Source organism: Marivita hallyeonensis (assembly GCF_900129875.1).
GTDB lineage: Bacteria > Pseudomonadota > Alphaproteobacteria > Rhodobacterales > Rhodobacteraceae > Marivita > Marivita hallyeonensis.
Window position 1 is genome coordinate 1 of sequence record NZ_FQXC01000004.1, and the last position, 57,316, is coordinate 57,316.

The 57,316-nt window shown below is 61.4% G+C and carries 51 protein-coding genes (1 of these 51 cut by a window edge); 18 read left to right on the forward strand and 33 right to left on the reverse strand.

Features of this window, described 5'->3' with window-relative positions; all coding sequences use genetic code 11:
- Window positions 1–455: 455 nt before the first annotated feature.
- The 6 genes from BUA42_RS12875 to bcoG all read right to left on the reverse strand — a co-directional run bounded on the left by BUA42_RS12875 (window position 456) and on the right by bcoG (window position 7,481).
- Window positions 456–1,238, reverse strand: a complete 783-nt coding sequence (locus BUA42_RS12875) for a carnitinyl-CoA dehydratase (protein WP_072778477.1) — start codon at window positions 1,236–1,238, stop codon at window positions 456–458.
- Complete coding sequence (locus tag BUA42_RS12880) at window positions 1,238–3,247, reverse strand: acetate--CoA ligase family protein (protein ID WP_342716035.1); 2,010 nt, start codon at window positions 3,245–3,247, stop codon at window positions 1,238–1,240. The genes BUA42_RS12875 and BUA42_RS12880 overlap by 1 nt, the downstream gene beginning before the upstream one ends.
- 124 nt (window positions 3,248–3,371) lie before the next feature.
- Complete coding sequence (locus BUA42_RS12885) at window positions 3,372–4,532, reverse strand: acyl-CoA dehydrogenase family protein (protein WP_072778479.1); 1,161 nt, start codon at window positions 4,530–4,532, stop codon at window positions 3,372–3,374.
- Entirely contained in the window at window positions 4,529–5,944 is a 1,416-nt protein-coding gene (locus BUA42_RS12890) for a carnitine 3-dehydrogenase (protein WP_072778481.1), read from the reverse strand. Before BUA42_RS12890 ends, BUA42_RS12885 begins: the two co-directional genes overlap by 4 nt.
- Window positions 5,941–6,567 carry an SGNH/GDSL hydrolase family protein gene (locus tag BUA42_RS12895; RefSeq protein WP_072778483.1) on the reverse strand — a complete coding sequence of 209 codons (627 nt, stop codon included), beginning with the start codon at window positions 6,565–6,567 and terminating at the stop codon, window positions 5,941–5,943. The genes BUA42_RS12890 and BUA42_RS12895 overlap by 4 nt, the downstream gene beginning before the upstream one ends.
- Window positions 6,567–7,481, reverse strand: coding sequence for a 3-dehydrocarnitine:acetyl-CoA trimethylamine transferase BcoG (bcoG, locus tag BUA42_RS12900; RefSeq protein WP_072778485.1), 915 nt, complete (start codon window positions 7,479–7,481; stop codon window positions 6,567–6,569). Before bcoG ends, BUA42_RS12895 begins: the two co-directional genes overlap by 1 nt.
- Window positions 7,482–7,557: 76 nt before the next feature.
- Between bcoG and BUA42_RS12905 the strand changes: the two genes are divergently transcribed.
- Window positions 7,558–8,511, forward strand: coding sequence for a GlxA family transcriptional regulator (locus BUA42_RS12905; protein ID WP_072779310.1), 954 nt, complete (start codon window positions 7,558–7,560; stop codon window positions 8,509–8,511).
- A 233-nt stretch (window positions 8,512–8,744) separates the two neighbouring features.
- Here the strand turns inward: BUA42_RS12905 and BUA42_RS12910 are convergent, their stop codons facing one another.
- The gene (locus BUA42_RS12910) at window positions 8,745–9,473 is read right to left on the reverse strand and encodes an RlmE family RNA methyltransferase (protein ID WP_072778487.1); all 729 of its coding nucleotides are present in this window, start codon (window positions 9,471–9,473) and stop codon (window positions 8,745–8,747) included.
- A 350-nt stretch (window positions 9,474–9,823) separates the two neighbouring features.
- On the opposite strand from BUA42_RS12910, the gene BUA42_RS12915 reads away from it, so the two are divergent.
- From BUA42_RS12915 to BUA42_RS12925, 3 genes are all read left to right on the forward strand, one after another.
- On the forward strand, window positions 9,824–10,135 hold the full coding sequence (locus tag BUA42_RS12915) for a hypothetical protein (protein WP_072778489.1): 312 nt from the start codon (window positions 9,824–9,826) through the stop codon (window positions 10,133–10,135).
- Window positions 10,136–10,183: 48 nt separating this feature from the next.
- Window positions 10,184–10,636: an REP-associated tyrosine transposase gene (locus BUA42_RS12920; RefSeq protein WP_072778490.1), complete on the forward strand. Its 453-nt coding sequence runs from the start codon at window positions 10,184–10,186 to the stop codon at window positions 10,634–10,636.
- 123 nt (window positions 10,637–10,759) lie between these two features.
- Entirely contained in the window at window positions 10,760–11,878 is a 1,119-nt protein-coding gene (locus tag BUA42_RS12925) for an FRG domain-containing protein (RefSeq protein ID WP_072778492.1), read from the forward strand.
- 104 nt (window positions 11,879–11,982) lie between these two features.
- On the opposite strand, the gene BUA42_RS12930 is transcribed toward BUA42_RS12925, so the two are convergent.
- The gene (locus BUA42_RS12930; protein WP_072778493.1) at window positions 11,983–12,732 is read right to left on the reverse strand and encodes an ABC transporter permease; all 750 of its coding nucleotides are present in this window, start codon (window positions 12,730–12,732) and stop codon (window positions 11,983–11,985) included.
- A gap of 88 nt (window positions 12,733–12,820) precedes the next feature.
- On the opposite strand from BUA42_RS12930, the gene BUA42_RS12935 reads away from it, so the two are divergent.
- Together BUA42_RS12935 and BUA42_RS12940 are read left to right on the forward strand one after the other, a co-directional pair.
- Window positions 12,821–14,932, forward strand: a complete 2,112-nt coding sequence (locus tag BUA42_RS12935; protein WP_072778495.1) for a 4Fe-4S binding protein — start codon at window positions 12,821–12,823, stop codon at window positions 14,930–14,932.
- Window positions 14,932–15,804: an FAD:protein FMN transferase gene (locus tag BUA42_RS12940; RefSeq protein ID WP_245819011.1), complete on the forward strand. Its 873-nt coding sequence runs from the start codon at window positions 14,932–14,934 to the stop codon at window positions 15,802–15,804. The genes BUA42_RS12935 and BUA42_RS12940 overlap by 1 nt, the downstream gene beginning before the upstream one ends.
- A 226-nt stretch (window positions 15,805–16,030) precedes the next feature.
- Here the strand turns inward: BUA42_RS12940 and BUA42_RS12945 are convergent, their stop codons facing one another.
- From BUA42_RS12945 to pedF, 6 genes are all read right to left on the reverse strand, one after another.
- Complete coding sequence (locus BUA42_RS12945; protein ID WP_072778498.1) at window positions 16,031–16,816, reverse strand: FAD binding domain-containing protein; 786 nt, start codon at window positions 16,814–16,816, stop codon at window positions 16,031–16,033.
- Window positions 16,817–16,830: 14 nt separating this feature from the next.
- The gene (locus BUA42_RS12950; RefSeq protein ID WP_072778500.1) at window positions 16,831–19,206 is read right to left on the reverse strand and encodes a xanthine dehydrogenase family protein molybdopterin-binding subunit; all 2,376 of its coding nucleotides are present in this window, start codon (window positions 19,204–19,206) and stop codon (window positions 16,831–16,833) included.
- A 98-nt stretch (window positions 19,207–19,304) separates the two neighbouring features.
- Window positions 19,305–19,790: a (2Fe-2S)-binding protein gene (locus BUA42_RS12955; protein ID WP_072778502.1), complete on the reverse strand. Its 486-nt coding sequence runs from the start codon at window positions 19,788–19,790 to the stop codon at window positions 19,305–19,307.
- Window positions 19,791–19,843: 53 nt separating this feature from the next.
- Window positions 19,844–20,365 (reverse strand): SRPBCC family protein, encoded by a 522-nt coding sequence (locus BUA42_RS12960; RefSeq protein WP_072778504.1) that lies wholly within the window; start codon window positions 20,363–20,365, stop codon window positions 19,844–19,846.
- Between the two features lie 84 nt (window positions 20,366–20,449).
- A complete protein-coding gene (locus BUA42_RS12965; protein ID WP_084066223.1) occupies window positions 20,450–21,358 on the reverse strand; it encodes a substrate-binding periplasmic protein in 909 nt (302 codons plus the stop codon).
- Between the two features lie 5 nt (window positions 21,359–21,363).
- On the reverse strand, window positions 21,364–22,062 hold the full coding sequence (pedF, locus tag BUA42_RS12970) for a cytochrome c-550 PedF (RefSeq protein ID WP_072778506.1): 699 nt from the start codon (window positions 22,060–22,062) through the stop codon (window positions 21,364–21,366).
- Between the two features lie 177 nt (window positions 22,063–22,239).
- Between pedF and BUA42_RS12975 the strand changes: the two genes are divergently transcribed.
- The 6 genes from BUA42_RS12975 (at window position 22,240) to BUA42_RS13000 (ending at window position 27,240) form a co-directional block, all read left to right on the forward strand.
- On the forward strand, window positions 22,240–23,421 hold the full coding sequence (locus tag BUA42_RS12975) for an ABC transporter substrate-binding protein (protein ID WP_072778508.1): 1,182 nt from the start codon (window positions 22,240–22,242) through the stop codon (window positions 23,419–23,421).
- Window positions 23,422–23,499: 78 nt separating this feature from the next.
- On the forward strand, window positions 23,500–24,465 hold the full coding sequence (locus tag BUA42_RS12980) for a YVTN family beta-propeller repeat protein (protein WP_072778510.1): 966 nt from the start codon (window positions 23,500–23,502) through the stop codon (window positions 24,463–24,465).
- Between the two features lie 63 nt (window positions 24,466–24,528).
- On the forward strand, window positions 24,529–24,975 hold the full coding sequence (locus BUA42_RS12985; protein WP_072778512.1) for a hypothetical protein: 447 nt from the start codon (window positions 24,529–24,531) through the stop codon (window positions 24,973–24,975).
- Window positions 24,976–25,120: 145 nt separating this feature from the next.
- Window positions 25,121–25,837 carry an ABC transporter ATP-binding protein gene (locus tag BUA42_RS12990; protein WP_072778514.1) on the forward strand — a complete coding sequence of 239 codons (717 nt, stop codon included), beginning with the start codon at window positions 25,121–25,123 and terminating at the stop codon, window positions 25,835–25,837.
- A complete protein-coding gene (locus tag BUA42_RS12995) occupies window positions 25,834–26,631 on the forward strand; it encodes an ABC transporter permease (RefSeq protein ID WP_072778515.1) in 798 nt (265 codons plus the stop codon). The genes BUA42_RS12990 and BUA42_RS12995 overlap by 4 nt, the downstream gene beginning before the upstream one ends.
- Window positions 26,632–26,685: 54 nt before the next feature.
- Window positions 26,686–27,240 carry a tetratricopeptide repeat protein gene (locus BUA42_RS13000; RefSeq protein WP_245819012.1) on the forward strand — a complete coding sequence of 185 codons (555 nt, stop codon included), beginning with the start codon at window positions 26,686–26,688 and terminating at the stop codon, window positions 27,238–27,240.
- Here the strand turns inward: BUA42_RS13000 and BUA42_RS13005 are convergent.
- Entirely contained in the window at window positions 27,237–27,902 is a 666-nt protein-coding gene (locus BUA42_RS13005) for an ABC transporter ATP-binding protein (protein ID WP_245819013.1), read from the reverse strand. The two genes, BUA42_RS13000 and BUA42_RS13005, sit on opposite strands and share 4 nt — an antisense overlap.
- 6 nt (window positions 27,903–27,908) lie before the next feature.
- Complete coding sequence (locus BUA42_RS13010; protein WP_072778516.1) at window positions 27,909–28,883, reverse strand: ABC transporter substrate-binding protein; 975 nt, start codon at window positions 28,881–28,883, stop codon at window positions 27,909–27,911.
- 158 nt (window positions 28,884–29,041) lie between these two features.
- Here BUA42_RS13010 and BUA42_RS13015 point away from each other — a divergent pair, with 158 nt between their 5' ends.
- On the forward strand, window positions 29,042–29,452 hold the full coding sequence (locus tag BUA42_RS13015) for a c-type cytochrome (RefSeq protein ID WP_072778517.1): 411 nt from the start codon (window positions 29,042–29,044) through the stop codon (window positions 29,450–29,452).
- 12 nt (window positions 29,453–29,464) lie between these two features.
- Here the strand turns inward: BUA42_RS13015 and BUA42_RS13020 are convergent, their stop codons facing one another.
- The gene (locus BUA42_RS13020) at window positions 29,465–30,010 is read right to left on the reverse strand and encodes a hypothetical protein (RefSeq protein ID WP_072778519.1); all 546 of its coding nucleotides are present in this window, start codon (window positions 30,008–30,010) and stop codon (window positions 29,465–29,467) included.
- Window positions 30,011–30,199: 189 nt separating this feature from the next.
- Here BUA42_RS13020 and BUA42_RS13025 point away from each other — a divergent pair, with 189 nt between their 5' ends.
- A complete protein-coding gene (locus tag BUA42_RS13025) occupies window positions 30,200–31,966 on the forward strand; it encodes a PQQ-dependent methanol/ethanol family dehydrogenase (RefSeq protein WP_072778520.1) in 1,767 nt (588 codons plus the stop codon).
- 133 nt (window positions 31,967–32,099) lie between these two features.
- Window positions 32,100–33,212, forward strand: a complete 1,113-nt coding sequence (locus tag BUA42_RS13030; RefSeq protein ID WP_084066224.1) for a lipase family protein — start codon at window positions 32,100–32,102, stop codon at window positions 33,210–33,212.
- On the opposite strand, the gene BUA42_RS13035 is transcribed toward BUA42_RS13030, so the two are convergent.
- The 5 genes from BUA42_RS13035 to BUA42_RS13055 form a co-directional block, all read right to left on the reverse strand.
- On the reverse strand, window positions 33,194–33,889 hold the full coding sequence (locus tag BUA42_RS13035; protein WP_072778523.1) for a DUF2306 domain-containing protein: 696 nt from the start codon (window positions 33,887–33,889) through the stop codon (window positions 33,194–33,196). The genes BUA42_RS13030 and BUA42_RS13035 overlap by 19 nt on opposite strands.
- A 45-nt stretch (window positions 33,890–33,934) precedes the next feature.
- On the reverse strand, window positions 33,935–34,642 hold the full coding sequence (locus BUA42_RS13040; protein WP_072778524.1) for a DUF5765 domain-containing protein: 708 nt from the start codon (window positions 34,640–34,642) through the stop codon (window positions 33,935–33,937).
- Window positions 34,643–34,716: 74 nt separating this feature from the next.
- Entirely contained in the window at window positions 34,717–36,168 is a 1,452-nt protein-coding gene (gene der / locus BUA42_RS13045; RefSeq protein ID WP_072778525.1) for a ribosome biogenesis GTPase Der, read from the reverse strand.
- Window positions 36,169–36,235: 67 nt separating this feature from the next.
- Window positions 36,236–37,561, reverse strand: coding sequence for a PQQ-binding-like beta-propeller repeat protein (locus BUA42_RS13050; protein ID WP_072778527.1), 1,326 nt, complete (start codon window positions 37,559–37,561; stop codon window positions 36,236–36,238).
- Window positions 37,562–37,610: 49 nt separating this feature from the next.
- Window positions 37,611–38,267, reverse strand: coding sequence for a hypothetical protein (locus tag BUA42_RS13055; RefSeq protein WP_072778528.1), 657 nt, complete (start codon window positions 38,265–38,267; stop codon window positions 37,611–37,613).
- 334 nt (window positions 38,268–38,601) lie between these two features.
- Here BUA42_RS13055 and BUA42_RS13060 point away from each other — a divergent pair, with 334 nt between their 5' ends.
- Both BUA42_RS13060 and BUA42_RS13065 read left to right on the forward strand, forming a co-directional pair.
- Window positions 38,602–39,906 (forward strand): efflux RND transporter periplasmic adaptor subunit, encoded by a 1,305-nt coding sequence (locus BUA42_RS13060; RefSeq protein WP_072778529.1) that lies wholly within the window; start codon window positions 38,602–38,604, stop codon window positions 39,904–39,906.
- Entirely contained in the window at window positions 39,903–43,670 is a 3,768-nt protein-coding gene (locus BUA42_RS13065; RefSeq protein WP_084066225.1) for an efflux RND transporter permease subunit, read from the forward strand. Before BUA42_RS13060 ends, BUA42_RS13065 begins: the two co-directional genes overlap by 4 nt.
- Before the next feature lie 24 nt (window positions 43,671–43,694).
- On the opposite strand, the gene BUA42_RS13070 is transcribed toward BUA42_RS13065, so the two are convergent.
- Together BUA42_RS13070 and BUA42_RS13075 are read right to left on the reverse strand one after the other, a co-directional pair.
- Complete coding sequence (locus BUA42_RS13070; RefSeq protein WP_072778531.1) at window positions 43,695–45,509, reverse strand: ABCB family ABC transporter ATP-binding protein/permease; 1,815 nt, start codon at window positions 45,507–45,509, stop codon at window positions 43,695–43,697.
- Between the two features lie 62 nt (window positions 45,510–45,571).
- Window positions 45,572–47,122: a helicase HerA-like domain-containing protein gene (locus BUA42_RS13075; RefSeq protein WP_072778532.1), complete on the reverse strand. Its 1,551-nt coding sequence runs from the start codon at window positions 47,120–47,122 to the stop codon at window positions 45,572–45,574.
- A 409-nt stretch (window positions 47,123–47,531) separates the two neighbouring features.
- Here BUA42_RS13075 and BUA42_RS13080 point away from each other — a divergent pair, with 409 nt between their 5' ends.
- The gene (locus BUA42_RS13080) at window positions 47,532–48,224 is read left to right on the forward strand and encodes an invasion associated locus B family protein (protein ID WP_245819014.1); all 693 of its coding nucleotides are present in this window, start codon (window positions 47,532–47,534) and stop codon (window positions 48,222–48,224) included.
- Between the two features lie 27 nt (window positions 48,225–48,251).
- Here the strand turns inward: BUA42_RS13080 and lpxB are convergent, their stop codons facing one another.
- From lpxB to dxr, 9 genes are all read right to left on the reverse strand, one after another.
- Entirely contained in the window at window positions 48,252–49,427 is a 1,176-nt protein-coding gene (gene lpxB / locus BUA42_RS13085; protein WP_072779315.1) for a lipid-A-disaccharide synthase, read from the reverse strand.
- Entirely contained in the window at window positions 49,427–50,329 is a 903-nt protein-coding gene (locus tag BUA42_RS13090; protein ID WP_072778533.1) for an LpxI family protein, read from the reverse strand. The genes lpxB and BUA42_RS13090 overlap by 1 nt, the downstream gene beginning before the upstream one ends.
- 3 nt (window positions 50,330–50,332) lie before the next feature.
- Window positions 50,333–51,118 carry an acyl-ACP--UDP-N-acetylglucosamine O-acyltransferase gene (gene lpxA / locus BUA42_RS13095; protein WP_072778535.1) on the reverse strand — a complete coding sequence of 262 codons (786 nt, stop codon included), beginning with the start codon at window positions 51,116–51,118 and terminating at the stop codon, window positions 50,333–50,335.
- Entirely contained in the window at window positions 51,115–51,576 is a 462-nt protein-coding gene (fabZ, locus tag BUA42_RS13100) for a 3-hydroxyacyl-ACP dehydratase FabZ (RefSeq protein ID WP_072778536.1), read from the reverse strand. The genes lpxA and fabZ overlap by 4 nt, the downstream gene beginning before the upstream one ends.
- A gap of 61 nt (window positions 51,577–51,637) precedes the next feature.
- The gene (locus tag BUA42_RS13105; protein ID WP_072778537.1) at window positions 51,638–52,222 is read right to left on the reverse strand and encodes an OmpH/Skp family outer membrane protein; all 585 of its coding nucleotides are present in this window, start codon (window positions 52,220–52,222) and stop codon (window positions 51,638–51,640) included.
- Entirely contained in the window at window positions 52,223–54,565 is a 2,343-nt protein-coding gene (bamA, locus tag BUA42_RS13110) for an outer membrane protein assembly factor BamA (RefSeq protein WP_072778539.1), read from the reverse strand.
- Between the two features lie 83 nt (window positions 54,566–54,648).
- Entirely contained in the window at window positions 54,649–54,807 is a 159-nt protein-coding gene (locus BUA42_RS21180; protein ID WP_178346904.1) for a hypothetical protein, read from the reverse strand.
- A 108-nt stretch (window positions 54,808–54,915) separates the two neighbouring features.
- Window positions 54,916–56,259 (reverse strand): RIP metalloprotease RseP, encoded by a 1,344-nt coding sequence (rseP, locus tag BUA42_RS13115; protein WP_072778540.1) that lies wholly within the window; start codon window positions 56,257–56,259, stop codon window positions 54,916–54,918.
- Between the two features lie 3 nt (window positions 56,260–56,262).
- On the reverse strand, window positions 56,263–57,316 hold the 3' portion of the coding sequence (gene dxr / locus BUA42_RS13120; RefSeq protein ID WP_072778542.1) for a 1-deoxy-D-xylulose-5-phosphate reductoisomerase. The gene runs 119 nt beyond the window's last position; the window shows 1,054 of its 1,173 coding nt (coding positions 120–1,173); the start codon falls outside the window, past its right edge; the stop codon is at window positions 56,263–56,265.

Genomic DNA, 57,316 nt, shown 5'->3' on the forward strand with positions numbered 1-57,316 from the left:
GCGATATCCAGACGTCCGTTCGCCGAAACAAACCAAACCGCCCGCATATCTCTTCAGATATCATCAATGTCAAAGAGCCAAACCCCAGAGACAAAAACCAGACCAGTGCGCCCTAACATCCGGCGCGCCCGCCCAGCAATACCTCTAAAGTTATCCGCAACACCGTCCTTGAAGACCAGCCCCGCATCCAGCGTCGCGCCCCAACACCGCCTCAGCAGCGCCGGTGAAGGGGTGTTTAGAGTCGCCGCCCGAGAACCGCAAGCACAAAAATGAAGAAAAATGCGAAATCCGCCAGATTTCACCCAAATAATTGATTTAATTGTATTTTACAGCTGCGACATGCCGTCAATCCTCGCCTGAAACCGAAACTGAGGTACGTCTCTACCCCCAACCTGCGGGTTATCCCCAAGCTTACCCACACATACCCTTGGGTAAGCCACAAGACTCACCCAGACTCACCGCCCTTTCCAGACCGGATCGCGCTTTTCCGCAAAGGCTTTTGCCCCTTCCAGCTGATCTTCCGAGTCGTAGAGCACATCAACGGTCGCAAACTGGCGCTTCGTGATACGGTTCATCGCATCCTGAAACTTCATATCCTCGGCCTCGCGCACGATTTCCTTGATCGCGGCGTAAACAAGCGGCGGGCCGGAGGCCAACAGCTCCGCGAAGCTGCGGGCCTTCTCCATCAGGTCCCCCGTCGGGTAGGCGTGGTTCACAATCCCCCACCGCAACGCCTCTTCAACATCGAGCCAGCGTCCGGTGAGCAGCATCTCCATGGCGATGTGATAGGGAATGCGCTTTGGCAGTTTGACGGATGCCGCATCCGCCACAGTTCCGGACCGGATCTCGGGCAAGGCGAAACTCGCGTGATCTGCGGCAAGAATGATGTCGGCGCTCAGCGCAAGCTCGAGCCCGCCGCCACAGCAGATCCCGTTCACCGCCGCGATCACCGGTTTGTTTAGGTCGCGCAATTCCTGCAGACCGCCGAAACCGCCCACACCGTAATCGCCATCGACCGCGTCGCCATCCGCGGCTGCCTTCAGGTCCCAGCCCGGACAGAAGAACTTCTCACCTGCACCGGTGATGATCGCCACACGCAACTCCGGGTCATCCCGAAAGTCCCGGAACACCTCTCCCATCGCGCGGCTTGTCATCAGATCGATCGCATTGGCCTTGGGGCGGTTCAGTGTCACCTCCAGCACATGGCCGCGCCGATCCACATGTAAGGGCGTGTCCATCAGAGTTCTCCTCGTATCAAGGCATCCGCCACCACCGCGCGCGTCGGCGTGACGATCAGTGGATTGACCTCAACCTCTGCCACACGGCCTTGTTTCGCAATCACGTAATCCTGCACCGCTCGAACAGCCGCGAGGAGGGTTGCGCGATCCACGCCTGGCTTGCCGCGATAGCCGGCAAGCAACGGCGCGATCCGCAAGCGATCGAGCGCGGCGTCGATCTCGGCCTCGGTCGCGGGCACCAGAAGATGCTGCGTGTCGCGCCAAAGCTCGGTCAGCACGCCCCCTGCCCCAATCGTCAGGACATACCCATGCGCCGGATCGGCAACCACGGCCACAAGCAGCTCGGCAATCCCATCGGGGATCATCTCCTCCACAAGGAAACCATCTGATCCCATGCGATTTGCCGCCGCCAGTACCGCGTGTGGCGTGGCCAGCCCCAACGCAACCCCATCGCGATCGGACTTATGCGCCATACCCCGCGTCTTGAGGACAACCGGCAGCATCGGGACACATTCCTTCGCGGCCTCTTCGGGTGTCTGCGCCAAAAAAAAGGTCGGAACATCCGCACCATGCAGCGCCAGTTCCATCTTCGAGGCCGCTTCGTCCAATATGACTGCGCGCGACAAGGCCCCGGAGCGCACGATCTCACGCTGCGGATCAGCGGCGGAGCGCCCCGCATAAAGCGCCGCCACCATGTCGAGTCCCGCTTCCAATCCATTGATCGGCAACACCCCCTGCGCCATCAACCGCTCTGCCGTCGCCTCGGGTATGCCCTCGGGGATCGACGAAAGAAGCGCGATGGGTTTGCCGGACGCATCCCGCGCCGACACGCTCGCCGCCTCGACACTGTCCCAGGCGGATGTCTGGCACCGGTCCTCACGCGGGAAATCCACGACAATCGCAGTCAGCTCAGCAGGACCACGCGCCATTGTGGTGTAGACCTCGGTCATCTTCTCGACGTCGTCCCAGATGAACGTGTGGTAGTCGAGCGGGTTCGCCCGTGTCACCAAAGGACCCAGCACCTCGGACAGCGCCCGATCCTGCGCGTCCGTGATCGGCGCAAAGGTCACGTTCCGCGCGTCAGCGCCGTCTGCCATCAGGCTGGCTTCGCCCCCCGAACACGAGAGAGACGCAATCGGTCCCGGCTTGGCCGCACCGTAAAGATGCGCGTGTTTCAACGCCTCGATCATGGCGTCAAGCGAGTACACCCGCACAATCCCAAGCCGCGCAAAAAGCGCCTCCGCCCCCGCGTCTGATCCCGTCATCGACGCCGTATGCGACACCGCCGCCGTCTGCGCCGCCTCGGACCGCCCGGATTTGAGCGCCATCACAGGTTTGCCCAGACTGGACGCCGTTTGCGCCATCCTCTGAAACGCGTCCAAATCGCCGACACCTTCAATATAAAGCCCCAGCGCCGTGATCCGGGGGTCGTGCAGCAGATGTTCTGCCATCTCACTCAGACCGACCTGTGCCTGATTGCCAGCAGTCCCGACAAAGCCAATAGGCAGGCCACGCCTCTGCATGGTGAGGTTGAGCGCGATGTTTGAGCTTTGCGTGAGGATCGCCACGCCCCGATCGACCGACACCAAACCATGCACATCCGGCCAAAGTGCCGCTCCATCCAGCGCATTCACGAAGCCGTAGCAATTCGGCCCGATGATCGGCATCTCACCTGCCGCCGCAAGAAGCGCAGCACTGAGCGCCTGACCGTCCTGCGCCTCCGCAAACCCGCTGGCAAAACACACAGCTCCACCCGCGCCACGCTTTGACAGGTCCGCGACGGCGTCGATGGTTGCCATGCGGTTTACGCCGATGAAACACGCATCCGGCGGCACGGGCAGGTCTTCAATGCGGGGCACGGCATTTTCGGCAGCCGGATGGATGTGCCAGACCGACCCGTCAAACCCGATCCCTTTCAGCGAGGACAGCACCGAACGGCACCACGCGCCGCCGCCCAGCACGGCAACCGATTCCGGGCGAAACAGCCGATCCAGTGTCGGCAGGTTCACGCAACCACCTTGGACGCGCGCACGGCAACCGAACGCACGTCACGTCCCAGATTTTTCTGGAGCGCGCCTAGAGTCTTCTCCGAAGAGTCCGATGGCGAGCTGAAGAAAAAATGAAGCGCAGACATCAAGCCCCCAAAGGCCTCAGCAGATCGCGACTGATGATATGGCGCTGGATCTCGGACGTGCCGTCCCAGATCCGCTCCACCCGCGCGTCCCGCCAAAAGCGTTCGATCGGGTAATCGTCCATCAGGCCCATCCCGCCGTGGATTTGCAGCGTGGCATCGGTCACCCGTGCCAGCATCTCTGACGCATAGAGTTTGGCGCTCGCAATCTCCCGGTTCGCGGGAAGCCCCTGATCCAGCCGCCACGCCGCCGACAACGTCAGCCAATCGGCAGCGTCGATCTCGGTGATCATGTCAGCGATTTGAAAGCTTACGCCCTGAAACTTGCCGATCTGCTGGCCGAATTGTTTGCGCTCTGCCGCATAGGACAACGCGTGATCGAAGACGCGGCGCGCGCGACCGACACTCATCGTCGCTACCGTGATCCGCGTGGCGTAGAGCCAGGTGTTCATGACCTCGAAGCCACCGTCGACCGCGCCCAGCACCTGAGCGTCTGGCAATCGGCACGCGTAAAACTCGAGAATGCAGTTCTTATAACCCCGATGGCTGACCGACCGATAGCCGTCCCGCACCGTGAACCCCGGATGCCCGCGATCCACCAGAAAACAGGTGATCCGCTTCTTCGGTCCTTTCGGTGTGTCGTCCACACCGGTCGCCACAAAGACGATGAAGAAATCGGCGTGATCTGCTCCCGAGATGAAGTGCTTGGTGCCGTTCAGCACCCAGTCGCCACCATCCCGCACGGCGGTACACGCCATACCGCGCACGTCCGATCCGGCCTCTGGTTCGGTCATCGCCAGCGCATCCATCCGGTCGCCGCGCACAGCCGGAAGCAAGTAGCGTTCTTTCTGATCCCCCTCGCAGGCCATCAGGATATTCTGCGGTCGCCCAAAGAAATGCGTCAGCGCCATGGAGCCGCGCCCCAACTCCCGTTCCACCAGAGCGAAATCGAGATGGCTGAGACCCGCGCCGCCGACCTCTTCAGGAAAGCTGCAGGCATAGAAGCCCAGATCGATCACCTTGCGCTTGATCTCCTGCGCGACCTCCATGGGCACCTCCCCGGTGCGTTCGACCTCGGCCTCATGCGGGTAGATCTCGCGTTCCACAAAGTCGCGCACGGTCGAGACGATCATCTCCTGCTCATCGCTCAGACCGAAATTCATTGATCCGCCTCCGCATGCTGTGCTTCCAGTGCGTCGATGGCGGCGGCCACCTTCGGTAATGGCGGACAGGACCGCCGCGTTTCCAAAGAGACATGCAGCAGGAACTGGTCGCAGGTCGCGAGCACCGTGTCATCGGAGGTCCGTCGCATCTCGTGCCAGAGCTGAAGTTTCTTGCCCTGCGCCATCATTACGTGGGTCGTCACATAGATATCTTCGCCCGCGTGGGTTTCGTGCAGATACTGCACCTTTGTCTCGACGGTGAAAAAGCTGTGACCCGCCTCGATATAAGCTCGGTCCGCGCCCACATGCGCCATCAGCTCTTCCGAGGCATCACTGAACAACTGCCCGTACCGACCCTCGTTCATATGCCCGTTCATGTCGGTCCAATCGACGGGGATTTTGCGCTGCACAGTGACGAGAGGCACGTCGTCGCCCAGTGGGCCGCGCAAACGGTCGTCGTGATCCCGGATCAGCCTGCCCGCCGCCGCCTCTTGCTGCTTGAGCGCGCGCAGAATGGCGACAAGGTTGTTATCGCGCAGCCGTTCGAGCTCGCGGATGCTCATATGGCCTGACTGCCGGTCGGACTGATCGGCAATCAGATCGACAAGTTCATCCGTAAATTCCGGCACATCCGTCAGCTTCGTCCATGGCCACTGCAGGCACGGCCCGAACTGCGCCATGAAATGCCGCATCCCCGCCTCACCTCCCGCCACGCGATAGGTCTCGAAAAGCCCCATCTGCGCCCATCGCAGACCGAACCCGTAGCGGATCGCGTTGTCGATCTCTTCGGTTGTGGCGATGCCGTCCTTGACCAGCCACAACGCTTCGCGCCAGACCGCTTCGAGGAACCTGTCCGCGATATGGGCGTCGATCTCGGCCCGGACATGCAGCGGGTACATCCCGAGATCGGTCAGAATGCCTTTCGCGTGTGTGATAACCGCGGGATCAGTCGCCGCGCCTGGCACCAGTTCGACGAGCGGTAAGAGGTATACCGGGTTGAACGGGTGCGCGACAAGGATCTGTCCGGCGCGGATCGCCCCGTCCTGTAGCTCGGACGGCTTGAACCCCGAGGTGGAGGACCCAACCACCGCGTCTTCGGGACAAGCCGCCTGTATCTCCGCAAGCACCTTGTGTTTGATGTCGAGTCGCTCGGGCACGCTTTCCTGCACCCATGCAGCACCTGTCACCGCTTCAGCCAAAGAGCCAGCGAATGTAATCGCACCACGTTGGGGCATCGGCGCTTCGTAGAGCATCGGCAACACGCGTTCCGCATTCGCCATGACTTCACCGATCTTGCGCTGTGCCTCCGGGTCGGGATCATAGACCCGCACATCCCAGCCCATGATCGCAAAGCGTGCGGCCCAGCCACCCCCGATCACGCCACCCCCGATGATTGACGCCACTTTCGTCATGTCAGCCGCTCCCGCACCCTATCGGCCATAACTGCCCCCATCGCATGATGGGCATCGGCTTCCCAATGCACGCCGTCTTGCTCCGACACACGAACCACACCGCCCGCGTCGACAAATGCGCACCTCTGCCGTTCCGCTGCTGCGGCGACATGGGTTTCAAGCCCGGTCTGACGGGCCTCTGCACCGTGGAAGACATCCCGAAGGACGCCGGTCTCGCGCACCGGCACCGGTGACACCAGCAGGACATCCTGCACCACAGCCTCGGACCGGGCCACCAGAACCAGCCGCTCCAGCGATCGCGCGATCTCGAACGCGGTGACCGAAAAGCGGTGCTTCAGGTCATTCGTTCCGAGCATCAGAACCATGAGATCAATCGGCATGTGGCTGTGCAGGATCGCGGGCAAGACAGTCAGACCGTTGCGCATGCCACCTTCGACCGGATCGTCATGCACCGTGGTCCGCCCGGGCAACCCTTCGGAGATCACGGTGTGTCCTGCCCCAAGCGCCGCCGCCATGACGTCCGGCCAGCGATCACCCGGCGCGTGCCGCTCAAACGCGCCAAGCTGCACGAGCGGTTTCGTGCCGTGGGTGTTGCTGTCGCCGTAGCAGAGAACGACCGCCATCAGCCACGCGGCGCGCGCTTGGTCAGGCCAAGCTTTGCACGCACCTCTTCCGGGCCAAGCACCCGCGCGCCCATGCCTTCAACGATACCAACTGCGCGCTCCACAAGCTGCGCATTGGTCGCCAGCACCCCTTTTTCGAGCCACAAGTTGTCTTCCAGTCCGACGCGGACATGCCCACCCGCCAGAACCGCCGCAGCGGCATAAGCCATCTGGTGACGTCCAAGCGCAAATGCGCTGAAGGTCCAGTGTTCCGGTACATTATTGACCATCGCCATGAAGGTGTTGAGATCATCCGGCGCGCCCCACGGCACTCCCATGCAAAGCTGCACGAGCGCTGGGTCGTCGAGCACCGCTTCCTTGACCAGTTCCTTTGCAAACCAGAGATGGCCCGTGTCGAACGCCTCGATCTCGGGCTTCACCCCAAGGTCGGTCATCATCCGCCCCATTGCCCTCAACATGCCGGGCGTATTGGTCATCACGTAGTCCGCTTCGGCGAAGTTCATTGTCCCGCAGTCAAGCGTGCAGATCTCGGGCAGGCACTCTGCAACATGCGCCACACGCTCTTCTGCACCTGCCATATCTGTCCCGGCGTCGTTGACCGGCAGCGGTGCATCGGTCGACCCGAATGTAATGTCACCGCCCATACCAGCAGTCAGGTTGAGCACCACGTCCACCTCGGCATCCCGAATGCGGTCGGTGACCTCGCGATAGTAATCGAGCCTGCGCGACGGAACGCCGGTTTCCGGATCGCGCACGTGGCAATGCACAATCGCGGCCCCCGCCTTGGCCGCTGCGATGGCGCTCTCCGCGATCTCCTTCGGAGACCGTGGCACATGCGGGCTGCGGTCCTGCGTCCCGCCCGAGCCGGTCACGGCGCAAGTGATGAACACCTCGCGCGTCATCGAAAGTGGCATCGCGGTCTCCTCCCGGTCTTTTTCCAGTGAGTTTGGCACTGGCGTGGCGCCAAACCATGCGGTTATGGTCAAAACCATGCAGACCTTGCCAGAATCGACACCACCACTTCGACGGATCGCCGTTCTGCTGCTCGACCGCTTTTCAAATCTCGCGCTGTCGAATGCCATCGAGCCGTTTCGCGCCGCCAACGAGTTCATCGCGCAACCTGGCTACGCCTGGTCTTTCCTGAGCCTCGACGGAGGGCCGGTCACCTCCAGCTCGGGTTTGTCCGTTCTGCCACATCGCGCGCTAGAGAAAATGGGCCCGGTGGACCGCCTCTACGTCGTCGCAAGCTACGGCCACCTGACGCATGATACGCCCAACCTACGCCGCGCCCTCGCGCGCGCCGCGCGTCGGGCCAACCAGGTGATCGGACTGGATTCGGGGCCTTGGCTTATGGCGTCGGCCGGGCTTCTGTCCGGGCGTCGGGCCACCCTGCATTGGGACCTCCTGCAAGCCTTTTCCGAGCGGTTCCTCGATGTAGAGGCCGACCACGCGCTCTGGGTCGAAGACGGCACGCGGATCACCTGCGCTGGCGCGACCGCAACGCTCGACCTGAGCCGCCACCTGATCTCGCGCGACCTTGGGCCAGCTGTGGCGATGGACGTCACATCCCTGTTCACGGCGCCACAACCGGTGGACGCGGGACCGACGACCGGTGACACGCTCGTGCACCGTGCGATGCGGGTGATGCGCGGCACGCTTGAGGACCCGCTACCTTTGCCCGCCCTCGCGCGGCGGCTCGGCACAAGCCCGCGCACCCTCAGCCGTCGCTGTCAGGACAGCCTCGGCCTGACGCCCGGGCAGCTCTACCGCCACCTCCGCCTCAGCGCAGCGCGCCGCATGGTCGAAAGCTCCGGCCTCAGTGTCTCAGAAATCGCCGTACGCTGCGGGTACGAGGATCCGACGGCGCTCACACGGGCCTTCCGGGCGCGGTTTGGGGCAGCTCCGCGGACGTTTCGCAGCAAAACCGCCGTCAATCCGGCATAAATCGGCCGCATTGCGCTGCCACACAGCTTGCCCAGTCACACCGCCTGGGGAGGCCATATGCGACATTATCCAGAGATCCGGCCCGATCTGCCGCGGTTGGAGCGTCTCTTTCAATTGCAGCGGCAGCGCGACGTGCAGACCCTGCTCGACACCGCCGGGGCGCGCGAGGACGATCTGCGTCCCGACATCGCGCTACGGCTGCAGCAGGCCGCCATTCGATCCTTGCAGAAGGATCACGCGTCCGAGGAACCTCGAAAGCCGGTGGCGACGACGAACTTTTCCGAACTGTCCGACCGCGAAGCCGGGGGTTTCACGTTCGCGACCTTCGTGAAACGCTGCTTGAGCAGTTTCTGAAGCTCCCCTTCGGCACCGCCCGCCAAAACCTTCGCAACGAAGGTGCCACCCTCTTCGAGCACATCGAACGCGAAATAGGCCGCTGTTTCGCAGAGGTGGATGATCCGAAGGTGGTCGGTCTGTTTGTGACCTGAACTCGCGGCGGCCATGTCGGACATGACCACGTCGGCCTTCCCGCCCAGCCATTCCTTCACCTTGTCGTCGGCGCCGTCTTCGAGGAAGTCGAGCAAGTGGATCTCGGCCCCCGCGATCGGTTCGACCTCCTGCAGGTCGATGCCCAGCACGGTGCCGACCTTCTTGCCCGGCCTCTCACCCAACGCGTTGACCCGTTTGACCGCGACCTGGCACCAGCCGCCGGGGGCGCAGCCAAGGTCGACGACGCGGGCGCCGGGGACGAGGAAGCGGTACTTTTCGTCCAGTTCGAGGATCTTGTAGGCGGCGCGGCCCCGGTAGCCCTCGGCCTGAGCGCGCTTGACATAGGGGTCGTTGAGCTGGCGCTGCAACCAGCGGGTCGAGCTGAGCTTGCGGCCCCGGGCGGACTTGACCTTCACCTTGAGATCACGCTGTCCGCGCCCGGAGGTGTTCTTGCCATCTGGTGTCTTGGCCATGGGGGTCCTCGGGTTGGCTCGGCTCTGCCCTAGCATATGGGATGAGATAGGTCAGCATGTAACCGGGCTCCGCCCATTCTCACCTCAAACTGTCCCCCGGACAGTTTGTTTGCCGATGGCAAAACCGGCTCGAATTGTTTCGCGCGCGAAACATTGGGTCCGATCCGGACTTATTAACCTGTCATTAACCTTTCAAAGGTTGCGACGCGAATGCGAAAGCGCCGGTCCGAGGGGAGGCGCAAACGCGCCGCCCCGTGGGGGCGGACCGGCGCGGCGGAACGTTTCACGTCCCGCATGACGATTGATCCAGAGATGTTGCAGAATGAGAGGCCCGCGCCCTAGAGTGCGGCATGACGCTTTTCAACGTGACCCGCTGGCCGTGGCCGCTCGTTTTCCTCTTCGCCGGGGTGATCTTTGCCTCCTTCGCCTTCATGACCGTCAACCTGTTTTCACAGGCAATGGCCAGCCTCCGCTTCCTGCGCGAATTCGGCACCGAGGCAGTGCGGCACGGCGCGCTTTGGCAGGTGGGCGAACTCACCATCTGGGGCGCGCTGTCGCTCAGCTGCTGGCTGGCGTTTAAGGTGTGTGAGGGGGAGTTAATGGGGCGGTATCAGCGGTGGTCTAAGCGGGACGAAAGCAAACCGGTCAGAGCAAAGCCGTAGGGTGCGTGATTTCACGCACCTTTAACCAACGCATGCCATGCTTTGAGTATGCCCGATTACCGTCGACCATCGCTGACCGGCACACCGATATTTTTCACCGTCAATCTTGCCAAACGAAACAGCGACTTGCTTGTCCGTGAGATTGACCTGCTGCGCCAAGCTGTTCGCGTCACCAAGCGGGAACGTCCATTTCACATCGATGCTTGGGTTGTGCTGCCTGATCATCTTCATTGCATTTGGCGACTACCGAGGGGCGATCAGGACTATTCAACCCGATGGCGTTTGATCAAATCGCGGTTCTCACGAGGTTTGCCTCCGGGACAGCTTCGTCCGAGCCATATGGCAAGGCATGAGCGCGGGATTTGGCAGCGTCGATTTTGGGAACATCACATTCGTGATGAAGCGGATTATCAGGCGCATTTGCGGTATTGCTGGTTCAATCCAGTGAAGCATGGGTTGGTGACACGGCCTGAAGATTGGCCGTTTTCGAGTGTGCGTTGAAGTATGAATGAAAGAAATAGCATAGCTAACTAGTTGATCGCTGGGCACAGCAACCTTACAATATGTAGTGTCGGTCGGGTCGTCAGACCCAACATCACCTTGCAATTACGTGCGTGTGTCTCAATGACAAAAGAGTTCGCTAAACGGTTTGAAGGGCAATGGCTGGGTCAATTCGATGGGACGAACACCGGTCTTGCGCTGCTCGACCTAGACCTCGAAGAAAACCATTTAATGGGCACCGCATATGCATTTGACAATGAGGGCAGCATCCCTAGTGCAGCTGCTCAAGTCAATTTCGCGCCGCGTTCGAATTCTGTGAGCTTGGAACTCAAACCAGTACCCATCCACCCGGTGTATCCCAATCTAATGCCTTTGGAAGAAGTCGACGGTGATTTTCCAAAAGAGATGGTGCTTGAGCTAAACGCTGACGGTAAATCACTAGCTGGACGCTGGAAAACCGACATCGGCACCAGCGGTTCGCTTAATCTTCAAAAGAGTCGGGCAAGCGAAGCGTCAGAAGTGCTGCCTGATGAGGGTACACTCTCGTGGTCTGAGTTTCAGGCTCTCGTAAGCACATTAGAACTCGAACCATACCGTTCTATTTTCCGCGGACAATCGTCTCCTTGGAGACTTCGAACATCGTTCCATCGAACTCGTCGCAAAGACCTGTTTCGTTATTGGGATCAGGATGTCCCACGAGTACGGCACGCGAGTGTTGGTGCGATCAACCAACTCTTTGATCCGCAAATTCCGGAGCACAATGGTGCGTTTATGCACTTACTCCAACACCACGGTTACCCAACACCGCTACTAGACTGGACTTACTCACCTTACATCGCAGCGTTTTTCGCCTATTCATCAAATCCCAGTCAAGCCGGAGCGGATGAACCGGTTCGAATATTCATGTTTGATGCGAAAAAGTGGAAGTCTGACTTTAACCAGCTCACCAACATGACCTTCTGCCGTCCGCACTTTTCGTTGATTGAACCATACGCAATCGGAAATCCCCGTGCGCTACCTCAACAGTCGATTGGAACAGTAACGAACTTAGACGACATCGAATCCTATATTAGGTTTCGGGAGAAAGAGCGCGGTACCAGATACCTTCGTGTGTTTGATCTTAAGGCATCTGAAAAACCAAAGGCCCTAAAACATCTGGGGCTGATGGGTATCTCGCAGGGTTCCCTTTTCCCTGGCATTGAGGGTGTGTGTAGAGAATATCGTGAGCGCCACTTTGGCTAAAGAAGCTCGTGTGAGGATTGGCTTTGATCGAAATCGGTGCGTGCGAGCACGCACCCTACGGCATCATGCAGATGTAGGGTGCGTGAATTCACGCACCGTGCTGCTCAAACCCTTCTCCACGCACTCGACCGCCTCTCCCACTGCTGCACCAACCCGTACTCGATGCTCAGCATCACTCCGGTGAAGGCCAGTGCGTAGGCCATGACGGTCGCGGTGTCGAAGAGCTGGAAGTAGAGGTGGATCTGGAAGCCGACGCCGTTGGAGCGGCCGAGGAACTCGACCACCAGCACGATTTTCCAGATCACGGCCAGCCCGTTGCGGGTGCTGGTGGCGACGAAGGGCCCAAGCTGGGGCCAGATCACGTGGCGCAGGCGGGTCATGGGCGACAGCCGGTAGACCTGCGCCATGTCGGCGACGCCCCGGTCGAGCGTGCGGACGCCCTCTCGGATCGTGACGGTGACCATGGCGGTTTTGTTGAGGGCGACGGCGATGATGGCGGCGACCTCGTTCAGGCCGATCCAGAGGTAGCAGAGCACGATGATCACCAGCGCGGGCAGGTTCAGGAAGACCGTGACCCACGGGTCGAGCCACATGTTGATGCGTTCTGACCGGCCCATGATGAGGCCGAGGATGCATCCCACGGTCATGGCAAGCGTGAAGGCCAGCGCCACGCGGCGGAGCGTGTTGGCCATGTGGAACCAGAGGTCTCCGCTGCCGCTTTCGGCGACGAGCACCTGCCACACGGCGAGCGGGGTCGGCAGGATGTCGGGATCCTGTCCCAGCCACGCGCCAACCGTCCAGGCGACGATCAGAAGGCCGAGCGAGATCAAGGTAACATGGGGCGGTGCGCGCATGACCTCAGGATACGGCGATTGTGGCGAAAAGGTATCTCAGACCAAGGTCCAATAGGGGTGTGCCAGAGGCGCTTTTATCGTCCGAGACATGAGAGCCTACCGCGCCATCGCCGCCGCGATTTTCTACTGCCTGAGTGCGCTTTGCGCGGCGGCAGAGGCGGTGGACCTCACCGAGATCGACGCGCATGTCTTCGCGCCGATGAAGCTGGGAGAGCCGCTTGGCGAGAACGGGGTCTACGCGCTGCTCAATTCCGGCGATGCGCATGCGGGTTACGTCTTTCAGACCGAACCGATGGCCGCCCTGCCCGGCTTTTCCGGCGCGCCGATCAACATGCTGGTGGTGCTCGATCTCGAGGGGCGGTTTCTGGACGTGCGGCTTCTGACGCATAACGAACCGATCTTTGTGAGCGGTCTGGGCGAGGCCCCGTTTCACGCGTTTTTCGAACAGTATCGCGGCCATTCGATCAGCGACGCGCTGGTTGTCGGCACGCCCTATGGTGCGGGGGATGGCGGCGGGCAGCTGGTTTATCTGGACGGGGTGACAAAGGCCACGGCCTCGGTCCGGATCGCGCACGAGTCGGTGCTGGCCGCGACGCTGCAGGTGGCGCGGGAGAAGATGCAGGGCATCGCTTCGGGGCCGCCGGCCTATCCGGACCCAGAGTATACAGAGGCGCTGACGTGGGACGACGTCGTCGCGCAGGGGCTGGTGACGCGCAAGGTGGTGACGAACGCCGAAGTGCAGGCGCTGTTCGAGGGCACCGTATGGGACGACGACGATCCCGAAGCGCTGGCCGCTCCCGATGCGCCGTACCTCGATCTGTGGATTGCGGATGTGGGGCCGTCTTCGATCGCGCGCGCTTTGCTTGATCCGGACACATTGGACGAGCTCGATCACTTCATGTCGATCTCCACCTTCGATGAGCCGATTTTGGTGGTTGAGACCGCGCGGCACGGTTTGGTGAGCGAGGACTTCGTCCGCAACACGGCACCCGACTGGATCGGGGCGGAGCAGGACGGGTTCCCGGTGGCCTTGCGCGATGCGGACCTGTTTGTAGAGTTGCACCCGGATTTGCCGGATGCCTTACACGACGGGGTCGCGATGATCCTGCGCACCGACCGACGGCTGGGGTTCGACCCGACGCGGGAGTGGACCATGACCATCGAGGCGATCCGGGAACACGGCATCTTTCAGCCCGAGGTCGGATCGGTGCAGCTTGCAGCGGCCCATGTCACCCCAGAGCGGTTCTTCCAGCGGCCCGGTGTGGTAGAGCGGTTGGCCCCTTGGGAAGAGGCGATCTTCAACCGACAGACTGATCTCATCCTTTTGTCCGTTTTTCTTGCCGGGCTGATTGCTGTGCTGCTTGGCGCGCAAAGCTGGCTGGCCGGTCTCGCCGCGTTCACGCCGGTACGTCTTGGCATCCTCGCCGTCGTGCTTGGGTTCATCGGCTGGTGGGGCCAGGGTCAACTGTCCATCGTGACACCGCTCGCCGCGCTGCAAACGGCGATGGCGGGCGGGTCTTATGCCTTTCTCCTTTACGATCCGTTCTCGTTGCTGATCTGGGCGGCCGCACTCCTGGGCTTCGTGATGTGGGGGCGCGGGCTGTTCTGTGGATGGCTCTGCCCGTTTGGAGCCTTACAGGAGTTTGCGCACCACCTTGGGCGGCTTTTGCGGTTGCCCGAGATCGAGCCCTCCGCGATGTGGGACGCCCGCCTGAAGTCGCTCAAATATGTCGCCCTCCTGGGACTGGTGGCTGTTACGGTGTTCGCGCCTTCCGCAATGGACAAGGCCGCAGAGATCGAACCCTTCAAGACGGCAATCACAACGGTCTTTGTCCGCGAGTGGTATTACGTGGCCTATGCAGCTCTTTGGCTGGTGCTGGGTCTCGTCGTCTTCAAGGGTTTCTGCCGCTACCTGTGCCCGCTCGGAGCGCTGATGGCGATCGGTGGTGCCTTGCGCCTGAGGCGCTGGATTCCGCGCCGCGCGGAGTGCGGGTCTCCCTGCCAGCTCTGCCGGGTGAAATGCAATTACGCCGCGATCACCCCGAGCGGGGCGGTCCAATACTCTGAATGTTTCCAATGCCTTGATTGCGTCACCATCCATGACGACGCAGACCAATGCGTGCCTTTGATCCTGAAAGGACGCGCGACCAGTCGTGGTGTACGCAATCTCGGCCATCCCAACACGGTACCTGCCCAATGATGAAACGACGTCGCTTCCTTGCCCTCTCCGCAGCCTTTGCCTGTGCCCCAGCCCTTGCCCGTGCCGACACCTGGTCCGGTCGTGCACTGGGGGCGGATGTTTCGGTCACCTTGCACGGCCCAAGAGACATGACCCAAAAGGCCCTGGCGGATGTGCCGCGCCTGTTGATGAATTTCGAGCAGACGTTCAGCCTGTTTCAACCGACCTCGTCGCTCTCCAAGCTCAACATGATGGGGCGGTTGCGCAATCCCAACGCCTTGATGCGGACGCTGATGCAGCGCGCCGATGAGGCGTATCGCCTGAGTGGCGGTTTGTTCGATCCCACCGTGCAACCCGTCTGGGACGCCATGGCACGCGGCCGGGACGTTGCGCGGGCACGTGCTTCACTGGGATGGCGCCGCGTCTATTTCACCGATGAGATGATTGAGTTGCAGAGCGGACAGGCCCTGACCTTCAATGGCATCGCCCAAGGCTTTGCCACCGATGTGATGCAGCTGTTGTTGCGGCGCCATGGTGCCGACACCGCGCTCGTGAATGTCGGGGAACAGGCAGCTATGGGAGGGCCGTTCACGCTGGGCGTGCAGGACCCGTCTCATGGCCATATTGGAACACGGCAGCTGAGCAATATGGCCATTGCGACCTCGAGCCCAAGCGCTCTGCGCCTTGGCGAAGCGCATCATATCCTTGGCCCGCATGGACAGGAGCCGCTTTGGTCGACCGTCAGTGTCGAGGCGCGGTCGGCCACCTTGGCCGATGCGCTGTCGACAGCGGCGGTGTTCATGGATCTCAATGCTTTGCGAGATCTCAAAGCCCGGGCGAAGCTGCACCGCATCACAACGGTCGATGCCGACGGCAACGTCCAGACCCTTTGATTTTCAACTAATTGAAAATACCGGGCGCGGCACCGCGCCCGCGTCGGCAGGTCCTGCCGACCCCGTCATCGCCTTTGCGATGACGTCCGGATGCCCCAGCATCCGGGCCGCAGCGTGCTGCGGTGCGTGTCCTGAATAGGAAACGCTACGATGCGCCGACGCATCGTGGCCTCAAAAAAAAAGCCCCGCCGTTCAGGCGGGGCGTTTCATTTGCGTTTTCTGTGGATCAGCTCGCGGCAGCAACCGCGCGCTTTGTCATCACCCCGACCAGATGCGCGCGATAGGCGCCTGAGCCGTGCAGATCGGAGATCATACCATCGCCGGACGGCGCCGCCGGAACGGCATCTGCCGAGAAGTTCGACGATAGAGCCGCTTCCGCCTCGGACCAGCGGAACACGCCATCCTCGGACGCGCCGGTCACCGCAACGCGGACGCCGTCGCTGAACTTCGCCACAAACACGCCCACCAACGCAAAGCGCGAGGCGGGTTGTTCGAACTTCATGTAGGCGCCCTTCTCGGGCACCGGGAAGCGGACCTCGGTGATGATTTCACCTTCGTCGAGCGCGGTGGCGAACATGCCTTGGAAGTAGTCGTCCGCCGGGATTTCCCGCGCATTGGTAACGATGGTCGCGCCTGAGGCAAGGGCAGCAGCCGGATAGCAGGCTGACGGGTCGTTATTGGCGAGGGAGCCACCGATGGTCCCACGACTGCGGACCGCCGGATCCCCGATATTGCCCGCAAGTGCGGCCAAAGCCGGATAGGACGACGCCTCTGCCGCGACTGTGGCGTGGGTGGTGCCGCCGCCGATCGACAGGCGGCCATCATCCATGGTGCAGACGCCCTTCATCTCCGCGATTGCAGAGAGGCTCACCAGAACGGACGGCGCCGCAAGACGCTGTTTCAGCGTCGGGATGAGCGTCTGCCCACCCCCCAGCGGTTGCGCTTCGTCGGTGCCCAGTGCGGCGACCGCGTCAGCGACGGATGTGGGCCGTTGAATGTCAAAGCTATACATATCTCAAGCCCTCCTTACTGGCCGTTGATCGCTGCCCAGACGCGCGATGGCGAAACGGGCATGTCGATGTGAGAGACGTGGGTGTGACCCCCCGAGTGCAGAGCGTCGATCACCGCGTTCACCACCGTAGGCGGTGACCCGATGGCTCCGGCCTCTCCGCAGCCTTTCACACCCAACGGGTTGTGCGTGCACGGTGTCTGGCAGGAGTGGTCGACGACGTAGTTCGCCATGTGCGGCAGGTCATCCGCACGCGGCATCGCGTAGTCCATGTAGGACGCCGACAGCAACTGGCCGTTTTCGTCGTAGGCGCAGTTTTCGAGCAATGCTTGCCCGATGCCCTGAGCGATCCCGCCGTGCACCTGGCCTTCGACGATCATAGGGTTCACGACGTTGCCGAAGTCGTCGGCGGACACGAACTTTTCGATGCTGACCGCACCGGTGTCCGGGTCTACCTCGACCTCGCAAGCATAAGCGCCTGCCGGGTAGGTGAAGTTGGCCGGATCGTAGAACGCGGTTTCCTCAAGGCCCGGTTCGATGTCTTCGAGCGGGTAGTTGTGCGGCACGTAGGCAGCGAGTGTCACGTCACCCCAGGCGACCGACTTGTCGGTGCCTGCGACGGTGAACTGGCCGTCCTTGAGTTCGATGTCACTTTCAGATGCTTCCAAAAGGTGACCCGCGATCTTCTTGGCTTTGTTGATGATCTTCTCGGTTGCCCGAACCATCGCAGAGCCGCAGACCGCCAGCGAGCGGGAGCCGTAGGTTCCCATGCCGAAGGGGATCTTGGACGTGTCGCCATGGACGATATCGATCATGCTTTCGTCGATGCCGAGCATTTCGGCCACCACTTGCGGGAACACGGTTTCGTGCCCCTGCCCGTGACTGTGTGCGCCAACCATGACCGAGATCGAGCCGGTGGCATTCACGCGCACGGTGGCCGCGTCGTAGAGACCGGCGCGCGCGCCGAGTTGCCCCACGAGGTTCGACGGCGCGATGCCGCAGGCCTCGATGAAGCAGTTGACGCCCAGACCGCGCAGCTTGCCGTTCTTCTCGGACTCGGCGCGGCGTGCCGCGAAGCCCGGGATGTCCATCAGCTCTTCCATCTTGGCCATAGTGGCTTCGTAGTCGCCGGTGTCGTATTCGACGGCAACCGGAGTGGCGTAGGGGAATTGCGTGATGAAGTTCTGGCGACGCAGGGCGATGGGATCGACGCCCAGTTCGCGCGCGGCCTTGTCGATTACGCGCTCCAACTGGAACGTGGCCTCGGGACGGCCCGCGCCACGGTAGGCATCGACCGGCACGGTATTGGTGAAGACAGCCTTCACGTTCACCTGAACCGCAGGCGTCTTGTAGTTGCCCGCCATCAACGTGCCGTGCAGCCATGTCGGCACAGACGACGCGAATGTCGAGAGATACGCGCCCATGTTTGCCTTGGTGTCGGTGCGGACAGCCAGGAAGTTGTTGTCCGCGTCGAGTGCCAGTTCGATTGTGGTGACGTGGTCACGCCCGTGGCAGTCCGACATGAAGGCTTCGGACCGGGTGGACGTCCACTTGACCGGGCGGTTGCAGGCCTTGGCGGCGAAGGTGCAGAAGGCTTCTTCCGCGTAGTGGAAGATCTTCGTGCCGAAGCCGCCCCCCACGTCCGGAGCGACAACGCGCAGCTTGTGCTCCGGGATACCCAGAACAAATGCGCCCATGAGAAGACGGATCACATGCGGGTTCTGTGAGGTGGTGTAGAGCGTGTGCTCATCCCCTGCCCGGCTGTAGTCACCGACGGCAACGCGCGGCTCCATCGGGTTGGCGACCAGACGCTGGTTCACCAGTTCAAGCTTGGTGACATGCGCGGCCTTGGCAAAGGCGGCATCCGTGGTTTCCGTATCCGTGCCGAACTGCCAGTCGTAGCAGAGGTTGTCGGACAGATCGTCGTGCACCTTGGTGGCCCCGGCTTCAAGCGCCGCAGCCATATCCACGACAGGGTCCAGCTCTTCGATATCGGCGACGATGGCTTCGGCAGCATTGCGCGCCTCTTCCAGCGTGTCCGCGACCACGGCGGCGTAGGGATCGCCGACGTGACGGACTTTGCCCTGGGCCAGAACCGGGTGGGCCGGTTCCTTCATGGGCTCACCGTTTTTGTCGGTCACCTGCCAACCGCAGGGCAAACCGCCGACGCCTTCGAAATCAGCGCCGGTAAAGATTTTCACCACACCCGGCATGCCTTCGGCGGCGCTGGTGTCGATGCTGTTGATTTTGCCGTGCGCCAAATCCGAGCGCAGGAAGTGAACATAGGCTTGCCCATGTACGTTGATGTCGTCGGTGTAATTGCCGGCGCCCGTCAGAAAGCGGACGTCTTCGCGCCGCTTCGGGCTTGCGCCAATGCCATGATCCTTCGGCATGTAAGTCTCCTCCAAGTTGCGGGACGCTCATCAAGCCGGACCGGCTTCCTTCGCAAAGACAGCCCCGAACGGGGGCGGATGAGCGCAGCGTGTTCTGGTTATTCAGCAGCGACGGCGGGAACGTCCTGTCCGGACGCGGCCATGATTGCCTTGACGATGTTGTGGTACCCGGTGCAGCGACAAATGTTGCCTTCGAGGTAATCCCGGATTTCCGCCTCTGATGGTTTCGGGTTGTCCTTGAGCAGTGCCGCGGCGGACATCACCATGCCCGGAGTGCAGAACCCACACTGAAGCCCGTGGTGATCCTGGAACGCCTGCTGGATCACGTTGAGCGATCCGTCCGCATTGGCCTGTCCTTCGATGGTGCCAACCTCGGCACCGTCGGCCTCGGCTGCGAACATGGTGCAGGACTTCACCGCTTCACCGTTCACATGCACGACGCACGCGCCGCATTGGGACGTGTCGCAGCCAACGTGCGTTCCGGTCAGGCGCAAATCCTCGCGCAGGAAATCGGACAAAAGCGTGTTGCCTTTGACCTCCCGGGTGACGGATTTACCGTTCACCGTCATTGTTACGTTTGTCATCAAACTCCTCCCGTCGATGTCGTCTGTCTATGATGTTCGAATACTTGGCGCGCTCAGGAAACGAGTTTCTTGAACCAGCCCTTTTTCTTTTCGCCGCCGTCAGCCTCGGCCTCAGCGTCCGCGCTGGCTTCACCCGGGCCTTCGACCGTCTGCTGGAAATTGGCGAAGAACTGATCGGCCATCTTCTTGGCAAAGCCGTCGATGATGCGGCTTCCGAGCTGGGCCAGTTTGCCACCCACCTTGGCGTCCACTTCGTAATGCAGCTCTGTTCCACCCTCGACCGGCTTCAGCGTGACATCGGCGCCGCCCTTGGCAAAACCCGCAGCGCCGCCTTTGCCTTCGCCAGACAGCGTCAGGGACTGGCCCGGCACCATGTCGGACAGTGTCACCTGACCTTTGAACGTGGCCTTCACCGGTCCGACCTTCTGCACAACGGTCGCTTCGAAGCCGTCTTCGGGCGATCCGGTCATCTCTTGGCAACCGGGCACGCACTGCTTGAGCACGTCGGCATCGAGGATGGCGGCCCAGACCTCTTCAGGCGGTGCGGCGATGACGCGGGAATCTGACATGTGCATGGATTTGATCCTTCTTTGGAGGTCAGCCTACGGAACCGCGCCCGCGAGGCATATAAGACCAATGGCTTAACATATGGCCTCGGCCTATCTTTCCGGCGCTTGATGCGTCAGGCCGTAGCTTTCGAAAATTCCGGCAATCCTGCCATCCGAGAGGGCCGCAAAAATCGCGTCGTCGACCGAATAGCTGAGCCCGCGATAGGCAAAATGGCTGCCCGTCCCAAGGGTCCACTTGGCGCGGGCAAATCCCGGCAGCGGCGGTTCGTGAATGGAGACCCCCTCGACCGCGCCGTATTCCAGTTGCGCGCGCGGCCCCATGGCGGCCATCACCTCGCCCCGCGCCAGCGCGTCCATCGCCTCGGCCATGGTGGTGTAGCGCCGCACCCCGGCTGCGGTCTGACCGCCCGCGAAACTGGTCAGATAGAAATCGGCAATCGAGTCGTTCTCGACCGCGACGGTATCGATCCGGAAATAGGCCGGGACCGGACCGCCATCGGGATAATGTTCTTCCGCATAGGCGATGGCGATACTCTCGGTCATGTATTGGCCCGTGAAGACCACCTGTTCGACCCGGCAATTGAAGGCGCTGTCGTATGGCACGCGCATCATCACGTTCGACACCGCGCCACCGATGATCGGACCGCGCCAGATGTTGTTGCGCAGATCGGCTTCGAGGTTTTCGCCCGAGGCCACGAAGTTAAAGCGCGCGTTGACGCCCAGGTCCTCGGCGATGATACGGGCGATCTCGATGTCGATCCCGCGCGGCGTGCTGCCTTCTTGCCAACTGTAGGGCGGGTAGTCCTCGTAGACCGCAAAGGTCATGTAGCCGCGATCCATGATCTGATCGATGTCCTGACCGACGATGTCGCGGCTGGCGTTTTGCGGTTTCGGCTGCGGAACGTGATCCGCGCAGGGATCGCTGGCATAAACGGGAGACGCGGCGGTCAGCGCCGCCGCAATCACCCCGAGGATCGTCGCACGAATACTCGAACGCATGGTGGTCAGTTCGCCGCTGACAACCCGATTGTCAGCGCCTCGGCGGCCCGGGCATAGGCCTCTTGCGTGCCATCGATCAACGCAGCGGCGCGGGATGCGGCGCTGTCGGCAATCGGTGCACCGGACAGGGTTTCGATCCCCTGCGCGATCTCGGTCAGCCGCGCCTTGAGCGCATCTGCGTCGGCATTGCTGGGATCGTCGGCATAGCCCGCGATTTCGTCGCGCATGGTCTTGAGTTCATCCGCGACCTCTTCCATCGAGGCGTCGTCTGGACGGGTCTCGATGTAGGTGCGGATCGCCCACGCGGCGTCCTGGCCAAGGAGTTCCCCGAAGGCCGGCATCTTGGTGATGCCGTTCTGGGTGTAGCCGTAGATGAAGCGCTCCATGTACCATTCGTCGCCGTATTCCTCTGCCTCGAGGAAACGCAGATCGGGAGCGAGCCCGCCCGAGATGACTTCGAGCCCGTGGCACCGCGCACAGTTCTGGTTGTAGCCCGAGGCACCGATGCTTACGGCAAGCGCCCAGACATCTTCCCCCACCGCTTCCGCGCGGTACGGGTTTTCGGTCAGCCACTCTTCGCCGGTTTCCGGCAGGCCAGTCGTGTCGACCGCCTGTGGAGCAACATCGCCATGCGCGTAAACAAAGGTCGCGGTGGCTGCGACGGTCAGCGCGGCCAGCGTTGATGTCAGGGTTTTTGCAGTCATGGGGTCCTCCTCGGGCACGACTTGAGTGTCTTGTCGGGTTTCTATCCCGAGGGTGTGGGCCGGGGTATTGGACTTTCGTGGCGCGATAGGGCGACGCAGGCGGAAATGACGTCAGACAATGGTCGTATTTCGTCCAAAAACCTGACCTGCATAGTCACCTTTATGGGAGGATCATACATGAGGCGACTTGCGCTTTTGGCGGGCGTGTTCACCAGTATCTTCGGCTGCGCTGTGGCGACGGATGCGGCCGCCGAGACGGAGGTAGTGATCCACTACATCAAGCAAGAGGTCGCACCTCCGCCGACATTGTCGAACCTCGACCCGATCCCCGAAGACCTGGGGTTGAGGGGTGCCGAGCTTGGCCTTGAGGACAACATCACGACCGGACGGTTCCTGGGCCAGTCATACGAGCTGTCCGTCACGCGGGTGCCCGAAGACGGGGATTTCGTCGCCGCAGTTGAGGCCGCCCTGGCGGAGACCGACCTCTTGGTTCTCGACGCACCGGCGGATCAGGTGCTGACTGCGGCGGATATACCTGCAGCGGCAAGCGCCCTTATCTTCAATGCAGGCGCTGCAGATGTCGCGCTGCGGGCGGACGCCTGCCGTGCCAATGTGCTGCACACGATCCCGTCTTATGCCATGCGCGCCGATGCGTTGATGCAGTTCTTCGTGAAACGGCGTTGGACCGAGATCGCGCTTGTCGAAGGTGAACGTGCGGATGATCAGGCCTGGGCCGACACGATGGAGGCTTCCGCGCGTAAGTTCGGGCTGTCATTCGGCGCGCGGAAGACCTGGGCGTTCGACGCCGATATGCGTCGGAACGCGGCGCAGGAAGTGCCGGTGTTCACGCAGGAGCTTGGCGACTATGACGTCTTGCTCGTCGCGGACGCGGCGGATGATTTCGCGCGCTACATCTCGTTCAACACGTGGCAACCGCGCCCGGTGGCGGGCTCCGAAGGATTGCGCCCCGTCGTCTGGCACCGCGTGGTTGAACAATGGGGTGCGGCGCAGCTTCAGTCGCGCTTCACCGAACTCGCCGGACGCGACATGAAAGACCGTGACTACGCTGTCTGGGCCGCCATGCGCGCGATTGGAGAAGCAGTGACGCGCACCGGCGCCGCCGACGCCGCGACACTGCGGGAGTACATGCTCTCGGACGCGTTTGAATTGGCGGGCTTCAAAGGCCGGCCCCTCACCTTCCGCGCGTGGAACGGGCAACTCCGCCAGCCCATCCCTCTCGTTCACGAACGCGCGCTGGTCGCGCAAGCACCTCTGGAGGGTTTCCTGCACCAGCGCACCGAACTCGACACGCTGGGCCTTGATGAACCCGAGAGCGGTTGCTCTGCCTTTGGAAACTGACTTTCTTCTGGCTTCAAATATCCCGGGGGTCCGGGGGCTGGCCCCCGGGCGTTACGTACAACACAAGGACCGACACCGATGAAACTGCCGATCCTCACCACCTGCGCCGCGCTTCTGTGCTCAGCCGCATGGGCAGACGAGATTTGGGTGACAAACGAAAAAGACGACACGATCAGCGTAATCGACATCGAAACGCTGGAAGTGGTTCGCACGATCGAAACCGGCGAACGCCCGCGCGGGATCACGTTTTCGAAGGACTACTCCGTCGTCTATATCTGCGCATCCGACAGCGACGCAGTGCAGGTCATGGACCCGGAGACGGGCGAGATCCTGCATGACCTGCCGTCCGGCGAAGACCCCGAGCAATTCGTTCTCCACCCGGACAACCGGCATCTCTACATCGCCAACGAAGACGATGCGATCACGACCGTGGTGGACACCGAGACGCGCACGGTGGTGGCGCAGATCGACGTCGGCATCGAGCCCGAGGGCATGGCCGTCAGCCCCGACGGCAAGATCGCTATCACCACGTCCGAAACCACCAACATGGCGCATTGGATCGACACCGACACGCAAGAGCTCTTCGCCAACACGCTTGTCGACTCGCGGCCCCGGCACGCGGAATTCATCAAGGACGGCACCGAGCTTTGGGTGAGTGCCGAAATCGGCGGGACGATCAGTGTGTTCGATGTGGCCACCCAAACGGAAAAGGCCAAGATCGATTTCGAGGTCGCCAATATCCATCCCGACCGGGTGCAGCCCGTCGGATTTGAATTCACCACCGGCGACACACATGCCTTCGTCGCGCTCGGGCCGTCGAACCACGTGGCCGTGGTCAATGCCGAGACCTACGAAGTGGAAGATTACATCCTCGTCGGCCGCCGCGTCTGGCACATGGATTTCAACCGCGACCGGTCGCAGCTTTTCACGACGAATGGCGTGTCCGGCGATGTGACCGTGATCGATGTTGCCAGCCGCAAGGCGATCAAGTCCATCAAGGTCGGCCGCTTTCCCTGGGGCGCGGCGTTCCGGCCAACGGACTAACCCATGTCGGTCGGACAGGCTTGTCCGACCTGACCCGATCTTCACCAACTCAAAGGAAATCCCATGAGACATGCTTTCTTTGCCGCTGCGGCTGTTGCCCTTGTCCCCGCACTCGCACTGGCCGATGGTGCTCCGCGCGAAGACTGGGGTCGGGCCGGTATCCTCTCCTCGGCCAACAAGGCAGAGCTTCCGCCGATTACGCTGAGTTCCGGCATGCCGCTCTCCGACGCGCCCTGGGTGCTGACATCCGGCACTTATTACGAGTTCGAAATCGAAGGTGACGGATCGGCCGAGCTTGCGCTGGAAGGGTCGGAATTCTTCCGGGCGATCTGGATCGACGAGATTGTTGTCAACGATCTGGAAATCCGGCCGCTCGGACTGAATTCCATCGAATTCGATGACGCGGGGACGATGGAGATTGGTTTCGTGGCCATCAAGCCAGGCAACTATTTCCTACGCATTCCAGGCTCCACCGGCGAGACTCAACGGATCGATATCACTATTGAATGACGGGGGATTGCGCCGCTTCGCGTCGCGGTGGCGCCAGCGGTGCAGATCGCGCCCTTGTCGAAGACCGGCTTTCCCTGCGCCGCGGCTTTGGCATATTTGTGAAAAGAAGAAGCGGATGCGTGCCGCGTTATGTGAGGACTGATCCTTGGCCCTGAGCGTGTCCGGCCTTTCCTATGCCTACGGGTACAAGCAGGCGCTGACCGATGTCGGATTCGACGTGGCGACGGGGCAGTTTGCGGCACTGCTGGGCCCAAACGGGGCTGGGAAGTCGACCCTTTTTGCCTTGCTGACGCGGCTTTTTGCGACACAGGCCGGCACGGCGGTGATTGCGGGACATGATGTGAATGCGGCCCCCCTGAATGCGTTGGCGCAGCTGGGGGTGGTGTTTCAGCAATCGACGCTCGATCTGGACCTCACGGTTCAACAGAACCTGCGCTATTTCGCAGCGCTGCACGGCTTGTCCGGGCAGGACGTGGACGCGCGGATTTCAGCGGCGCTTGGGCGGCTCGACATGGCGGAACGGGCCAACGAAAAGGTGCGCGGACTGAATGGCGGGCATCGGCGCAGGACCGAGATCGCCCGGGCGCTGCTGCATGAACCGAAGGTGCTCTTGCTGGACGAGCCGACGGTCGGGCTGGACGCGCCGACACGGGCGGCCCTGGTGGAATACGTTCACGGGCTGTGTTCGGAGATGGGCGTGACGGTTCTCTGGACGACCCATCTGACCGACGAGGTCTGGGACGATGATCAGGTGATCCTGCTGCACCGGGGGCGCGTGCTGGCCGACGGGCGCTGCGGCGAGTTGCGCGGCATGCGGCCTTTGGCCGAGTATTTCGCCGAGATGACGGAGAGGCCTGCATGACCGCGCGACATCTGTGGATCGTGATGCGCGCCATCGTTTTGCGCGAAGCCTTGCGGTTCGTGCATCAGCGTGAGCGGTTCGTGGCGGCGCTGGTGCGACCGCTCGTGTGGCTTTTGGTCTTCGCAGCCGGGTTCCGCGCCGCGCTGGGGTTGTCGATCACGCCGCCTTACCAGACCTACATCACCTACGAGACCTATATCGTTCCGGGCCTGTGCGGGATGATCCTTTTGTTCAACGGAATGCAGTCGTCGCTGAGCCTCGTCTACGACCGGGAAATGGGGTCGATGCGGCTTTTGCTGACCGCACCCGTGCCGCGCTGGTGGCTCTTGTTCTGCAAGCTGCTGGGAAGCACGATCATCTCCATCCTTCAGGTCTACGCGTTCCTGCTCATTGCGTGGGTGTTCGACATCACTCTGCCCGGTTGGGGGTATCTGGCCGCCCTGCCCGCACTGGTCCTGGCGGGGCTGATGCTCGGCGCACTTGGGCTGGCGCTGTCGAGTTTCATCAAGCAGCTGGAGAATTTCGCAGGCGTGATGAACTTCGTCATCTTCCCGATGTTCTTCCTGTCTTCGGCGCTTTATCCGCTGTGGAAGATGGCGGAAAGCTCTGAGCTCTTGCACGACATCTGCGCGGCCAATCCGTTCACCCATGCGGTGGAGTTGATCCGCTTCGCCTTGTATCTCGATTTCAACGCGATGGCCTTGCTGTGGACGGCGCTGGCGACACTCGCTTTCATGGCGCTGGCGCTCTGGGGCTATGACCCCGCGCGGGGGATGATGACGCGCAAGCGCTGAACTACGACCATGCGGCGGGTGATGTATTGATATATTCGTGCTATGTCTTTCCGCATGAAACCACATTTGATGCTCGCCACCTGCGCCTTTGCGCTCTCTTTCACTGCCGCGTCGGCTGATCCGGAAGACGACGATCCGGGCGGGGTGCTCAACCCGGACGAGATGACATGGCAGTCTTTCCTGCAACGCGCGGAGGATGGCGAGACGGACATGGTTTTGTGCTCGACCGGATATATGCTGACCAAGTCCGGCGACCACGCAGCTGCACGAATGCTGTTCAAGAACTGCGCCGAGGCCGGGTATACCGGGGCGATGACGTGGATGAGCCAGCTCGACAACAACGGGCTCGGCGCGGAATACAATCCCGATGCCAGTGCCGAATGGGACCGGCAGGCGGCAGAGCTTGGCGACCGGGTCGGCAAGTTCAACCACGGTGTGAACCTGATGCGCGGGCACGGAATCGCGCGGGATGAAGTGTTGGGCCGGAAATATATCGACGAAGCGGCGTCCGAAGGGCTCGTCGTTGCGCAGCGCCTGCAAAGCGCAGGCTACGACCTCGACGAAATCACGCCCGATGCCGACAACTGGAAATACGCGCCGTCGTTTTAAGAAGCGGGCTTCAGCGTCGCTGGTTGACCGGAGAGGTGCAGACTGCGGGTCGCGAGGCGCTCTGCCTCTGACTTGGCGTGGGTGACGAGAAGCGTCGCCACGTTGCGCTTGGCGCGAAGGGTTTCGAACAGCGTCATCATCTCGTCCGCGAGCTCGGCATCCAGGCTGACGAAGGGCTCATCGAGAAGCAGAAGGTCGGGGTCGCCCGCAAACGCACGCGCCAGCGACAGGCGCCTTTGCTGACCGAGGGAGAGCTGGTTCGGGAAGGCGGAACCGCGCCCCTCCAATCCAACCTCCTCCAAAGCGATATCAATGGCTTGGGAGGACAGCTTCAGGGGAATTCTGAGGTTGTCCGCAACTGTCCGCCACGGCATCAAGGTGGGCTCCTGAAACACCATCGCGATACGATCCGGTCGGCGGACATGGCCTTCAAACCGGTCCTCAAGTCCTGCGATGATCCGCATCAGTGTCGTCTTGCCGACACCGGATGGACCGGTCAAAGCAACCGTTTCACCCGAATTCAGACGCAGATCGATGTGGCCAAGCACCGGCTTTTCGTCAAAGCGCATGCCCTGCAGGGACACGGCAAGAACCGGCGGTGGAAGAACCGCCGGTTCCGGTGTGGCGCGATCGCTCACCAGTTTGAGGGTCGGTTTGCCCACCACAGTTCAGCTTCCGGGCTGAACGAACACGCCCTCGGGAAGGGTTGTGGCCGAACCGATGAGCTTTTCGCCACCTAGCTCTGCCATCAGGGCCAGCATCCGCCCGGCGGCTTCTTCATCGACGGGTGCGTCGGCCGGGATGCCCGCACGGAAGCCGGCTTTCAGGGCTTCGAACTGCGCATCGTTATTGGCCTTCATGCGCGGGCGCAGACGATCCCATTCGGCGTCCGACGTTGCCAGCAGGTCCTTCGTTGCACGGCTGGCTGCGGCCAATCCCTGAACCAGCTCGGGATTGTCGCGCAGCATCTCGCCCCGCATCACGTAGCCCAAAAGCGGTGTCTCGGGATCAAGGCCCAACTCGCGTGCAGCGGTGTCGACCGTGATCAGGGGCTTCATCCCGCCCGCTTCCATCTTGGCGAGGAAGTGCCAGAAGTTGATCGCGCCATCCAGTTCGCCCTGCAATGCGGTCTTGAAGATCAGCGGCGGCGCGCCGAACACCTGTTCGGTCTCAGCCGCGAGGTCCATCCCGTGGACCTTGTCCGCATAGGCCTGCAGGATCAGCCAGCTTTTGTCGAGCGGACCACCGGCGATGCCGATCTTCTTGCCCTTCATATCCGCAAGCGATGTTGCCGGGTTGTCGCTGGACACCATCATGGCACCGACGGCCTTGGAATACGGGATGAAGATGTAATCCTTGCCCTCGGCCCGCTGACGCGCGACCCAGAGCCAGTCGGAGACGATCACGTCCGCCTCTCCGCCCTGAAAGGCGACTTGGGCAGCGGGTCCACCCGCGACACCCTGCACCTCAAGCTCGAACCCGTTGGCGGCGTCGAAACCGTTATGCTTGATGCTGTCGAGTTCCCAATTCACGGTGCCGTATTCCAGAACCGCGGCGCGCAAAACCGGTGTCTCTGCGACGGCGGCGGTGGCACAAAGAAGAAGCGCGGCCGATGCCGCGCGGATGGTGGAGATAAAGCTCATTATGTCCTCCCAAAATGGCTGCGGACACAGTAGCAGCGGCGTTTTCCGCGAAAATACGACCAAAGGATGTGGCCCAAGGTCGAATGGCTTGATGTGGATCATATTGGCGGCGCGCGCAGGTTCCTACGGTGACGCAGCTTTTTGAAGGAGACCACCCGATGCATCGTTTTGCCCTTATTGCCGCTGCCAGCTTTTATGCCGTTCCGGCCATTGCCAGCGAAACCACGTTCCAGCAGGTCAAGATCGACGCGGGCGAGACGCTCTTCGAAGCGGAATGCCGTCGGTGCCATGCGGTCGATGCCACGGGTGACTCATACGGCCCGCCGCTTGAGAACATCGTGGGCCGTGGCGCGGGCACTTACGAGAACTACGATTATTCGATCGCGCTCGAAGCGTCCGGGATCGTCTGGACCGAAGCGGCGCTGCGGGCCTGGATGGAAGACAATGCGGGCTTCATGCCGGGCACCAAGATGCGCCATGTCGGTATTGCAGACCGCACTGTTCAGGATTTCATCCTTGCCTACCTCGTGTCGATCACCACGCAGGACAATTCCGCGATTTCAGAGTAATCAGCGCACGGATCATTCTATGGTGAGAACCGGCAGCCAGTGGCTGTCCGGTTCTCCGGGTTCGAGATCGACCTCGCGGATGGGGCGCAGGTTTCCGGCCTCTGGCGGAACCGACAGGACATCCATGTTCATCTCGTGCAACCGACCCACGAACCGGCCATCGGCGGATGGTTCAAGCTGGTAGTACACGCCGTTCCACATATCGATCCCGTATTCACCGGTACCTTTCCACAGGAATAGGAAGTCGTATTCGAGGTCGGTCAGATCAGCGCTGGTATTCCGCGCGATCTCGTACGGGTACGGCACGTGGCACCATGTTTTCTCGGGCCCATCAAGGCACTTGAACGGGCGCATCGACAAGAAATGGTCAGAGAAGGGTTCCGATGCCATATCAACGGCATAAGCGCCATCTTTGACGTCAATATCGGCGATGTGAATCCGGTCCCCGCCAACGCTTTCCAGGAATACGGCATGTCTTCCGTCAGACAGCGACTGGGCAAAAACGGGCGCGCCGAGCACCACCATGAAGATCGCCAAGATATGAAAGATTTGCCGCACCTTCGCCTCCGGAGCAATTCGATTCTCCTAGCGAAGCGCTTTGCGGCAAGGGGCTGTCAAGGGCGTATTAGTCTTACGACCCAAGTCGCGTACAACAACTCTTTGTCATCCCTATACTGACGGCGAGCGTCAAGCTGCGACTTGCCAGCAGCTGGACCCGCAGACCCGTATGTTCATGGGAGGAACAGAATGAACAGATTTGTCGCAGCCGTCACAGCCAGCATCCTCGCCGCTTCCGGCGCGTTTGCAGCCGGTGTGACCGAGGAAATGATCGCCAACGATCAAACGATGACCGAACAGGTCGTCACAAACGGCATGGGCCGCCATCTTCAGCGCTACTCGCCGCTTGAAACGCTCAACAAGGACAACGTGAGAAACCTTGTCCCGGCGTGGGCCTTCAGCCTTGGTGGTGAAAAACAGCGCGGCCAGGAAACACAGCCGCTTGTCTATGACGGCATCATGTACATCACCGGGTCCTATTCGCGCCTCTACGCGATCGACGTCGAATCCGGTGAAGAGATTTGGCAGTACGACGCACGCCTGCCCGAAGGTATTCTGCCCTGCTGCGACGTGATCAACCGCGGCGCGGCGCTGGTGGGTGACAAGGTCATCTTCGGCACGCTCGATGCGCGCATCGTGGCACTGGACGCCAAGACCGGCGACGTCGTCTGGCGCGACAAGATCGGCGATTACAAGGCGGGCTATTCCTACACCGCCGCGCCGATGATCGTGGGTGATCTGGTCGTCACCGGCAACTCCGGCGGCGAGTTCGGGATCGTGGGCTCCGTTCAGGCGCGTAATGTCGACACCGGTGACCTTGTTTGGGAACGCCCGATGATCGAAGGCCACATGGGCACGCTCAACGGCGAAGAAAGCACCATGACCGGCACGCTCAACGCGACATGGCCGGGTGATATGTGGAAAACCGGTGGCGGCGCCACATGGCTGGGCGGCTCCTATGACGAGCGCACCGACACTATCATCTTCGGCGCGGGCAACCCTGCCCCGTGGAACAGCTGGCTGCGCGACGCGGGTCAGATGAACGACGGCACCGGCGACAACCTTTACGCGGCCAGCCGCGTGGGCATCGACCCGGCCACCGGTGATATCAAGTGGCACTACCAGACCACGCCGCGCGAAGGCTGGGACTATGACGGTGTGAACGAGGTCGTGGCATTCGACGCGCGCGACGGATCGCAGCGTCTGGCAACCGCCGACCGGAACGGCTTTTTCTATGTCCTGAACGCCGAAGACGGCGGCTTCATCAGTGGCACGCCCTTCGTGAAGGACATCTCCTGGGCCGAAGGCATCGACGAGAACGGTCGCCCGATCTTTGTCGAGGACAACCGTCCGGGCGATCCGGCTGCGGCAGCCGACGGCAAGAAGGGTGACGTGATCTTCGCCTCCCCGTCCTTCCTTGGCGGCAAGAACTGGATGCCGATGGCGTTCTCGCAGCGCACCGGCAACTTCTACGTGCCGTCCAACGAATGGGGCATGGATATCTGGAACGAGCCGATCACCTACAAGAAAGGCGCGGCCTATCTTGGTGCGGGCTTTACCATCAAGCCGAACTACGAAGACCATATCGGTTCGCTCAAGGCGATCGACCCCGACACCGGCGACTGGGTCTGGGAATACAAGAACGACGCGCCTCTCTGGGGTGGTGTGATGACCACCGCTGGCGGCCTCGTGTTCTTCGGCACGCCGGAAGGCAAGTTCATCGCTCTGGATGACGAGACCGGCGAAGAACTGTGGTCGTTCCAGACCGGCTCCGGCATCGTCGGTCAGCCGATCACCTGGGAACAGAACGGCGAACAGTACGTCTCGGTCATCTCCGGCTGGGGTGGCGCGGTTCCGCTCTGGGGTGGTGAAGTGGCCAAGAAGGTCAACTACCTGAACCAAGGTGGCACCCTCTGGACGTTCCGCCTGCCGAAAGAGCTGGCATCGGCCAACTGATCACTTAGGGACAGTGATGATTGGGGGGGCGCGCCGACAGGCGCGCCCTTTTTCTTGCGACCTCTGACAAGGGCGCGCATACTCATCTAATATTTCATGGATTTTTTCGAAGCATTCTTCGAGGCGTTCCAGCATGGACATCTTCCGAACGAGCAAAAAGTCGAGCTCCAAAAGTCGCACCACGCGGAAGAGCCCGCCTGATATCACCTCACGATCGGACGTGCCGCGCGACCCGGTTCCGGACTTTTATACCGAAACCGCCGTACAACTTAGCCTCTGCGCCTACACAAATGATCCGGCCAAAAGGGGCAAGGTCTTGGAAGGATTGCACGCCAAAGACTATTCAAAGCTTCAAGACCGACGCAGTGGCACGGCCCATGGATATGCCTGCATTATTGACCGTCGGGCCTGGCTCTTCTTTCGCGGATCCGACGAGATTCGGGACTGGGTGGCAAACCTGACTTTTTTACCGAAAGAGGGTGTTCATCGGGGCTTCGTTCAGGAGTGGGAAAAACTTGCTCCTGACGTTTTTGACTGGCTCGTTCAACACGAAGGTCACTACGATGACATCGCAACGACCGGTCACTCTTTGGGCGGTGCAATCGCGGTGTTGTGCGCGCGCGACGCCTTTGACAGATATCCCGGCACCATCGCGCAAGTCATCACCTTCGGCGCTCCACCCGTCTTCTTCAATTTCGAAGCAAATCGCTATGCACAACGGAAATTGCCGGACGAACTGGGCGCAGAAAGCCTAAGATATCGCAATCTGCGTGTGATACACCGAAACGATATTGTCACTTCCCTGCCCGGGATAGCCGGCCTTAAACATGTCGGAGATATTCTGCCCCTTGGTGGTGAGGGATTGTGGGGTCGTCTCTTTGGTTTTCTGAGGAGGGCCGATGCAAAACTCGGCGCAACCCTTCCGACATCGATGGAGTCCAATCACCGGGTCTTCATTTCCATCGGCAAAGCTTCTCCTACCGACACCATCGAGAACCTACCTGCATCCGACCGAATTCTTGGGTCCAGGCCGCCAGAACGTCAAACCATGCTCCGCGCCCTTACACTTGTGACTATGCCAGTCTGGCTTCCTTTCATCGGAGCATACCTGATCGTCGTTTTTGTCATTTCGGCCCTACATCTCGGCGACAGTGTTCGAAACCATTTCAAAGAACGATACTACGACATTCTGGTCGAGGATCGCGATCCCTACTCTGCGGGATGGGTTCATGATTTGGGTGGTTGAGAGCTAGACTTTGATACAGGTCTCGAACGCTGCTCAACGTGAAACAAGCGCAGACCGATCTCGGCTATCAGCAGGTACGGCAGGAAAAACGCAAAGACCTGGATCTGATCGAACAGCCCGGTGAATGCGTCGTTTGAAGCCGCACCGTCGGTGAGGGCGTACCAGATCACGTAGTGCATGCGGTAAATCCACGAGCCGACCGCAAGGATGATCAACCTCACGGCCCAGCGGAAGTGGCGCTGCCTGTCTTTCTCGATGGCGAAATAGACGGTGTTTGCGGCGGCGAGCATGATCAGGACGCCGTAGATCGCGAACCAGACATCCATCCAGCGCCCGCCGATGGTGCCGGTGAGTGCGATGTAGCCAAGCCCTCCGATCCCCGTAACAACAGCTGCCACGAACAAGGTGTACCCGCCCCGGCGGTGCATTCGGGGCCAACGCCGTCGCACGATCGGCAGGGCCTGCAACGGTGCACCGATGGTCAGAACCGCGCCTGCCACCATATGCGCCGCGAGGCTCGCGTTTGCCACCGTGGCGTTTTCCGTGAACACCAGCGACAGGTCTGTCGGCGCGTCCGACAACAGACCCTGCACGCCCAGTTGCGCCGAGTAGGCGACAAACCACAGCGTGTTTATCGCAAGGATGAGCAGAGCGATCGTGGGAACGATAGGGCGCATGGGGAGCAGTTAGCGTGCCGTACCATTCGCGCCAGTTGCGACAGTCTAGGCCGCAACCGCCCCGCGCGCGTTGAAGACATGGGTGCGAATCGCCGGGCTGACACCGATCAACAGCAGCCCGATAGAAAACAGACACCAAATGGCGGGCATCTCGTACGGGTTTCCGGTCAAGATAGAGGCAAGGAACGGTCCCGCCGTGGCGTGAAACAGGGCGAACCGCCACGCGCCGTAAACCAGCGGCAAGAGAAACGCCGCCGCCATGTAGGCCGGGAATTGCACCGGAATTCCAATACCGCGCCAGAGGTCGTTCAGGGGCACTTGCCAGCCGATATGCCACTCGCCAGACACCAGACACCACTGTGCGGCGCACAGGATGTCGCCCGCTTGGCACGGACCAACCGCATCAAGCGGAACCAGGCGCAGCAGCAAAAACCCGGAAGCAACAGCGCAGAGCCCGTACACCAAACGGCGCATTTGGGGACTGACGGCCACAGGTGCGATCGCCATCGCAAAAGCGTTGATGAAAAAGGGCTGGAACGCGATGTGCAGGTAAGACAGCTGCGTGACGATACGATTGCCCGGCTCGCCACACTGATCGACAACGCCGTATCCGACGGCCTGCAACCCCTCCATCGCCGTGAAGTAGCCTATTGTCAGCCAGATCGCCTTGGGCTCGCCGCGCAACGCCGTGTAGATCGTCGCGCCTCCGCCGATCGCCACCATCGCCACCGAGGCGCTTTCACTCCAGCACATGCGATCACCTTCCCATTGGGAGGTTGAGTTAAGCAAACCAGCCCGCCGCCTGTCACGGGAAATCGGCGCGTTGACTAGGTGCGGTTTTTGCCGAGGTGCTTTTTGAGGGCACCCGCGTTCTTTTCGCGGCGCCCTTTATAGGGGTTCTTGTCCCCCTGCCCGCGCATCGTCAGGCGAATGGGCGTGCCTGGCATGTCGAAGTCCTCGCGCAGCCCGTTCACAAGATAGCGGCGGTAGCTGTCGGGCAGTTTGTCGGGATGCGAACACATCACAACGAAGCCGGGCGGTCGCGTCTTCGCTTGCGTCATGTAGCGCAGCTTGATCCGCTTGCCCTGCGGCGCGGGCGGTGGGTGTTGTTCCAGCATTCCGGCAAGCCAGCGGTTGAGCTGCGCCGTCGTGACCCGGCGGTTCCACACATCATGCGCCTTGAGGATGGCCGCGTGCAGACGGTCGAGGCCGCGCCCCGTCTTCGCCGAGACGGTGACGAGCGGCGCACCGCGCAGCTGTGGCAGAAGGCGGTCAAATGCCTCCTTCAACTCGCGCAGCTTGTCCTGCTTGTGCTCTTCAGCGTCCCATTTGTTCACCGCGACCACCACCGCACGACCTTCGCGTTCCGCCAGATCGGCGATGCGCAGGTCCTGGCTTTCGAACGGGATCGCAGCATCGAGCAATACGACCACCACCTCGGCGAACTTGACCGCGCGCAACCCGTCCGAGACCGAAAGCTTCTCCAGCTTTTCCTGCACCTTGGCCTTTTTGCGCATGCCGGCCGTGTCGAAGATGCGCATCGGGACGCCGTCCCACTCCGTCTGCACGGAAATTGCGTCGCGGGTGATCCCCGCCTCTGGACCGGTCAGAAGGCGGTCTTCGCCGATGATCCGGTTGATCAGCGTCGACTTGCCTGCGTTGGGTCGTCCGACCACCGCGATTTGCAGTGGCTTCGCGGCTGTGATCGGGCGCGGCGCGTCAGGATCATCGTCTTCGACATCCACCTCGGTTTCGGGCGCATCTGCCTCGGCGCGCTTGTCGAACTCATCAGCGATCGGCTGCAAAACGGCGTAAAGCTCTGGCATGCCCTCGCCATGTTCGGCTGACAATCGCAGCGGTTCGCCAAGCCCAAGGGCGTAGGCTTCCAGCACGCCCGCGTCTGCCGCGTTGCCTTCGGCCTTGTTTGCACCAACAATCACGTGATCGGCGCGTTTGCGCAGGATCTCGGCAAAGACCTCATCCGTCGGCGTGACACCAGTGCGTGCGTCGATGAGGAACAGGCAGACATCGGCCATATCGACCGCCCGCTCGGTCAGCTTGCGCATCCGGCCCGGCAGGCTTTCGTCTGTCGCTTCCTCAAGGCCCGCCGTGTCGATCACGGTGAACTTCAGGTCCCCAAGCCGTGCGGCACCCTCGCGCAGATCGCGTGTCACGCCAGGTTGATCATCCACCAGCGCAAGCCGTTTTCCGACCAGCCGGTTGAACAGGGTCGACTTGCCCACATTTGGGCGCCCGACGATGGCAAGGGTGAAGGACATGGCGGCACGCGGCTCCGGTTCAAATCAGACCGGACGCCTAACGCATTTGCCGCGCCTGCGAAAGGGGTCAGCGATAAGCGTGCAAAGTGCCGTTCTTGGAGACGACATACAGCGTGCCATTGGCCACCACCGGTCTGGTGGTTGCCCCGCTGCGGATCGGCGTCTCGGAGATTAGGTCGCCAGATGCCGGATCGAAGGACCGGATCACCCCGTCGGACGAGGCCACGATCAAGCGTCCACCGGCCATGATCGGCCCGTGGTTGGTGAAGGCCGAGTCGCGGCGGCGCTGTGGGCGTCTGACCGGTTCGTACCCCGGCAGATCGACGGCCCAAATCTGCGTCCCGTCTGTCGCGTCAAGCCGGATGAGCTGGTTGAGGTCGGACACAAGGTATACGGACCCACCGGCAGGCCATACAGGCTCAAGCGCACCGTGCTGCGCGGTCCAGAGCCGTTCGCCGGAATTGATATTGAGCGCCACGACACGGCCGGAATGATTGCCTGCGTAGACCGTGTTGCCGTCGATGACCGGATAGCCCGTGATGTCATCCACCAGCGCGATGGCGAAGCCGCGCCGCGCGCCAACGATATCGGCGCTCCACAGGCGCAATCCACCCTGACGGAACGCGCCTTGAACAGCACCGCTGCCAAAGGAAAAGACGACATGGGTGTTGTTCACGGCAGGCGGCGCCGCCCCTGCCACGTTGCCCACATCGCCCAGACCGTCGGATTCCCAGCGGACACGACCGTCCTCTTCCTCGATCGCCCAGGCCGTACTGTCGCCAGCGACCACATAGACCAGACCGCCAAACACGGTTGGCGCACCGGTGGCACCGTTCTGCAGGCGTTGCGTCCAGATCTCGGTCCCCGATGACGCATCCAGCGCGGTAAGCGTCCCGAAACCAGACGTCACGTAAAGACGTCCGTTGCTGTGCGCCAGTCCGCCAGCCAAAGCCTGACTTGCGTCATCGCGCAGCGGGACAAGGCTGTAGGTCCAAAGTGCTTCGCCATTCGTCGACGTGGCGGTCACCCGTCCGGCGCTGTCGACGGTGAACACCCGTCCGTCCGCCACAACGGGGTCGGTGATGATGCGAGCGCGGCGCTTGTCGCCCTGCCCAATTGGCGTTGACCAAACCGGTGTCAGCGTGCTGGACAGCGCCGCGTTCGTCGTACGCGACCAAGGGCTGACATGGCTTTGTGCCCAAGAGCCGTTGTTGACGGCGGCTGGGACATTTGCGGCAAGGGTCACATTGCCAAGGTCCTGCGCGTCAGGTCCGGTCTCCTGCAGAACCTCCCGCACCCCAAGCCGTTCGCCGGGCAGAATGATTTCGCGTTCGGTACATGCAGACAGCACGCTGAGTGCAAGTACGCTGGCTGCCAGAATTTTCGTTTGCACTGCCCTGCCCTCGTCTTTTTTGTCAGCCCGGTGCGCGTTGTGTCACCAATCAGGACGCCTCAAGCTCGCCCCCCAGCGCCACAATCAACTGAGATGCGCGTCGGCGCAAGCCCGGCGTGACTTCCACGTCGCTGAGAATGGCAGTCAGACGGTCCGTTGCGGCGTCCACATTGCCGGCTGCGATATCGAGAAGCGCAAGCTGTTCCTCGGCCAAGAGCCGCAACGGCGCGCCCGGCGCGGCCATCGCTTCGAAGGCAACGCGGCGTTCATCAGCGGTCATCGGATTTTCGGGTCGTGTCAGAGCTTTGAAGCTGGCGATCTGCCGGTAAATCTCGGGCAACTCGCCGTTTGTCGCAGTTTGGTTCAGTCGCTCTGCAGCCTCCGCACCCTCGCCCTGCAGGGACTGTTCCGCTGCGATCAGCATGTCGAGGACAGCCGTCGCCGCCGGTGTCGGCGCTTCGATGGCCGACATCGCCGCGACACGCTCTGCCGCGTCGTCGCTTTCGAGCGCGGCAAGAACCGCATCGCCGAACGCCTGCGCCCGTGACGCCTCGGCCGCGCGCATATATTCTCTGTAAGCCGTGCCACCAACCAGCAAAAGCACTGCGAGGACCGCAATCCAACCGTATCGCCGCATGAGCGCGAAAAGCCTGTCCCGGCGCACCTCTTCGGTGACTTCTTCAATAAAGCTGTCTGTCTCGCTCACCCGTCTGCTCCTGTCTCGGTCGCGCGTCGCGTGCCCCGGATTTGGCGCTTGTCATACAGCGGAGCGGCACAGGTGCCAAGCGGTGGTTTTTGGGCACAGATTCGGCAGGAGTTCACGTGATGCGTGGACAGCTGCTGAATTTTCACGCATGACGGGAACCGGAAAACTGCACTTAAAAGTGAACTGATCGGTTCACCTTGAAATCGGATTGACCGATGCGTAAACTAAACTAATCAGTTCACCGCACGCCAAGCAGGTCGCAGGCGTGCGGCGTTCGTAAAAGGATCGGGTCCGCCGGCCACGCCCAACAGACGAGAAGCAGAAGGTTCTTCTGATGCGCATTGTACCGATTATCACCGCTGTATTGGTTGCGGTTCTGCTGTTTGGCATTGTCATCGAACGCGACCGCCTTTTCGCCATCGTACGTGATCTGAGCCCTCGGGAAGAGGCTGTGGAAGAGGCAGTCTCGGAAGAGACCGTCGAAGCCATTGCTCCCGAGGCCGCAGAAGACGATCTGCCCGAGGGCGTTGTGCGCGTCATGGCCACGCGGTCCGTTGCCCAAGAGATCGAAACGCAAGTCCGTCTGCGCGGCGAAACCGAGGCCGCAAGAGAAGTGTCCGTGTTGTCCGAGACAAGCGGCAAGGTGATTTCAGAACCCCTGCGCAAAGGCGCCTTCGTGCAGGAGGATCAGCTCATGTGCGCTCTGGATCCCGGCACGAGTGAAGCGTCGCTGGCCGAGGCCGAAGCCCGGCTGGCCGAGGCGATTGCCCGTCGGCCCGAGATCGAGGCGCGCATTCCCGAAGCACAAGCGCGTCTTGTCGAAGCGGAAGCCAGATTACAGGAAGCCAATATCAACGCGCGGGCAGCGATGCGCCTCAGTGAAGGCGGGTTCGCCAGCCAAACCCGTGTCGCCAATACCGAAGCTTCGGTACAAAGCGCGCAAGCCGCGATTGTCAGCGCCGAAGCCGGTGTAAAGGCCGCGGAAGCCGGTCTCGACGGTCTGACCGCAACCGTCGAAACCGCCCAAGCTGCCGTGGCCCGCGCGGAGACCGAGATCGAACGCCTTGAAATTCGCGCACCCTTCGCCGGGCTGCTGGAGACGGACACAGCGGAATTGGGCACGCTTTTGCAGCCCGGTGCCTTATGCGCCACGATCATTCAACTCGATCCGATCAAGGTTGTCGGCTTCGTCCCCGAAGCCGAGGTCAATCGCGTCGAGGTAGGCGCGCGCGCCGGGGCCCGCCTGAGCAATCAGGACGACGTGATGGCGCGCGTCACGTTCCTGTCGCGCTCGGCCGATCCCACCACCCGCACCTTCCGGGTCGAGCTGACCGTTCCAAACCCAGAGCTGTCCTTGCGGGACGGACAAACGGCCGAGATCCTGATCGAAGCACAGGGCGTCATGGCGCACATCCTTCCGGCTTCGGTTCTCACGCTGAACGATGAAGGCACGCTGGGCGTGCGCACCATCGACGCGGAGTCCCAAGCGCTTTTCATGCCGGTCACCGTCCTGCGTGATGCACCGAAAGGCATTTATGTGAGCGGTCTTCCCGATCAGGTGGATGTCATCACCGTTGGGCAGGAATTCGTCACCGACGGCGTGGCGGTCGCCCCCAGTTTTGAAGAGGTCATCCAATGACCGGTATCGTCGACTGGGCCGCCGAACGCGCGCGGATGGTTCTGGCGTTCATCGCGCTGTCGCTGACGATTGGCACGGCGGCCTATGTCGGTCTGCCCAAGGAGGGTGAGCCGGACATCGAAATTCCGGCACTTTTCGTGTCGGTGCAGTTTCCCGGCATCTCTGCCGCGGACAGTGAAACGCTGCTTGTCAGGCCGATGGAGACCGAGCTAGCTGATCTGGACGGTCTGAAAGAAATGTCTGGCACCGCGGCAGAAGGCTATGCCGGTGTTGCGCTCGAATTCGAGTTTGGCTGGGACAAGACCCAGGTCATGGCAGATGTGCGCGATGCGATGAACAAGGCGCAGTCGAGCTTTCCAACGGGCGCAGAGCAATATTCGATCAACGAGATCAATTTCTCTGAATTTCCCATCATCATCGTCAACCTGACCGGACCGGTTCCAGAGCGCACGATGGCGCGGGTCGCGAAGGACTTGCAGGATCGTCTTGAATCGCTCGAACCCGTGCTCGAAGCGGGTCTCGCAGGCAACCGCGACGAGATGCTCGAAGTGATCATCGATCCGCTGAAGCTCGAAAGTTACAATGTGACGGCGGATGAACTGATCCGGGTGGTTCAGAACAACAACCAGCTCATTGCGGCTGGCGAACTGCGCAGCGAACAAGGCACGTTCTCCGTCAAGATCCCGTCGAGTTTCGATGACCAGACCGACGTCTACGACCTGCCCGTGAAGGTCAACGGCGACCGCGTCGTCACCCTCGGTGATCTGGCGACCATCAACCTCACTTTCGAAGACCGCCAAGGCACGGCCCGGTTCAACGGAGAGAAGACGCTCGCCCTTCAGGTGGTCAAACGCAAGGGCTTCAACCTGATCGACACGGCAACCCTCGTGAAAGAGGAAGTGGCGGCGGCGGAAGCAAACTGGCCGCCGGAATTGCGAGCTGCCGTCGAGGTAGGAAGCTCCAACGACCAGTCGCGCATCGTCGACAGCATGGTGCGCCAGCTCGAAGGCTCTGTCCTGACAGCCGTGGCGCTGGTGATGATTGTCGTGCTTGCGGCGCTTGGTCTGCGGGCGGCTTTGCTCGTGGGTTTCGCGATCCCGACCTCTTTCCTTCTCTGCTTTGTCTTCCTGACAGTGATGGGCGTCAGCATCTCGAACATCGTGATGTTCGGCCTGATCCTCGCGGTGGGGATGCTGGTGGATGGCGCGATTGTGGTCGTCGAATATGCCGACAAACGCATCAAGGAAGGCTCCGGCCCGATGCACGCCTATGTCGAAGCCGCCAAGCGGATGTTCTGGCCGGTGGTCAGCTCGACCGCAACCACGCTCTGCGCCTTCCTGCCGATGCTCTTCTGGCCCGGTGTGCCGGGTGAATTCATGGGCATGTTGCCCGTGACGCTGATCTTCGTCCTGTCCGCCTCGCTGGTCGTGGCGCTGGTCTATTTGCCCGTCATGGGCGGCGTGACCGGGCGCTTTTCCCGCTTGCTCGACAACGCGTCTCTGGCCTTGCAAGCCAAGCTGCCCTGGCTGGTGCGTGCGGCCATGGTGCCTGTTGTGCTGACCATGCTGTTTCTCGGCGCAATGATGCTCTTGGAACCGGGGTTCCTTTTCCCGCCCATTGGCGAAGGTCTCCTCGCGCATCTCCCGGGCGTTGCGCTGTTCCTGATCGGTTCGGTTCTGGCGTCCATCGTGCTTGACGCGGCTTCGGTCCACTGGAAGCGCACCCGCGTCGATGGCCGCCGTCGCCGCACCCTCTTTGGCTATTTCATCAAGTTCATCGCCGGCAATCCGATCATGCCGCTGGTCGCTGGCGCCGCGGTTCTGGGCTTCGTCTTCAGCGTCTTCACCTATTTCGGCGAGAACAATAACGGCGTCGAATTCTTCGTGGAGTCCGAACCCGAACAGGCAATTGCCTACGTGCGCGCGCGCGGCAACCTGAGCCTCGATGAAAAAGACGCGCTGGTCCGCCGGGTCGAGAATATCGTGCTGGCGCATCCCGGCGTGATCAACGCCTTCTCGTTTGCGGGCGACGGAGGGTTGAACACCGATGCCAGCGGCGCATCCATCCCTGGCGACACCATCGGACAGGTCCAGTTCGAAACCATCCCATGGGAAGACCGCGCCGACCGGCCAGAGCTCGATGGCGATATCGTTATTGAAGAGTTGAACGCCGCCGCGGCCCGGTTGCCGGGGATCGAGGTTGAGATCAAAGGTCTCGAACAGGGTCCTGCCAGTGGCAAGCCGGTACACCTGCGGCTCAAGGCGGATGACTGGGACACACTGCACACCGCCGCCGAAACGGCGCGGCAGAAATTCGAGACGACCCCCGGTCTGACCCTGATCGAAGACACCCGCCCCCTGCCCGGTATCGACTGGCAGATCGACGTCGATGTCGAAAAGGCCGGGCGCTACGGCGCGGACGTGGCGACGGTCGGCGCGATGGTGCAGCTTGTGACGCGCGGCATCCTCCTCGACACGATGCGGGTCGACACCTCAGACGAGGAGATCGACATCCGCGTGCGTCTGCCCGAGGAGGACCGGTACCTCTCCACCCTCGATACGCTGCGCGTGCGCACCGAGGACGGTCTTGTTCCGCTGTCCAACTTCATCAGCCGACAGCCGGTGGCCAAACTGGCCGAGATCAACCGTGTCGATCAGAAGCGGTACTTCGATGTGAAGGCGGATGTTCTGGTGGGCCTGAGCAAGGTTGTGACCGCTGGTCCCGACGGCGACCAAGTCCTCGCCATCGTTGAAAGCGCCGAAGCCGGTGCGATCACCGGATCGAACGGTGACACCTATTCGCTCTTTTCCTCAGAAACCGGCGCAACCGCCGACAGCATTCAAACCGCCATCGACGAAGGCGCGCGGCTGGTCTCAGTGAACGCCAACGAACGGATCGAGGTTTTGAACGCGTGGCTCGACACCGATCCGTTGCCGGGTGTGCAGACCGAATGGACCGGTGATCAGGAAGAACAGGCCGAGAGCCAGGCTTTCCTCGGCAACGCCTTCGCGGCGGCACTTGGGCTGATGTTCATCATTCTGCTTGCCCAGTTCAACAGCTTCTATAACGCGGTACTGGTCCTTCTTGCCGTGATCCTCTCCACCACAGGCGTACTGATCGGCATGCTAGTGATGGATCAGACCTTCTCGATCATCATGACAGGGACTGGGATCGTCGCGCTGGCGGGAATCGTGGTGAACAACAACATCGTGCTGATCGACACTTATCAGGAATACGCACGATACATGCCGCGGATCGAGGCCATCGTTCGGACGGCCGAGGACCGCATCCGGCCGGTGCTTTTGACCACAATTACCACGATGGCCGGTCTCGCGCCGATGATGTTCGGTCTCAGCCTCGACTTCTTCGGCGGCGGCTATTCCATCGACAGCCCCACCGCGCTCTGGTGGAAGCAATTGGCGACCGCCGTCGTGTTCGGCTTGGGCATCGCGACTGTCCTGACGCTCGTCTTCACCCCGTCCATGCTGGCGCTCCGCGTCTGGTTCACAACCTATGCGCTGTGGGGATTCCGTCTGCTGGCCCGTCTCGGGGGTGGTCGCGCAAGCCGCGCCGGCCGCGACTGGGCGCTGCAGCGCGCCGCTCGCAAGGTCAAATCACCCACGATCCTCTGGGACGACGACGAAACACCCGGCACGGATTACGAAGACGGCGCGTCCGGAGCGCCCAAGCTCGAAGACCTCAAGAAGGTTCTCAAGCGCAGCCGCAGCCAGGACGGAGAGCCACCGGTCCAAGCCGCAGAGTAAGCCTTTAAGAATTGGCTTGGCGTCTCAAGCTGCTTCTTCTTCCTGCATCTGCCGGTTCCAGAGTGCCGCGTAGCGACCGTTTCGCGACAGAAGCGCGTCATGCGTGCCCTCTTCGACGACCACCCCATCCTCCAGAACAACGATCCGATCGGCATCCGCGATGGTCGACAAACGGTGCGCGATGGTGATCACCGTGCGCCCCTCGCCCGCACGTTTCAACGCACCCTGGATCGACGCCTCCGTCTCGGAATCCAGAGCCGAGGTCGCCTCGTCGAGGATCAGTATCGGCGGGTTCTTCAGAAGGGTGCGCGCGATGCCCACACGCTGCTTTTCACCGCCGGACAGTTTGAGACCCCGCTCGCCCACCATCGTGTCATAGCCGTCAGGCAGCGACAGGATGAAATCGTGGATCCGTGCCGCCTGCGCCGCCTCGATGATCTCGCCTTCTGTCGCACCCGCACGACCGTAGGCGATGTTGTATCGGATGGTATCGTTGAACAGCACCGTGTCCTGAGGCACCACGCCTATCGCGTCATGCAGGCTGTCCTGCGTGACATCCCGCACGTCCTGCCCGTCGATCCGAACCGCGCCGTCGTTGACATCGTAGAACCGGAATAACAGCCGTCCGATGGTCGACTTGCCCGAACCTGACGGTCCCACGAGCGCCACGTTCTGTCCCGCACCGACGTCCAGCGTCACGCCCTTGAGGATCGGCCGCGCCGAGTCGTAACCGAACCGCACATCCTCGAAGCGCACCACGCCTTGCGTCACGTTCAAATCCGGCGCGGCGGGTTTGTCGGACACCTCTTGCGGCTGTTCGAGCAGATCGAACATCTCGCCCATGTCGACGAGGCTCTGCCGGATTTCCCGGTACACCGTGCCGAGAAAGTTCAGCGGCATGGTGATCTGGATCATGTAGGCGTTCACCATCACGAAATCGCCCACCGTCAGCGTGCCGTTCTGAACGCCAAGCGCCGCCATGACCATAACCGTGATCAGCCCTGCGGTGATGATGAGGCTCTGGCCAAAATTCAACATCGCCAAGGACGTGGCCGTCTTGATTGCCGCGCCCTCATACGCCTCCATCGACTGGTCGTAGCGGTCCGCCTCGCGCTTTTCGGCCCCGAAATACTTGACCGTCTCGAAGTTGAGCAGACTGTCGATGGCCTTCTGGTTCGCATCGGTGTCCTGCTCGTTCATCTCGCGTCGAAGGCGCACACGCCATTCGGTGATCTTGAAGGTGAACCAGACGTAAATGACGATGGTGACGAGAACGACCACCATGTACCGAATGTCGAGCAGGAACCACAGGAAGCCCATGATGAGCGTCAGTTCGAGGATCAGCGGGCCGACGCTGAACAGCATGAAGCGCAACAGGAAATCGACGCCTTTTACCCCACGTTCGATGATCCGGCTCAGACCGCCTGTCTTGCGGGTGATGTGGTAGCGCATCGACAGGCGGTGGATATGGGTGAAGGTCTCAATCGCAAGTGACCGCAGGGCGCGCTGCCCAACGCGGGCAAAGACGCCATCGCGCAGCTGCTGAAAACCGACATTCATGAGCCGCGCGAACCCGTAGGCCAGTGTCAGACCGATCCCACCCAGAAGAAGGTCGGACGCCTCCCCGCTAAGCGCATCGACCGCCTGCCCGAACAAAAGCGGTGCCATCACGTTCACGACTTTCGCCAGCACGAGACAGGTCAGCGCGATGATGACCCGTCTTTTCACCCAAGGCTTGTCGTCGGGCCACAAGTACGGTCCGACCTTGCGGATCGTACGGACGCCCGACCGACGTTCGTCGGCGGCGATTTCTGCGTCGGTCGTGATGTCTGCGGGCATTCCGGGCCTTCGTCGTAATTGTGCTTCTGCACTTAGCCCGGCGAGACCGGAAGAACCAGCGATTACCGGCCCTTGAAAAGCCCGCCTAGAATGCCCCGGACGATGCGACGCCCGGTTGTGCCCTTCAGTTCCTTGACCACCACCTTTGCCATCGCCTCTCCGAAACTGTCACCGCGACGGGCGCGGCGCGTCGGTTGCGCGGTGGACCGCCCGACCCGGGTGCCGGTATAACGGCGTCCCGCCGTGTATTCGCGCATTGCGGCATCAAGATCGGCCTCTTTCTGTTCGGCGGCCTCTGCCTCCTGCGCCGCTTTTGCAGTCCGCTCGGCCAGCATCTCAAAGGCGGAGTTCCGATCGAGCGTGTCAGCGTATTTCGTGCCCAGATCGCTGGCCCCCACGATACCGCCGCGCTCTGCCGGCGTGATCGGGCCAAGCTGTGACGAGGGCGGACGGATCAGCGTGCGTTCGACCATGCCCGGAATACCCTTGCGTTCGAGCATCGAGGTCACCGCCTCACCAACGCCCACCTCGCGGATGGCCTCTTCGGTGTCAAAAGTCGGGTTTTCGCGATAGGTCTCCGCCGCCATGCGCAACGCTTTCCGGTCCCGCGCGGTAAACGCCCGCAAAGCGTGCTGCACGCGATTGCCCAGCTGCCCCAGAATATCCTCCGGGATATCGTCGGGGTTCTGCGTGATGAAGTAGACGCCAACTCCTTTGGAACGGATCAGGCGAGCCACCTGCTCCACCTTGTCCACAAGCGCTTTGGGCGCGTCCTCGAACAGCAGATGCGCTTCGTCGAAGAAGAACACGAGCTTGGGTTTGTCCGGATCGCCCACCTCGGGCAGTTCTTCAAACAGCTCTGACAGAAGCCATAGCAGGAACGTCGCGTAGAGGCGTGGCGCGCCCATCAGCTTGTCTGCCGCGAGGATGTTGATTTGGCCCTGCCCATTGGCGTCGGTGCGCATCAGGTCTCGCAACTCGAGCGCCGGTTCACCAAAGAAATCCGCGCCACCCTGGTTTTCCAAAACGAGCAGACGTCGCTGGATCGCGCCCACGGACTGAACCGAGATATTGCCATACCGCAGCGAAACATCTTCGCGATTCTCACCCAGCCAGACCAGCATGGATTGCAGGTCCTTCAGGTCCAGCAGCGGCAGGCCCTCCTCATCGGCGACACGGAACGCGATGTTCAGAATGCCCTCCTGCGCCTCGCTCAGTTCCAACAAGCGCGAGATCAGCAACGGCCCCATCTCGGCCACCGTCGTACGGATCGGATGGCCCTGCTGTCCGAACAGATCCCAGAAGGTGACCGGAAAGCTGGTGTAAGCGTAGTCTTCGAACCCGATGGTTGCCGCGCGATCCGTGAACGGTTGATGCAGTTTGAAGTCGGCGCTGCCCGGTTTGGCGAGCCCCGACAGGTCGCCCTTCACATCCGCCATGAAGACCGGCACGCCCTGCGCGGAGAACCCTTCGGCCAGGATTTGCAGCGTCACCGTCTTGCCGGTGCCCGTCGCTCCGGCGATCAAACCATGGCGGTTCGCGTAGTCCAGCCGTAGCCACTGCTTGACCGCATAGTCCTCTCCACCGCCACCAACGAAGACACCGTTTTCCATGAGAATTCCCTTTGTCCCTGCATCTGGACTTCGAACATACAAACTTAACCTTTTGCTGCCAGTATGTTTTTGCCCGACGCAAGCTGATCCTCTGATTGCGCGGGCATCCTCCCTGTAAGACTGGCCGCGCTGCTTTGCGCGGCCTTTTTTAATTGTGAATTCACGTTTGAATTTTGCCTGTTGACGCTGTGGATTTCATTTCGTAGCGTCACCGCAATAATAGTCGGCCGGTCCGACAGGGAGTGATAAGGGGAAGATGCGTTAAAGTATCTTCCCTTTTGATTCAGGGGCTTTCACCACCACGTTACAGCGAAGCATGAAGGCGCAGCTGCGGATGTCGTGATCATTGTGACTGCAAGATTTCGCTCAACGCGCCATCAACTCTTTGCGTTTTGGCCTGACACTCCGAATGACCCATGATATCGCGAAGGCAAACCAACGCCGATCCTTCGGAGAGATTTTGATGAACAAACACCTGCTTCTTCTGGCCACCATCGCAACAGTTGGATTTGCCGGGATGTCCGCGGCGCAAGACGACACCCAAACCCCCGAGGCAGAGACGGAAGCTCCTGTATCGCAATCGGATCTGTCGGTTCTCGATACCGGTGAACCAGTTGCCGAACCTGGTGCGGACGGGCGGCAGGAAACCTACGTGCGGTCCACACATGGCGATTGGGCAATCCAGTGCCTGCCAGTGCAGGAAGGGCCCGAGCCCTGCCAGATGTACCAGCTTCTACGGGACGAAAACGGCGGCAGCGTGGCTGAGGTGAGCCTCTTCCGGCTGAACAACGGCGGACAGGTCGCTGCTGGCGGCACATTCGTGGTCCCGCTGGAAACCCTGCTGACGGAAAAGATGACGATCCGTGTCGATTCCGGTCAGGCCAAGCGGTATGATTTCTCGTTCTGCACCACCGTGGGCTGCTACGCGCGCGTCGGCTTCACCGCCGATGATGTCGCGTCTTTCCGGCGGGGCAATGCCGCCAACGTCACCATCGTCCCGGCGCTGGCGCCAGATCAGCGTGTGACTGTGACCATGTCGCTCTCCGGCTTCACTGCGGCATTCGAAGAAATCACGGCCTTGGAAGAGGCTGCGCAGCAATAAGCTGGCAAATTGCCATTTAACGAGGCGTCAGGCTTTCTGACCCCTTGTCTCGTTAAGGCCATCCAGAACCGCAATCGCAGCGCGTTCGCCGGGTGCGACCCCACCACGCCCGAGCCGCTCCATGGTGAGCGACATCGCCCGCGTCTGTTCGTCAGGTGCATCGAGCACATGCATCAAAGCATCGGCAATCGGGGCGGGACGACAGTTTGCGCCGATGAATTCAGGCACCACACGCGTGTCTGACACGAGGTTCACCAAGGTGACCGTATCCACCCGCAGCATGCGACCAATGATCTGGCGTGACAGCCAGTTCATGTCATAGGCGATCACCATCGGCGTGTTCGCAGCGGCCAGTTCGAGCGAGACCGTGCCCGACGCGGCAAGAGCAATGTCAGCAGCCGCAAAAACCGAGCGCTTCAAAATGGCGGCCCGATCCGGATCAAAGTCGGTCGGGTTCAGTATCGTGACGGGAACGGGCCACTCTTGCACGTTGCCCGTAACAAGATGTGCCGCGTTCGGAGCCACCGGAAGGACAAACCGCAAACCTGGCCTCTGCGCGTGCAGTCGTTCGATTGCCTCTCTGAAGATCGGCAGAAGTCTGGAAACCTCGCTCCGGCGAGACCCGGGAAGTACCAGGGCTACTGGGGCATCCCCCACGTCAAACGCGCTTCGAAACTGTGCGATTTCTTCTCCTGTAGCGACAGGATCGGTGACGACCGGATGGCCGACGAAATCGCACCGCATGCCTTCGGCCTCCATGTAAGGTGGCTCGAACGGCAGAAGCGCCAGCACATGATCGATGAAGCGCGCCATCTTCTTCGCGCGGCCCGGGCGCCACGCCCAGACGGTCGGCGCGACGTAATGGACCGTCCGGATATTGCTCTGCTCTTTGACGAGCTTTGCGACGCGCAGACCGAATTCCGGCAGGTCTATTGTAACGAGCACATCCGGCTTGGCAGCAAGTACCGCATCCGCCGTTTCCCGGATCCGCGCCTTCAGCTTACGATACTGGGACAGGATCTCTGTGATCCCCATGATCGAGATTTCATCCATCGGGAACAGGCTTTTCAAACCGGCCGCCTGCATGCGCTCACCGCCCACGCCATCGAACTGCACCTCGCCAGCGTGTTTGCGCAAGCCCTCCATCAGCGCCGCACCCAGCTTGTCCCCGGACGCCTCGCCCGCAACAACGAAGACGCGCATCATGCGCCCTTGTCCCGGACCCAAAGAAACAGGCCAAGCGCATCGCAGCGCGCCACTGTTTTCGCCCGGTCGAGGACCATCACGCCTCCGGCTTCGATAACAATGCCACTCAGCCCGGCGGCAGCCACGGCGTCCGGTGTGCCAAGCCCAATCGCGGGAAGGTCCGCGCGACGATCCTGTGCGGGCTTGGGCGCCTTGAACAGAATCCCACCGCTTGTCTCGGTCGCGCCGCCGGAGAGCCAGTCAGACGCGTCGCCCAGCAGACCACCGAACATGTCGCCTGCCGCGCTTATCGGAGAGGTGAAGACATCCCCTGCCCCCGCTGTGCGGTCGCGGGCGAGACGGGTCAGCATGGCATCCGTCCCTGCGGAATCCTCGCGGGCAAGCACCTCTGTCCCGCGCACCACGCAGGCCTGCCCCGCGTCGCGCGCGCCCATGGCAGAGACGGTTCGCTCGCCAAGCCGGGCCTCTATCGTGTTTTGCGGCGCGTAGGTTTTCAACGTCAGAACACCCGCCTCCGGCACCAGGTCCGGGACAAGCGTGTGCGCCGCGCGTATCTCGATCTCAGCCTCCTCGAACAGCGCCATAACGATGCGCAAGGCACCGTCGTCACCCGAGGTGAGCGCCTGTTGCAACCGCGGCACCAAGGGTGCGGTCGCCGCATCAATGCGCGACGCGTCGATGGGCGGACGTTTGATCGATCCGCAGAGGCACACGTGTGTTACACCCCGTGACCCAAGCGTCTCGAGCAGGGTTCCCAGCGTTTCAAGATGGAAGTCGATATCCACGGCAAGGCCATCCGGATGGAAGCCGTGCAGACCACAGACCAACGGCCGCTCTGCCTGCGCGTCTGCCACGATGCGCGGCAACCGGCCCTGACCACAGATCAGCGCGAGCGACATTCGTCAGCCCGGTGTGAGGAACGACCGGTCGGTGTCGCCCAGAATGAAATCGACGATGTGATGGACGTATTCGCTGTCCGTTTCCTCACCCAACCGCTTCGCGCGTTCCTGAAACGCGCCTTCGCCCTGCGCCAGCATCTGGAACGCGGCACGCAACGCAGTGATGTCGGCGCGGCTGACGCCTTTGCGTTTCAATCCAACGAGGTTCAACCCGTCCAGCCGCCCTCGATCTGCCTGCACAAGACCGTAAGGGATGACATCATTCGTCACCATGGTCACCGCACCGATGATCGCGCCGCGACCGATGCGGACGAATTGATGCACGCCCGACAGGCCACCGACGATCACGTCGTCCTCAAGAATGCAGTGTCCCGCAAGCGCGGCATTGTTCACGATGATCACGCGGTTGCCGACCTGCGCGTCATGCGCCACGTGGCAGCCCGCCATGAACAGGTTGTCGTCGCCGACCCGCGTCACGCCGCCACCGCCCTTGGTGCCCGTGTTCATGGTCACGTGTTCGCGGATACGGTTGCGGGCACCGATGACCAGCTGTGTCTTCTCACCGTCGAATTTCAGGTCTTGCGGGATTTCACCAATCACCGCGAAGGGAAAGATCACCGTGTCTTCGCCGATTGTTGTCTGCCCCTGCACCACCACGTGGCTTTTCAGAACGACCCTTGGCGCCAGCTTGACCTCGGGTCCGATATGGCAAAACGGACCGATGTCGCAGCCGACGCCGATCTCGGCGCTGTCCTCGATCACGGCACTTGGGTGGATGCGCGATGTCACGCGGGCAGATCCATCATCGCCGAAAACTCAGCCTCGGCGGCCATTTCGCCGTCCACGGTTGCGACGCCTCCGAATTTCCAGACCTTGCCTCCCGGCTTGCCCCGCAAGGTGGTCAGCCGCATCTGGAGTTGGTCGCCCGGAATGACCTTGCGGCGGAATTTGCATTTGTCGATGGCCATGAAATAGACCTTCATCTCCTTGTCAGCCATGTCCAGCGTCGTGCCGACCATCACGGCAGCCGTCTGCGCCATCGCCTCGACGATCGTGACACCCGGCATAATCGGCATGCCCGGGAAATGCCCCTGGAAATGCGGCTCGTTCATCGTGACGTTCTTGATGCCAAGCGCGGTCTGCGTGCCGTCGATCTCTTCGACCCGGTCCACCAGCAGAAACGGATAGCGATGCGGCAGGATCCGCTGGATCAACTGAATGTCGGCACGAAGAAGCGTATCGCTCATGGGGCGTCCTCTTGAAATCGGTGTGGTGTGAGTAGCAACCAGCGCTTGGCTGGGCAAGGCGTCACGGGCGCAGCGGGAGAATGTCGGCTCCATCGCCGAACCGCGCATCCACTCGCGCAATCGCCTCGTCGGTGATGTCCACTGCGTCGGCACTCAACAAGACAGCGCGCCGGTCAAGGATGGCAACAGCGCTGCTTTCGATCATCAGCTGGGACAGCACTGGCTGCGCGGCGGTCAACAACGCGCGGCGCGCTTCGTCGGTCCGTTGCCCCAGGGCGCGGGCTTTTTCGTCCTGTTCCCGTCGGAGTTGCTGGACTTTCTCGTCGAAGGCATCTGCGCGTTCGCGAAAATCCTCTTGCGGCAGGCTGTCACGCAATTCGGTAAGTTCGCGTTCTTCGGCGGTCAGTTCTGCTTCGATCCGGCGGTTCTCGGACGCGATTTCCAGACTTTCCGCCTCGATTTCGCGGGCAATTCGCTGACCAAACGCGCTCTCGCTGTAAAGACGCTCGGGCGCGATGGTCAGGATCAGGCTTTGCACCACGCCGGTGTTCGACAACCCGCCATCCTGCTGCGCGACCACCGGAACCGCGAGAAACAAAAGCGCTCCGAAGAGCGCTCCTGCGAAGGTGCAGAAAAGGTTCGGCATTTAGAACTGCGTTGAGATTGTCAGGTCGAAACTTTGGGTTTCGTCGAACTCTTCCGAACTCAAGGCTTCGCTGAAATTAAAGCGCAACGGTCCCAGTGGTGTGTTCCAGAACAGCGAAACACCAATCACCTGACGTGCCGTGAAGTCCTCGTAAAGCACGTTGGCGTTGGTTTCCTCCAGCCCCCAGAGGCTGCCGATGTCATAGAAAACGCCCGCGGAGATGCCGTACTCTTCGGGCACCGGCAGCGGGAATTCGGCTTCGAACCGCGCCACGGCGAAGTAATTGCCGCCCAGCGGATCGTTCACATCGCCGGGTCCAACCTCACGCGGTCCGATGCCACCCCCTTCGAAACCGCGCATGCGATTTGGGCCAAGCGCGAAACGATCGGTGACACGAGACGATCCGCTTGAATAGCTGAGTGCGCCGGCTTCCAGCGTGGCACGCAGGGTCACTTCATCGGACAGCACGCGCGTTTGCGCAACCGCCCGCAAGGTGGATTCGATGTAGGTGGAGTCGCCGCCAAGACCGGCAAAGTCCTGGCCGAACTCAAGCAACACACCCGCGTTCGGGTTCAGACCTGTGCGTCGCGTGTCATAGCTGTAGCGGTAGCCGACAAAGCTGTCCCACACCTCGCCCCGCGCGGCCTCTTCGCGGATGATCGAACCGACGGAGGCGTCAAGCTCCGTGATCTCGGAATAGCGCGCGCCGTAGCGCAGATTGAGGCGCCCGTTTTCGGAGACCGGGAAGGTGAACCCGGTCTGGAAGTTGCCGATGGCAGTGTCATATTCGGCGGACGCGTTATCCGTCTCAAGGTAGTTAATCGAGAAGTTGAACGCGACGTCCCGGCCAAGAAAGGCCGGTTCCCGGAAGCTGAAGCTGTAATTGGACGAATCCACACCGGTGGTCACACCAAGCGACAGCTGCTGCCCGCGACCCAAGAAGTTGCGTTCGCTGAACGTGATCGCTGCGCCAAAGCCGCTGCTGGTCGAATAAGACCCACCAAAGTTGAGGGACCCGGTCGGACGCTCCTCGACGTCAACATCGATGACGACCTGCTGTGGCGAAGACCCCTCTCGCGCCTCGACCTGCGCGTCGTTGAAGAAACCAAGGGCCCGAACCCGTTCGGCACTTTCGCGGATCTCGCGCGGATTGAACGGATCGCCTTCCACCACGCGGAACTGCCGACGAACCACCCGATCAAGCGTCGTGGTGTTGCCTTCGATGTCGATCCGCTCGACGAACACTCGCTCGCCGCGGGTCAACAGAAACTCAACATCCAGTGTCAGATCGCGGTCGTTGCGGGTCACCCGCGGCTCAACACGCACAAAGCTGAGGCCTTCGCGAATGGCCAGACGCTCCAACCGCGCGATTTCCGTTTCAACGGCGGTCGGTGAATAAACACGTCCCGACCGCAAACGGATCGCGTTCTGAAACAGGTCTGCATCCACTTCAGGCATGTCGGACGTGACCGTGACTTCGCCGAATGAGAACTGCTGCCCTTCTTCCACGTTGAACGTGATGAAATAGGCGTCCCGTTCCTCGCTCAGCTCCGCGTTCACGCCGGTGGTCCGGAAATCGACATATCCGCGCGACTGATAAAAATCGCGCAAGACCTGACGGTCGAACTGAATGCGGTCCTCGATAAACGTATCTGAGCGGACCAGCGCCCGGAAGATCCCGGCCTGCTTGGTCTCCAACACGCGCCGCAGACGCCGGTCGCTAAAGACCTGATTGCCCGCAAACCCGATCCGCTCCACTTCGGAGACACCGCCTTCGAACACTTCAAACACCAGATCGACACGGTTGTCGGAACGCCGGATGACCTTGGGTTGCACGCGTGCCGCGATGCGGCCCTGTTGGGAATAGGCTTCGGTGATCCGTGCCGCGTCCGCTTCGGCGGTCGACGGGCTGAACACACGCCGCGACTGCGACTGCACAATGGCGCTCAGGGTTTCATCATCCAGCCGTTCGTTGCCTTCGAAGGTGATGCGGTTCACCGTCGGGAATTCCACCACCCGCACCACAAGCGTGTTGCCGCGCGGTTCGATCTCGACCGTTTCGAAAAGACCCGAAGCAAGAATCCGCTGATAGCCGTCATTCAACTCGGCCGCAGACACGGTTTCGCCGCGCGCCACACCGATGAAACTGGCGATCGTTGCGGCTTCGATGCGCTGATTGCCTTCGACAGAAATGGAGTTGAACCGGAAGTCCTGCGCATGGGCCATGTCGGGCGCAGCAGCAAGCCCGACAGATAACGCCATAGAGGCAGCAGCAAGGAGTGGACGAAGTGTCGAGGATCGCGCTGCTCGTCGCGTATCCTGCCCGCCTGTATTTTGTGTCATTATGGCAACCTACTCAGACATCCTTTTAAGGATGTGAGTACCCAGATTGCCCTAGCTTGTCAAAAGCGCAGAGCCCGCTTCGATCAATAGAAGACAGGGTGTGTCATTGCCTCAATCATCAGCGATCCGATGAACGCGCCAAGAAAGAGAGACGCCACAATCGCGAAGGCGTAAAGAAGACGATCCCAGTTGATCGTGATCAATAGTCCAAAGCTTCTGTATCCGTCTTGAAGAGTTTGCATGACGCACCCCGGGTGTCTGGTTCAGACCTAGAGATGGCGTGCAAATGTGTCAGCAATCCGGCGTGGATCTGGGCGATTCAGCGAAACCGATTTCCGGGACGTGATCAATCAGGGGCAAAACAGATCATTGGACACCGCAAAAAGCATAAGCGACAGCAACATCGTGAGACCCACGGCCATCAGACGTCGCAGCGCGACGTCGCTGGGCGGTTTGCCTGTCACGGCCTCGTAGGCATGAAACACAAGATGCCCACCGTCCAGAACCGGGATCGGAAACAGGTTCAGAAGACCGACAGCGGTGCTGAGAACGGCAATGAACCAGATGAAACTTGCAGTGCCCTGTGACGCCATGGACCCAGACGTCTCGGCGATTCCGATGGGCCCGGACAAGTTGCAGGTGCTGATCGCACCCGTCACCATGTGGTAAAGCCCTGATAGCGATCCTTCGATGATGCGTCCGGTCTGCTGGATACCGGCCGAGAACGCACTGAACGGTCCGGCAAACTCGGTCGCGGGTTCAAAGAACATGCCGCCGACGATCCCCATGCGATAGACCGTCTTGAACGATCCGTCCGATTGCGGCTCATCAGTGCGGCGCGGCGTGAGCTCCAGATCACGGTAGTCGCCATCTCGCCAAACCGTCAGGCCAAGGGTGTTCCCGTTCGATCCTTCCACCGCCTCGCGAAGTTGATCAAAGGCGAAGACGTCCTCTCCGTTGATCGCGGTGACGATATCGCCGGGGCGGAATCCAGCATCATCCGCAGCCGAGCGCGGAATGATCTGTGTGGCCACAGGCGGGAAGACATACGGGCCTTCGACAACTTGCTGTCCGTCGTCACGGATCACTGTGTAATCAAGGTGTTCGGCTACGGGCAATTCACGCAGGAACGTGTCGAACGCGTCGGGTTCCTCAAAGTCAGGAAGAGGAACGCCATTGATCGCCACCAGCTCGTCACCAACCTGCAATTCGTTCTGGCTTGGAACAGCGCGCAATTCGCCCACGGCGACGGGGTCAGAAACCTCTCCACGGAGCATGAAAACGCCGGTGAAAATGAGAATGGACAGGGCGAAGTTGAACACCGGGCCAGCCGCAACCGTGGCGGCGCGCGCCCAAAGCGGCGCACCATTCATCGTGCGCCTGCGCTCCGCGTCAGACAGGGCTGCCATCGCTTCGTCATCCTTGCCGCCGGACGCGTTACTGTCGCCCTTGAACTTGACGTAGCCGCCGAGGGGAAGCAGCGCGAACTGCCATTTCGTGCCCCGCTTGTCGACGCGCGAGAAAAGCACAGGTCCGAAGCCCAGCGAAAACACATCTGCGTCGATGCCGGACCACCGACCTACGATGTAGTGGCCGTATTCATGGATGGCGACGATGACCGAAAGCGCGATCAAAAAGGCCAAAATGGTCCAGATCACGCCACCGAACTGCGGCAGCAGTGCTGCGATATCCAATGCTCAACCCCTTTTATCGTTCATGATTTCATCTGCCCTTACCCGAGCCAGATGGTCCACTTGCAGCACGTTATCAAGTGTGATGGCGGCATCAATATGACCGGGTTGGGCCGAAACTCTGGAAAGAACCTCTTCCACAACCGCCGCAATGTCCTGAAATCCGATGCGTCGCTCAATGAACCCGTCCAACGCCCGCTCTTTCGCGGCATTGAACACAGCCCCGGCCAATCCGCCCGTCGCCATCACGTCCCGCGCGAGCCGCAACGCTGGCCAACGCGCCTCGTCCGCCGGACGAAAGGTGAGTTGACCAAGAGCCACGAGGTCCAGCCGCTCTACAGGCAGCGTCTTGCGATCCGGGTAATGCAGGGCAAACCCGATGGCGTGCCGCATGTCCGCCGGACCCACATGGGCCATCAGCGCGCCGTCCCGAAAACCGACCAGGGCATGGATCATCGATTCCGGGTGGACAACCGCCTCGATCTTTGACGGATCAATCTGGAAAAACTCTTTTGTCTCAATAAGCTCCAGCGCTTTGTTAAACATGGATGCGCTGTCGATGGTGATGCGCTGGCCCATGTCCCAGTTCGGGTGCTGCGCCGCCTGCTCCGGTGTGGCCGACGCAAGCTCCTCCAGCGGCCAATCCCGAAACGCACCGCCGGACGCCGTGATGATCACGCGCTCCACCGCGCTCATATCCTCACCGATCAGGGCCTGAAACACCGCCGAGTGTTCACTGTCGACCGGCAGAATGCGCCCGCCATGGGACGCAGCGGTCTGCAGCATCAAGGCGCCCGCGCAAACCATGCTTTCTTTGTTGGCAAGGGCAAGCGTCGCCCCCTGCTCAAGCGCGCGCAGACCCGGAGCCAATCCGGCCGCTCCGACGATGGACGACATCACCCAGTCCGCAGGGCGTGACGCCGCGTCGATCAACGCCTCGGTCCCGGCCGCGGCTTCAACGCCCGACCCGTCCAAGGCGCTGCGCAAGTCCGGCAACAGCTCCGGATCCGCTGTGACCGCCACGTCTGCCTTGAAGCGGATCGCGTCCTCAGCCAACTGA

Excerpts from the sequence above, each read along its gene's own strand:
- BUA42_RS12905 (WP_072779310.1), top strand. The coding sequence starts at position 7,558 with ATGCAGACCTTGCCAGAATCGACACCACCACTTCGACGGATCGCCGTT.
- BUA42_RS13070 (WP_072778531.1), bottom strand. The coding sequence starts at position 45,509 with ATGCCCGCAGACATCACGACCGACGCAGAAATCGCCGCCGACGAACGT.
- BUA42_RS12950 (WP_072778500.1), bottom strand. The coding sequence starts at position 19,206 with ATGCCGAAGGATCATGGCATTGGCGCAAGCCCGAAGCGGCGCGAAGAC.
- BUA42_RS12875 (WP_072778477.1), bottom strand. The coding sequence starts at position 1,238 with ATGGACACGCCCTTACATGTGGATCGGCGCGGCCATGTGCTGGAGGTG.
- BUA42_RS12985 (WP_072778512.1), top strand. The coding sequence starts at position 24,529 with ATGAGACATGCTTTCTTTGCCGCTGCGGCTGTTGCCCTTGTCCCCGCA.
- BUA42_RS21180 (WP_178346904.1), bottom strand. The coding sequence starts at position 54,807 with ATGCAAACTCTTCAAGACGGATACAGAAGCTTTGGACTATTGATCACG.
- bcoG (WP_072778485.1), bottom strand. The coding sequence starts at position 7,481 with ATGCCACTTTCGATGACGCGCGAGGTGTTCATCACTTGCGCCGTGACC.
- BUA42_RS12945 (WP_072778498.1), bottom strand. The coding sequence starts at position 16,816 with ATGTATAGCTTTGACATTCAACGGCCCACATCCGTCGCTGACGCGGTC.
- lpxB (WP_072779315.1), bottom strand. The coding sequence starts at position 49,427 with ATGCGCGTCTTCGTTGTTGCGGGCGAGGCGTCCGGGGACAAGCTGGGT.
- BUA42_RS12940 (WP_245819011.1), top strand. The coding sequence starts at position 14,932 with ATGAAACGACGTCGCTTCCTTGCCCTCTCCGCAGCCTTTGCCTGTGCC.
- BUA42_RS12925 (WP_072778492.1), top strand. The coding sequence starts at position 10,760 with ATGACAAAAGAGTTCGCTAAACGGTTTGAAGGGCAATGGCTGGGTCAA.
- BUA42_RS13015 (WP_072778517.1), top strand. The coding sequence starts at position 29,042 with ATGCATCGTTTTGCCCTTATTGCCGCTGCCAGCTTTTATGCCGTTCCG.
- BUA42_RS13060 (WP_072778529.1), top strand. The coding sequence starts at position 38,602 with ATGCGCATTGTACCGATTATCACCGCTGTATTGGTTGCGGTTCTGCTG.
- BUA42_RS13065 (WP_084066225.1), top strand. The coding sequence starts at position 39,903 with ATGACCGGTATCGTCGACTGGGCCGCCGAACGCGCGCGGATGGTTCTG.
- BUA42_RS12915 (WP_072778489.1), top strand. The coding sequence starts at position 9,824 with ATGACGCTTTTCAACGTGACCCGCTGGCCGTGGCCGCTCGTTTTCCTC.
- BUA42_RS13105 (WP_072778537.1), bottom strand. The coding sequence starts at position 52,222 with ATGCCGAACCTTTTCTGCACCTTCGCAGGAGCGCTCTTCGGAGCGCTT.
- BUA42_RS12890 (WP_072778481.1), bottom strand. The coding sequence starts at position 5,944 with ATGACGAAAGTGGCGTCAATCATCGGGGGTGGCGTGATCGGGGGTGGC.
- fabZ (WP_072778536.1), bottom strand. The coding sequence starts at position 51,576 with ATGAGCGATACGCTTCTTCGTGCCGACATTCAGTTGATCCAGCGGATC.
- bamA (WP_072778539.1), bottom strand. The coding sequence starts at position 54,565 with ATGACACAAAATACAGGCGGGCAGGATACGCGACGAGCAGCGCGATCC.
- BUA42_RS12895 (WP_072778483.1), bottom strand. The coding sequence starts at position 6,567 with ATGGCGGTCGTTCTCTGCTACGGCGACAGCAACACCCACGGCACGAAA.
- BUA42_RS13075 (WP_072778532.1), bottom strand. The coding sequence starts at position 47,122 with ATGGAAAACGGTGTCTTCGTTGGTGGCGGTGGAGAGGACTATGCGGTC.
- BUA42_RS13080 (WP_245819014.1), top strand. The coding sequence starts at position 47,532 with ATGACCCATGATATCGCGAAGGCAAACCAACGCCGATCCTTCGGAGAG.
- BUA42_RS13030 (WP_084066224.1), top strand. The coding sequence starts at position 32,100 with ATGGACATCTTCCGAACGAGCAAAAAGTCGAGCTCCAAAAGTCGCACC.
- BUA42_RS12965 (WP_084066223.1), bottom strand. The coding sequence starts at position 21,358 with ATGCGTTCGAGTATTCGTGCGACGATCCTCGGGGTGATTGCGGCGGCG.
- BUA42_RS12995 (WP_072778515.1), top strand. The coding sequence starts at position 25,834 with ATGACCGCGCGACATCTGTGGATCGTGATGCGCGCCATCGTTTTGCGC.
- BUA42_RS12885 (WP_072778479.1), bottom strand. The coding sequence starts at position 4,532 with ATGAATTTCGGTCTGAGCGATGAGCAGGAGATGATCGTCTCGACCGTG.
- BUA42_RS12920 (WP_072778490.1), top strand. The coding sequence starts at position 10,184 with ATGCCCGATTACCGTCGACCATCGCTGACCGGCACACCGATATTTTTC.
- BUA42_RS12980 (WP_072778510.1), top strand. The coding sequence starts at position 23,500 with ATGAAACTGCCGATCCTCACCACCTGCGCCGCGCTTCTGTGCTCAGCC.
- BUA42_RS13090 (WP_072778533.1), bottom strand. The coding sequence starts at position 50,329 with ATGTCGCTCGCGCTGATCTGTGGTCAGGGCCGGTTGCCGCGCATCGTG.
- BUA42_RS13035 (WP_072778523.1), bottom strand. The coding sequence starts at position 33,889 with ATGCGCCCTATCGTTCCCACGATCGCTCTGCTCATCCTTGCGATAAAC.
- der (WP_072778525.1), bottom strand. The coding sequence starts at position 36,168 with ATGTCCTTCACCCTTGCCATCGTCGGGCGCCCAAATGTGGGCAAGTCG.
- BUA42_RS12910 (WP_072778487.1), bottom strand. The coding sequence starts at position 9,473 with ATGGCCAAGACACCAGATGGCAAGAACACCTCCGGGCGCGGACAGCGT.
- BUA42_RS13040 (WP_072778524.1), bottom strand. The coding sequence starts at position 34,642 with ATGTGCTGGAGTGAAAGCGCCTCGGTGGCGATGGTGGCGATCGGCGGA.
- BUA42_RS13010 (WP_072778516.1), bottom strand. The coding sequence starts at position 28,883 with ATGAGCTTTATCTCCACCATCCGCGCGGCATCGGCCGCGCTTCTTCTT.
- BUA42_RS12935 (WP_072778495.1), top strand. The coding sequence starts at position 12,821 with ATGAGAGCCTACCGCGCCATCGCCGCCGCGATTTTCTACTGCCTGAGT.
- BUA42_RS12930 (WP_072778493.1), bottom strand. The coding sequence starts at position 12,732 with ATGCGCGCACCGCCCCATGTTACCTTGATCTCGCTCGGCCTTCTGATC.
- BUA42_RS12975 (WP_072778508.1), top strand. The coding sequence starts at position 22,240 with ATGAGGCGACTTGCGCTTTTGGCGGGCGTGTTCACCAGTATCTTCGGC.
- BUA42_RS12960 (WP_072778504.1), bottom strand. The coding sequence starts at position 20,365 with ATGCACATGTCAGATTCCCGCGTCATCGCCGCACCGCCTGAAGAGGTC.
- BUA42_RS12955 (WP_072778502.1), bottom strand. The coding sequence starts at position 19,790 with ATGACAAACGTAACAATGACGGTGAACGGTAAATCCGTCACCCGGGAG.
- pedF (WP_072778506.1), bottom strand. The coding sequence starts at position 22,062 with ATGACTGCAAAAACCCTGACATCAACGCTGGCCGCGCTGACCGTCGCA.
- BUA42_RS13025 (WP_072778520.1), top strand. The coding sequence starts at position 30,200 with ATGAACAGATTTGTCGCAGCCGTCACAGCCAGCATCCTCGCCGCTTCC.
- BUA42_RS13000 (WP_245819012.1), top strand. The coding sequence starts at position 26,686 with ATGAAACCACATTTGATGCTCGCCACCTGCGCCTTTGCGCTCTCTTTC.